We start from the raw sequence: 57,671 nt of genomic DNA, 5'->3' as shown, positions 1-57,671 counted from the left end.
AAAAGGAAGATATCGCGCACTAGCGATAATCGTTCTGTTTTGAAATCTTTGTTGAGTATATTTTGGATTTCGTCTTCAGATAGATAGACTCTTTCTACTTCTTTGACTTTCGATTTGTAGTTGGCAAACGGGTTTCTTTCTATCCAATGGTTGGCCAGGCAAATCTTGATTATTTTGTTGAAGTTCTTGATGTATTTTACGGCCGTATTGTTGGCGCAATTGCGAACGCTTCTCAAGTAGAATTCATAATCGGTAATAAACGCATGATCTATTTTGTTAATGTCTATATCTGATACTTTGTATTTCCATTGCAGGAAGTCGATAGTATGCTTTAGAGAGGTGTTGTAGCGTTCTAATGTTCCCGGGGCGTATTCTTTGCCCACTAATTCTTTTATTTTGTTGTTGTGATCCTTGAAGATAGGGATAAGCATTCTTTGGCTGTCTTGGAGATCAAAAATTTCATTCTTTAGATTTTCAGAAGTTATAATAATATCCTTTTTGTATAATTTTTTCTCAGCTTCTAAAATTTTAGATTTTAAATATTCAAGGTGACTGTTTATTGAACGAGTCTCTTCATTGTTTCCTTTCACTTTAGATCCTTCATTTGACCATTTCTCAGGATTAACAAATTTGTTGCTACTAAATTCAAATCGTTTAGATTGTACTGTGACACGTACATAAATAGGGCAGATGCCATCATTATTGACTTTTGATCGCTTTATATAAAAGAGAACGGATACGGCTGTGTTCATGGTTGGTGACCTTTTAGTTATTATTAAATTTAAACTTTGTAATACTTCCAAACAAGATGTTCAAATAGTGAAAAGGTATTTGAACAAATGTTGAACTGGTAACTTTTGAGATAGGTGTCACTTGAAAAATATAATTTCAGTGACACCTCAAAAGACACCTAAGTTTTGAGATTTAATGAATAATTTGATTTACCGTAAATGAAAAAACCCCTCTAAATCATAAGATTTAGAGGGGTTTGCTTCGTTTTGTATTCCTACTGGCGGAGAAAGAGGGATTCGAACCCCCGGACCTGTAACAGTCAACAGTTTTCAAGACTGCCGCATTCGACCGCTCTGCCATTTCTCCAATAAAATGCTTTCAATGTTTGATTGCGAGTGCAAATATAAGAACCTTTTTTGGTTATACAAATCTATTTTTTAAAAAATAAGGTCTATTAGATATACTTATTTTTAATTGTTTCATTTTCTTTGCTTTACCACTTAATTTATTTATTAAAATAAATTAATTTCTTTTAATAACTGACGTATTCTGTTATTTCTAGTCCGTAACCTATCATGCCTACTCGTTTTCCTTGCGCTGTATTTGATACTAATCGGATTTTTGAAATATCTATATCATGAAGTATCTGCGCTCCGATTCCAAAATCTTTACTATCAATTTTAATTTTTGGGGCTTTTATTTTTCCTTCAGCCTGTAAAATTTTAAGCTCTCCAAGGCGATTCAATAAATTAACAGATTGCATATCTTGATTGATAAACACAACAGCTCCCTTACCATGTTCGTTAATTACTTTAAACATGTCATCAAGTTGTTGGTCTGCATTATCAGTCAAAGTTCCTAACAGATCATTATTGACTTGTGAAGAGTGTATTCTGGTTAAAATTGGGTCCCCTAAATTCCAAGTCCCTTTTGTCAATGCAATATGGATTTGTTTGTTTGTCGTTTGTTGGTATGCTCTTAAACGAAAAGTACCGAAACGAGTTTGTATATCAAAATCATCTTTCTTGATAATTAGGCTGTCGTGCTGCATTCTATAAGCTACAAGAGCTTCAATGGAAACTAATTTTAGATCGAATTTCTTAGCTACTTTTACCAATTGAGGCAATCGAGCCATAGTCCCATCTTCGTTCATAATCTCTACAATTACTCCAGCGGATTTAAAACCCGCTAATCTGGCAAAATCAATGGCGGCTTCCGTATGACCAGTTCTTCTTAGTACGCCTCCTTGTTTGGCAATCAATGGGAAGATGTGCCCGGGTCTTGCTAAATCATGTGGTTTGGTATCAGAATTGGCTAAAGATAAAACTGTTTTTGCTCTATCTGCTGCTGATATTCCGGTGGTCACTCCGTTTCCTCTTAAATCAACCGAAACAGTAAAAGCAGTTTCCATCGGGTCGGTGTTATTACTTACCATTACATGAAGACCTAGCTCTTTGCAGCGGCTTTCTGTTAATGGCGCGCAAATGAGTCCTCGGCCGTGTGTGGCCATGAAATTAATCATTTCAGGTGTTACTTTCTCGGCTGCTGCTAAAAAATCACCTTCATTTTCACGATCTTCATCATCTACTACGATAATAATTTTTCCCTGACGAATAGCTTCTATCGCTTCTTCAATTGTGTTGAGTTGTATATTATTTGTAGTCATTCGTTTTGTTAATTTTGTGATGGAAATATTTTTTTTAATATTTTTTGAAATGGAGCCAGAATAACATCCATATTTATCAATCCAATATCATTGGTAGCCCTGTAAGTTAGTATAATTGCTAATGGGGATAACAATATCGAAGATAACCAAGCACCTAAAAAAGGTGACATTCCGTTTTCTTGAGCTATTCTTTTACCAAAAGTATTTATGAAATGAAAGGTTATAAAAATTAAAATTGCAAAAACAATTGGCAGCCCCAGTCCTCCTTTTCTAATAATTGCTCCCAAAGGCGCCCCAATAAAAAACATTAGAAAACACGCAAATACAATTACAAATTTATCATAAAAAGCTAGTAAGTGTTTATTGATATTTTTTTGTTTATTTTCTAATTCAGTTTTAGAGGTATCAATTGAATACACGGTACTACTAATAGTACTGGTCGCTATTCTTAAAATTTCTATTTGTTGTTCTCTAGTATACAAGGATAAAATATCTTCAGGAAATGATTTTTCTATTTTGAACTCCTTTGGTTTAGTATTGTCAGGAATTCGTATTCGGGCATTGCTATTTTCCGAAAATGAAATAATATCATTTTTTAAATTTTTGTTTAATGAATCTAACGTATAGTTTAATTCATTGACAGTAAGCATGGTGTTAGTGTTAGCGACGCTTTCGTCATTGACGTCTACACTATTAAGTTCTGATAAATCAATGTTGATAATATGTTTTTTAAACGAACTTTTGATGAAAGGCATTTTACTGCGATCCTCATATTTTTTTGGAACTATGTCTTCGTAGTAAAAGCCATCATTTAGTACTAATTGTAAAATGCTAGATTGTTCACTACTTATTAATTCGCCATCTCGGGCTTTAATGACTGTTTTACTCCCGTCACCAACGTTTGATTTTTTATGAATAGTCACACCCGTAAGGATGTTACCGTTGTCACCTGTTTTTTTATTTACCTTAATATTATAAAAACCAACATCATTAAATTGTCCTTCGGCTATCGCCAAGGCTGGTTTTACCTGGGCAATATTTTTCCTGAAATTAATAAATTTATACTCCGCATAAGGAATCACATTATTCGAAAACAGAAAGGCTACTATACTTAATAAAACAATAAATACAGTTAAGCTTCTCATGGCTCTTTGCAAAGAAATTCCGGAAGATTTCATTGCAGCAAATTCATAATTTTCTGCTAAATTACCAAATGTCATTATAGAGGACAGTAGTATCGAAAGGGGAAGTACTAAAGGCACAATCCTCGGCATTGAAAATGCAAGGAATTTTATGATCATGAGTAAATCTAAATCCTTTCCTGCTAATTCAGCTATGAATAACCAAACGGTTTGAAGTATAAATATAAAAAATAGAATTACAAATACTGTGGTAAATGTAGTCAGAAATGTTTTTAATAAGTATTTGTCGAGAATTTTCACCTAATAAATTAATCTAATTTGTTGATGTAGTAATTTGGATATTTATTGCTTGCAAATGTAAATTGATTTTTTGACAAAGGTTGGTTGGTTTTGAAAGAATTAACCGTTAATGTTGTTTTTGTTCCTTTTTTACCAATTTCAATTAAGTTGTAGATGTGTTTCGTTTGTACGTCAATCCCTAATAAGATCTCTTTTCTTTGGTCTTTAGAATTAATCGGAATCAACTTTATATACTGAATTTTTCTACCTCTGACATTTTGTAAAACATCCATATTGTACTTATAACCAGTATTGAAAAATGTTAACATTTTAGAAGGTGTGATTGCATTGTCATCTTTATCATTGACCGTTGAAATTGTGATTTCTTCATCTTCAGGAACGATAGTGTAGTTTTTTTTTCCATCATAAATCTTAGTCACTCCCATAAAATTTAAAACATACTGATTCCCTTTCATGGTAACATTTCCTTTACTTTCCTGATTAATGTTTTCTTTTGTATTATTCAAGGAATACTTAAAATCAATTATGATAGTATTGTAGCTTTTTACTTTTGCAGTAACTTGGTCTAAAAGATTTTTCGCTTTTTTATCCTGAGCTTGTATCGAAAAACTAAAAAGTAGTAAAGTGGTAATAAAAATAAGTCTTTTACTCAAGTTCTTTAGATTGCTTTTTTTGAATAGCTTCATTTGTTTGCTTTTACTTGAGTTTTGAATCTTTGTTTTCATGTTGTTAATTGTTTTGTTCATTGTTGAAAAATTGATCAAGAGAACTCATATCCAGAATGTTTACACTACGCGCTTTACTTCCTTCAAAAGGCCCAACAATTCCTGCGGATTCCAGTTGATCAATCAATCGGCCCGCTCTATTGTACCCTAATTTTAGTTTTCTTTGTAACAATGATGCGGAGCCTTGTTGTGCATTGACAATTATTTCGGCTGCTTCTCTAAACAAAGTATCTCTATCAGAGATATCCATATCAAGATTAATGCCACTTTCTTCTCCAATAAATTCTGGAAGTAAATAAGCGGTAGCATATGCTTTTTGACCACCAATGAATTCTGTTATTTTTTCTACTTCTGGAGTGTCTATAAACGCACATTGTACCCGTACTACATCATTCCCGTTTGTGTATAACATATCGCCTCGGCCTATTAATTGGTCGGCACCTTGTGTGTCAAGAATGGTCCTGGAGTCAATTTTTGAGGTAACTCTAAAGGCGATTCGGGCAGGGAAATTAGCTTTTATCAAACCTGTAATTACATTTACCGAAGGTCTTTGCGTCGCAATAATCAAATGGATTCCTATGGCACGCGCTAATTGTGCCAGGCGAGCAATAGGAACTTCTACTTCTTTTCCGGTAGTCATAATCAAATCGGCAAATTCATCTACTACAAGAACGATATACGGTAAAAATCGGTGGCCATTTTCTGGATTCAATTTTCGGGCTTTAAATTTATCGTTGTATTCTTTAATGTTTCGCACCATCGCGTCTTTCAACAAAGAATAGCGATTATCCATTTCTACACACAGGGAGTTTAAGGTATTAACTACTTTTGCATTATCAGTAATAATTGCTTCATCCATGTCTGGAAGTTTGGCTAAATAGTGTCTTTCAATCTTATTAAAAAGGGTCAGCTCCACTTTTTTAGGATCTACCAAAACAAATTTAACTTCGGCGGGATGTTTTTTGTACAAAAGGGAAGTTAAAACAGCATTTAATCCAACAGATTTTCCTTGTCCAGTAGCACCGGCCATTAATAGGTGGGGCATTTTAGCTAAATCAACTACAAAAGTTTCGTTCGAAATGGTTTTTCCAAGAGCTATAGGTAATTCCATTTCGGCTTCTTGAAATTTAGCGGAACCAATAACACTTTTCATCGAAACCATCGTGGGGTTTTTGTTAGGAACTTCAATCCCTATGGTTCCTTTCCCAGGAATAGGGGCAATTATCCGAATGCCTAATGCCGAAAGTGACAGCGCAATATCGTCTTCTAAGCTTTTGATTTTTGAAATACGAATTCCCGCTTCCGGTACAATTTCATATAAAGTAACCGATGGACCAACAGTTGCTTTTATTTGAGCAATTTCAATTTTGTAATTGCGAAGCGTATCTACAATTTTATTTTTATTTTCTTCTAATTCTTCCTGATTGATAGTGATTCCTCCTGTTGAATATTCTTTTAATAAATCAATTGTAGGAAATTTATAATTGGACAAATCCAAAGTTGGATCAAATAATCCAAAATCAGCAACTAGTCGCGAGGCTAAATTTTCTTCAATTATATCTTCTTCAGGAGCTGTTTCTATTACAAAAGTATCGATGGGTGCCGCTAATACCTCTGATTTTGCTACTGGTGTGATTTCCATAGCGAGAGGTTTGGCAACGGGTTCCCGGTTAATATTTGATGCGTTGCTTATTGTAGGTTTTAATGCTTCTTTATTAATTTCAAATTGATTGCCATTAGTTTTCAGATGAATACTGTCCTCTTCTTCGATTACGGCAAACTCTTCTAAATTATAACTACTGTTCTCATTTTTAATAGGACTTATTGTTGCTAAATCAGTCTTTAATTCTTGTTTTGTTTGATCAAAAAAGGATTGGATTTTTTCTGGTGAAATTTTAATCTTGAAAATTACATATATAATTAATCCAAATAATAAAAGTAATAAAGAGCCTGTTTTTCCAATGTAATCTTGTGAAAAAGAATTCAATTCATACCCAATTACACCTCCTAATTCAGGTACTGAAGTAGCAAAAAAACCAAACAAAACTGACAAAACGACGCTCACAAATAAATCCCAAAACCAAATGCTTTTTAGTTTTTTTAAAGGTAATCCTACTATTAAATATATTCCAGTTAAGAAAAATAACCGTACAAATATAAATGCAGCAACTCCAAAACCATTATAAATTAGTAAATCAGCTAAAAAAGCGCCAAATTTCCCCAACCAATTTTGAACAATTTCCGTACGATCCGCAATCGCATGAACTGCGCTTTGATCTTCTTGACCGTAAATGTAAAAGGAAACAAAAGCAAATAATAAAGCAATTGAAAACAATACTAACAGTGAGCCAAAAACAATTTTATGTTGTTTAGTCACCCTCCAAGGACTATTCTCTGGAGTTTTAGAATCATTTTTTTTGTTTAAAGGAGGTATTTTTGTTGTTTTTGCCATTCGAGTTGTACTAATTCTTACAGGAATTTTGGTGTATAAATAATTAAACCGATTGTTATTGCTGTTAAAGCAGCAAAAAAGACCGCTCCTGCGGCAATATCTTTAATAAACCCAATTTTTTCATTATAATTGGGATGGATAAAATCAGCTACTTTTTCTACAGCCGTATTCAATCCCTCAATGCTAATAACTAATCCTATTGCTAGCGTTTGAAACAGCCATTCTGTTGTAGTAATACTAAAATAAAATCCAGCAATAGTCAGCAGTATGGCTATTGAAAATTGGACCATTACACTATGTTCTGTGCGGATCAATTTTAAAGCGCCCTTAAATGCATAAGTGACGCTTTTTAATCTTCCCGTAATGAAAGTGGTATCTTTTTGAAACTCCATCAAGTAGAAATTAAAGTACAGCTAAAGCCGCTTCATAATTTGGCTCGTCTGCAATTTCAGCCACTTGTTCCGTATAGGTAACTATTCCGTTTTGATCAACAACAATGATTACTCTGGAATGCAATCCGGCCAGAGGGCCATCAGTGATTTCTAAACCATTTACTTTGCCAAATTCACCACCTTGAAAATCAGATAAATTAATGACATTTTCAAGTCCTTCAGCACCACAAAAACGTTTTTGGGCAAAAGGCAAATCTCTAGAAACACATAATACAGTTGTATTTTCTAAAGTACCGGCACTTTCGTTAAATTTTCTTACGGAGGCTGCACAGGTTCCTGTATCTATACTTGGAAAAATGTTTAAAACTAGTTTTTTACCTTGAAAATCACTAAGCGAAACTATAGAGAGATCTGTTTTAACTAATTTAAAATCAGCTAATTTAGTCCCGATTTTTGGTAATTCTCCTGAAGTGTGTATTGGATTTCCTCCTAATGTTATTGATGCCATAATGATTGTTTTTTAATGTGGTTCAAAAGTATGAAAATTATTTAAGAATAAGGTTTTAAGATTTAAGATTTTAGAGCAGTTAAATAGAAAGTCGACTGTAAAAAAGATATAAAAAAAACGCTCATTCCAAATGTTTTCGGATAATGAGCGCTTTTGTGACGGATCGAATTTATTTATCTATGGATCCTAAAACTCGTTTCATAAAGGTATTTAAAGCCTCTTTTTTATCAGTCCCGTTTTGAATCATTTTATGGACTTCAATGGCACCATACATGTTTGAAATTAATTCACCAATCACATCTAATTCCTCATCTTTTAGCGATGGAAGTTCTGTTAGGGCCTCTAAAACTTCAATAGTTTCAATCACATAATCTTGATCATTTTCCTCAATAAATTGAGTTAAATGTTTTATTACCGGTAATTTCATGGTAGCTTAATTTGTAGAAATTTCAATTACTAATTCAGCTAAAACATCGGCTTTATTCGTTTGAGTTTCATTCAATAATTTTCCTCCAACAAATGTTGCAAATGTTGGTAAATTAGAAACATTAGCTAATTTTCTAGAATTAGGTGAATTTTCAGCATCTACAAAAACAAAAGTTATAGCTTCATTTTCAGCAGCCATTTTTTTGAATTTAGGTTTCATGATTCTGCAATTTCCGCACCAAGAAGCAGAAAATTGAACTACTACTTTTTCGTTTTTTGTAATTAAATCTTGTAAAGTATCTTCGTTTAAATCGATTAACATAATGTTTTTTTTTTAAGATTTAATGATGAAATAAATTTTAAAAATTTATTTCATCATTAAATTGGAGGTTAATTTCTGTTTTAGTTGCTTAAATATGAAGCAACACCTTCTCTTGTAGCCGTCATCGCATCTTTTCCTTCTTCCCAATTTGCTGGACAAACCTCTCCTTTTTGTTGAAAATGGGTAAAAGCATCCACTAAACGCAAATATTCATCTACATTTCTGCCTAACGGCATGTCATTCACACTTTCGTGAAAAATTCTTCCCTCTTCGTCAATTAAATATGTAGCTCTGTACGTTACGTTAGAACCCTCAACGATTATGGAGTCAGTTTCATCACTATAGCTTGTAGAATCAATATCAAGGATCCCAAGGATATTAGATAAATTTCTGTTAGTATCGGCAAGAATTGGGTATGTAACACCTTCAATTCCACCGTTATCTCTAGGAGTATTTAACCAAGCAAAATGTACTTCGTTAGTGTCGCAAGAAGCACCAATAACGATTGTGTTGCGTTTTGAAAATTCTGGTAGAGCAGCTTGAAAAGCATGTAGTTCTGTGGGGCATACGAAAGTAAAGTCTTTTGGGTACCAAAACAAAAGTACTTTTTTATTGTTTTTTGTTGCCTCCTCTAAAATATTTATTTTTAAATTGTCTCCCATTTCTGACATTGCATCAACTGCAATGTTAGGGAATTTTTTACCTACTAATGACATGATTTTTTATTTTTTGTTGTAATTGTTTGATGGTGCAAAAGTACTTCGAATCGCGGCTTTTCAAAGCGACTTTTAATTATAATTTGCTATGAAGTGATAATTTATTATTATTATAAATCCATCAAAAAAAAGTGTTGCTACTAAAATTAATATTTCTTTGCTACTACATATAAGTTTTAATCCGATATTTTATTTTTATCAGAAACCAATTGCCTAATTTTTATATTGAAAGCAGCAAATAATAAAGTCATAAAAGGGCTTAAAAGATTAAAAAAGGCAAAAGGAAGATAGTCTAATGTTGGCACACCTAATGTTCCTGATTGGTACGCTCCGCAGGTATTCCAAGGAATTAATACCGAGGTTACAGTCCCGGCGTCTTCTAATGTTCTACTTAAGTTTTCAGGGGCTAAACCTTTATTTTTATAGGCTTTCGCAAACATTTTACCCGGAACTACAATGGCTAAATATTGATCCGAAGCTGTAATGTTTAATGCCAAACAGCTTCCTACGGTAGACGCAAATAAACCAAAAGTGGTGTGTGCTAATTTTAAGAGGGCTTTACTAATTGTTGCCAATGCGCCAATTGCATCCATAATGCCACCAAAAACCATTGCGCAAAGAATCAACCATATAGTTCCCAGCATTTTTTGCATTCCTCCGGAAGTAAATAAATCCGCAAGGGTTTCATTTGTAGTAGGAATGCTTACTTTAGTTGTTATGGCATCCATTATTCCTATGTAACCGGATTGTAAAGTCATGTTGTTGACACCAGAAATTTGATTGATGATGTGAGGTTGAAATAGAATTGCAAATACAGCAGCCAGAAGAGTTCCTGCTAAAAGAGCAATTAGCGGTTCTGTTTTTTTTATGATTAATCCAATAACAACAGCGGGAACTATAAATAACCATCCCGAAACAGTAAAAGAACTTTCAATATCATTTAGCAGTGTTTTTATATCCACATTTCCTTTAATATCCACTGTCAAACCCAGAATAATAAACAAAATTAGAGTAATAATATACGTAGGAATTGTTGTTATCATCATATATCTGATGTGCGTAAACAAATCGGTTCCGGCCATAGCAGGGGCGAGGTTTGTTGTGTCTGACATAGGCGACAATTTGTCTCCGAAATAGGCTCCGGAAATAACGGCCCCTGCAACCATTCCTAAATCAAAACCCAATGCGCCACCAACACCAATTAATGCTATACCTACCGTAGCACTGGTGGTCCAGGAGCTTCCGGTAGCAATAGAAATTATAGAACAAATTAGCAATGTAGCAGGCAAAAATACCGTTGGACTCAAAATTTGTAACCCATAATAAATCATCGAAGGAATAATGCCACTTACCAACCAAGTTCCCGCTAATGCTCCAACCATAAGTAAGATCAGGATAGCGCCTACGGTTGATTTGATGTTCTCAGCCACTTCATCAATCATTTTTTGATAGGTAACCTTATTAAAAAAACCTATAATTCCTGCAACAGCTCCACCCAGCAAGAGTACAAATTGATTGCTTCCGCTCAAAGCATCATCACCGTAAACGAATACATTAAAACCTAGCAGCATGATGAGCGCTAGAACAGGAACCAACGCTTGTCCTATTGATAATTCTTTATTTTTGTTGATTTTCACATCCATTCTATAGTGTTTGGATGTGCAATATAGATAAAAAAAAGCCTTATATCCTAAAGTGGGTGCTGTATCATTTTTGGTTTTTTGTAGCTTTTATTAGTAGAACTTTCAAATTAAATCATTCGGGATTTAAAATATTTCGGAATTTATTTTTTGGTTATTTTTCACAATCCGTAGTCCTTTTTAGAGAAAATCAAATATTTTATGAGTCTATTCAATAGTTGATATTTGCACCGGTAGAGCTCCTTTACACTCCATGTTTTCCAGTAATTGGTGTGCTGCTGTTTCTTGAAATTCCGAAAAATCCTGATACACTTGAACGATTCCTGCAGTAGCACTTAAGTTAGGAATTATCTGTAATGCGTACGGGTTTCCAAAGACATATAAAAAACACTTTTTTGAAATAAATAATTTTTCTAAATACTGCAATACAAAATCCTCGATATCAAAATTATTCATTGGTTTGGCTTTTGGAACAAACAAAGCAATAAGAATAGTATCAAAATCAAGTAGCAGTTCATCTAATTCATTCAGGGCTATGGTATCTCCTCTTTCATAGCAAAATTCAGGACAAGGCAATGCGGTCGATAAATTTTTAAAAAAAGAATTTTCAGTGTTTTTATACAGACTTATTTTGGCTAGATTCGCTCTGTTTTTTGCATCAAAAAGCGTAACGGTATTGCGGGTGTCTTTTATTTTAGTAATGCAATTTTGAGCAATTTTTGAGTTTAATTCAGAAGTAGTTTTAAAATCAAAAGCATTCCGGGAAAGATGCGGTAATTTAGAAGTTCTGTATATAATACCTGCTTTTTGTTTGCATTTCCACAACCGGTTAAAGCTAGCTTCAATCCGTTCCGGAGTTGCGTTTTTTAGGATTTCCTGTATTCCTTCGGGTACGTTTTCGGCAAAGCACAAAATATCATTACCAGCATTAAAAGCTTCCCATTCCAGTTGCCCTTTTTGATCGTATAATTTAGAAACGCTGTGCATATTCAAAGCATCCGAAATCACTAAACCATCATAGCCCAATTGCTTGCGCAAAAGGGTTTCAATCACGGATTTTGACAGCGTTGCCGAAGTGTTTTTTCCTTCGTTCAAAGCAGGAACTGCCAAATGACCAATCATAATCGAATCGACTTTGTTCTCAATTCCTTTTATAAACGGAACCAGTTCATTGGCTACTAATTCTTCGAGAGTTTCTTTTAAAATAGGTAATCCCAAATGCGAATCAACATTAGTATTTCCGTGTCCGGGAAAATGTTTTAGACAGCCTAAAACACCAGCATCATTAAGTCCTCTGATATATTCCAGTGCAAAATTAGTTACTTTTTCTTTGTCTTGACCAAAAGAACGGTAGCCAATTACAGGATTATTCGGATTGTTATTGATATCCGCCAATGGCGCTAAATTATAATGAATCCCAACTGATTTTAAGTCTAAACCTATTTGTTTGCCCACTTCATAAACCAGATTTTTTTTATTGTCAGGCAAAGCGCCGAGGGTAATTGCATACGGATATTGTGGTGTTTTTTCTACGCGCATAGCCAATCCCCATTCGGCATCAATACTCATTAATAACGGAGTCGTAGCACAATTTTGATATCTGATTATGAGTTCTTTTAAACGCTGAAAACTACCATCATTCAGGACTACTTTTTTTGTAGTTTCATAATTGGTTGCTGCACTGGCACGGCTGTGAAAAAAAGTCAATCCACCTATATTGTGCTCTTTTATTAATCGTTCGGTAGCCTGAATGTTTTCCTCAGTATCATTTATAAAAACGGCTGGGAAGAAAAATTGTCCTATTTTTTGTTCTATTGTCATTATAAAATGAATATGATGTTAATTTTAAACAAATAAGTCACGTAAGTCAAATTACACAGAATAAATAATTATATAAAAGGGTTGTGAAAAAACCGTTATTTTTAAGAGAGTCTTACTTTCTTAAATAAACTTATATGACTTATTTGTTTAAAAAAAAGCTAGTTTGTTTATTCTTGTTCTGTTTTCTTACCGAAATCGGCAGGAAAAATCAAAAAGCGGGATAAAATTAATCCAGGGATGGTTGCCAAAAACACCCAAATAAAGAAATTTCCATAGCCCAAATAGTCTTGAATAAATCCGCTCAACATTCCCGGAAGCATCATTCCTAACGCCATAAATCCGGTTGCAATAGAGTAGTGAGAGGTTTTTGATTCGCCATCAGCCACATAAATCAAGTACATCATGAAAGCCGCAAAACCAAATCCATAACCAAATTGTTCCGCAATCACCGTCGCATAAATATAGAAAACGGAACCAGGATGAAAATTGGATAATAGTATGAATCCTATTATAGGTAAGTGCATGGCTAAAATCATGGGTAACATCCATTTTCCTAATCCATCTCTGGAAATGGCAATACCGCCTAAGATGCCGCCCAAAGTAAGCGAAATCACGCCAAAAGTCCCATAGATAACGCCAACATCCTGTGTGGTTAAGCCCATGCCTCCTGCAGTTATAGGATCTATTAAAAAAGGAGTTAACATTTTTAATAACTGAGATTCTCCTAATCTGAATAATAAAATGAAAGCCAAAACTAAACCAATTTGTTTCTTTTGAAAAAAAGTAGCAAAAACAACTCCGAAGCTTTTATTTGGGACTGATTCCGTTTTTGCCTCTGCAATTTTTGTTTCAATTTTTGGAGTCGAAAAATAATTGTAAATGGTAATTACCGTCATAATTAATCCTACAATTACCATGGTGTAGGACCATGCTTTTTGTTTGTCTCCATATTCCTGTTCCAGATAACCAGCAATAACTACAATTAATCCGTTTCCGGTAAGCATAGAAAGTCTGTAAAATGTACTCCGGATTCCAAGGAAAAAGGATTGTTGGTCTTTCTCTAAAGCCAACATGTAAAAGCCATCACTGGCCACATCATTAGAGGCTGATGCAAATGCCGCCATCCAAAAAACAGCTAGACTTAGCATGAAAAAATTATTCATAGGAATGGTCAAACCCACAATCAAAAATGCAACTGCAATCAGTAATTGCATGCTCAAAAACCATTTTCTTTTAGTCGAATAGAGGTCAATAAAAGGGCTCCACAGCGGTTTGATTACCCATGGTAAATATAGTAAACTGGTATATATACCAATATCCTCATTGTTGATTCCTAGGTTTTTATACATTATTACCGAAACCGAAATAATAATAGCATACGGCAAGCCTGAAGCAAAGTTTAAAACGGGAATCCAATACCAGGGTCTATTGTCTGTTTTCATTTAAGGCAAATTGTATTCAATTAAAATTATAGTGTAAAATTGACAAAAGCAGCTTCACTTTCATTGCCATAAAAATCGATGAATGTAATGGCGCAGGAATTATTTTTATCTAATTTATAAGTAGGAATTACTATTTCAACTGGGTTTTTCTCATTGAAAGCAATTTTGTTGATGATTTGGCTCGGATCATTCACATCAATTTGTGTTTCAGATGTAGATCCATAAACCATCACATAACGCACTTGACTGTTTTCAGGATAAGGAACATAAAAACTAGAAGAAATCGAATTTTTAACCAGTGCGTTTGCCCTTGGAACAGCGATTACTTTTTTGACAAAATTTGGAACAACGTGAGGAAGTGCGGGATATTTGTATTGGTTGTTTTCCAGTAATCGAGTCACACTTTGATTTTTGTTTAAAAATGATTTGGCACTAAAAAAAGCATTACCCTGAATATTTTTATATGATCTGGTAATGTCTATTTGGTTGGGGATTTCGTATGGATTATTCCATCTTTTGTCAGAGTCGGTATTGATTTTGTATGATCCGTTACCAATATAGATTGCCGTATTTGTTGAATTTTCAGACCACCAACGCAACAATTTCGAATAGGAAGCTTTAGGGTGATCCATACTCCAGTATAGCTGCGGAACAAGGTAATCAATCCACTTGTTTTCCATCCACGCTAACGGATCAGCAAATAAATCATCGTAATTAGTTTGCCCTGATTCCGTTTCTGAACCTCTTGGATCCACTGATTTATTTCTCCAGACGCCAAACGGGCTAATACCAAATTGTACCCACGGTTTGATGTTTTTGATCGATATTGAAACACTTTTTACAAAATCATTCACATTTTTACGTCTCCAATCCGCTAAATCCAATCCATCTCCATATTTTTTGAAAGAATCAGTGTCGTCAAATAATTCTCCTTTTATTTTATACGGATAAAAATAATCATCAAAATGAATAGCATCAATGTCATAATTTGTAACGACTTCTTCCACGACAGCTGTCAAATGATTTTGAACTTCGGGCAAAGCAGGATTGTAATAGTATTTACCACCATATTTTATCATCCATTCGGGATATTTAAAAAAATCGTGTTGTGGACTTAAAAGTGCAGTATTGTAATCCATTGTGGCACGGTATGGATTCATCCAAGCATGAAATTCAAAACCTCTGGCATGCGTTTCAGCAATCATCCACGCTAAGGTGTCAAAATAAGGTTTTGGTGCCTGTCCTTCTTTACCGGTCAAAAATCGGGACCAAGGTGCTAATTGGGTTGGATAAAAAGCATCACCAACACTTCGAATCTGAACAATGACTGCATTATAATTTAATTTTTTATAAGCCTCTAAAATCTCAATATAATCTGCTTTTTGTTTGGCAACATTATCAGTACTCATTTTTGGCCAGTCAATATTCACCACTGTAGCAATCCAAACGGCTCTAAATTCATTTTTGGGATTTGTAGCGGATGTTTGTGCAGTACCATTCCAAAAAGAAAGTAAAAAAAGAGGGATTACTACTAATAAGAGCTTGAATTTGTTCATGATAAATCTAATTTTAGGGTGAATCAAAAGTAGTTTTTTTAGTGAAATTTATTCTATAAATCTGAGATAAAATTTGACTTTATTTTTTGATCTAATTTCTTGGCCAGATCTTTAAGATACGATATTGTGGCGTTAAGTTGTTTTGATTATTTTAAATTACACTTTAAAAAAAAGTTTCTTTTTATAAAAAAACCATAAAACAACAGACCAAAAAAGGATATTAAGTAAAGCCCATATTAAAGAAGCAAGTTTTGGCTCATCAAAATAAGGCAGAATACAAAACCTATTTAAGTAGTCTTGTAATCCTATTTGTTTCGGAATTTCGTTTAGATTTCTAATAGCATACTCTGGATTAGGAACTTTTATAGACGATAAGACCCGAGGCAATAGTCCCGAAAGAAAGAAAACAATCATTGGGTTTACACCCCAAACTAATACAGGTGTTGTCCAGTTTTTGTAGCCTTTGATATCGATTATATAATAAAGAATAGCTAAAAACAATGTAGCAAAACCAGCTGTATAAAGCACAAAAGAACTTGTCCACAATGATTTATTTAACGGAAAAAATTCATTCCAAATTAAAGCTACACTAACCAAAGCTAGGCCTGAACCAAGCATTTTTATGGCTTTCTCTTTTTTAGTCAAACTGCTATTTAATAGCTGTCCGACTAACAAACCTATAATGCCGTTTGCAATAGCAGGAATTGTACTAAGAATACCTTCTGGGTCCCAGGTTTTAGAGAACGACCACAGATGATGTTTTAACAATAAATTGTCTATCCAAGCCGCTAAATTTGTGCCTTTATTTAAATTTGCAGGTCCAAAATTAGGTACGGGTATTAATGTCATGCTGGCCCAATATCCGATTAATAACAGTAGAGCAATAATTATTTGCCCTTTGATTTCCGTTTTTAGATAAACCAGTGAAGTAAAGAAATAGACGATACCAATTCGTTGTAAAACTCCAGGCAAACGGACATCGCTATACGCGGTTATACCACTAAAAGCAAGAAAAATAAAAATAAAAAATAAGGTCAAAACTAAGGATAATTTCATTTTTGGTTTGAAATTTCCAAGCAATACATAGGCTATAATTCCCGTAATAATCAATTTTGAGATTAGCAGGGGATAGCCATCTAAATCAAGTATTTCTATTTTACTATAAAATCCTAAAAAAAGGCCAAGTGAAATAATTCGCAAGGATCGTGTTAGTATTTTTAAAAAGCTTTGTTGATTCAACACTTTGGACAGAATCGCAAGTGGAATTGCTGCTCCTAAAATGAAAATAAAGAAAGGGAAAACTAAATCAGTTGGAGCGCAACCATGCCAGTTGGCATGTTCCAGAGGAGCAAAAATATTTCCCCAATTACCAGGGTTATTTACCAAAACCATCATCATAATGGTAAATCCTCGCAATATATCCAGTGAAATTATACGTTCTTTTGTCATTTTTTTATTTTTTTCAAAAAGGAGAAGTGATTTTTTATCAGGTTCTTATTTTTAAGTAGGAAAGGAAATTTTTCCCATCGAAACCGCAGGAATACCTTCACGTGATCCAAAATTAGAGTTTCCTCCCGAAACTGTTTCATTTGCTAAAACAGCAAACAATATTGCCTCTTTTGCATCACCTGGAATACCTAAGATGTCTGTTTTTAAAAATTTACAGGCTAGTAATTCTTTTAACCAAGACACTAATAAAGGATTGTGTGTTCCTCCTCCAGACATGTAAATTGTAAAACTGTCTGTATTATATTTTGTGTTTTTTATAGCGTAATGAATTGATTCGGCTATTGTTTCTGCACTGAATCGTGTTAATGTTGCTAATAAATCTGGAATTGAAATGTTTTCAGTATTGGATTCTTTCTGTGCTTTTATAACATATTCTATGCTGAAAAGTTCTGGCCCTGTAGTTTTTGGAAACGGTTTTTCGAAGAATGGATTGGATTTAAGAATCTGTAAAAGTGAGGAATTCACAATACCTTGCAAAGCAATTTTAGCATCTTTGTCGTAGGCTTTATCTGGAAAATAGAATCTGGTAAAGGCATCAATTAAAGTGTTGCCGGTTCCTGTGTCAGTTACAAAAACTTCTTCCGGATTTAGATCCATTGGTAAATAGGTAAAATTTGCGATACCTCCGATGTTGAGCATTATACGATTTTCTCCTTTTTTACCAAAAATTAAATAATCACCGTAAACTGCTAAAGGGGCACCTTCGCCACCGGCGGCAAGGTGTTTTTGTCTGAAATCAGAAAGCGTTATAATCCCTGTTTTTATAGCAATGTGATCTCCATCACCAATTTGTAAAGTAGCGTTTGGAAATTTTTCTTGTTGATGTAAAATTTTTGGTAGGTGTAATACTGTTTGTCCATGCGAAGCAATTAGATCAACTTCATTACTTTTAATTTTCCATTTTTCCAAGCATTTTAATACCATGTTGGCATGCAAGATACCTATCCATTCGTTTAATAAAACCAGACTGTGGAAATCAATATTTTGTTTTGCAAAAACTTTTAGAATTTCTGTTTTTATTTCTTGTGTATACTCAACGGTATCAAACTCTACTAGTTTGACTTGTGTGTTTTGGCCTGAATCTAAAATTTCGCATAAAGCTACGTCTAGGCCGTCCAAGGATGTACCTGACATTAGTCCGATTATCCTGCGAGCAGGTTTTTGAGCGATTTTATAAAGTAATTCTATATTTACATTCATATTCACAAATAATTAAATTTTAAAGGACTATTTTCTTTTTGCAGATGATTTTAAAAATGTAATTCTTCATTAGAAGTTTTACTTACTAGGTATAGTCCTATAAACGTAAGTAGTCCATTTAGTATGATTAACTCATTATCAAATACGTACCCAAACAGGAGTTTTTTAGAATTTTCGCTAATAAAATAAGTTAGTGCTGGTGATAATAGACAGATTATAGGGACTAGTTTGTCATTTACTTTTTTTGATTTTTTAAATATACCAAAAGAATATAACCCCAACAAAGGCCCATAAGTATAGGAAGCAACCTTGAATATCATTCCGACCACAGAACTGTCATTAATAGTGTTGAAAATTAGAATTACAATAAACACTAATACAGAAAAGCTAATGTGTACAAAATATCTAGTTTTCACCATGTTTTTTTTATTAAGATTTTCCGTTTTATCCATATTAAGGAAATCTACACAAAAGGAGGTTGTAAGTGCTGTCAATGCTGAATCAGTTGTTGCGAAAGTAGCTGCAATAATCCCTAATAAAAACACAATAGCAGGCATTATTGATAGATGATTTAATGCAATTTCAGGAAATAACAAATCGGTTCTGGGTTTATTTGTAATAAGATCAAGAGGAGCGGTGATTCCATTCTTATTTGCATAAATATAGAGAAGTGCACCAACACTAAGAAAGAAAATATTGATAACAACAAAGATTCCGGTAAATGTGAACATGTTTTTTTGAGCTTCGCCAATATTTTTACAACTTAGATTTTTTTGCATCAAATCTTGGTCAAGACCAACCATTGCAATCGTAACAAACATGCCTCCTATAATTTGTTTCACAAAGTGAAATTTACTAGTCATAAAATCGTCAAAGAAAAACACTTTCGAGTAGTTACTGTTTTTTACCTCATTGAATGCACCAATCGCATTTAAATCGAGACTGTCGCAAATGAAATAAATAGTCAGAATAACAGACGTTACCAGGAAAAAAGTTTGTAAAGTATCAGTAATTATTATTGTTTTAAGACCACCTCTGTAGGTGTAAGAAAATATTAAAAGCAATGATATTAGTACTGTCAAGAAGAAAGGGATTTTATAGAAATCGAAAACATAACGCTGCAGTACTATAACTACTAGATAAAGTCTAAATGCGGAGCTAATAGTTCTACTAACTAAAAAAATAGTAGCTGCAGTCTTGTAGCTATAGAAACCCATTCTCTTTTCTATATAGCCATATATAGATGTTAAATTCATCCTATAATATATGGGTAATAGCAGTTTAGTAATAATAATAAATCCTATAGCATTCCCCAGTATAAATTGAAAGTATTTAAATTGTTCTCCACTTGGAGCACCAACTTCTCCTGGAACTGAAATAAATGTGACTCCTGATAGAGCAGTACCTACCATCCCAAAAGCTACTAGATACCATTTTGAATTTTTATTAGCTTTGAAAAATGCTTCATTACTATCATCTTTCTTGCTGACTCTATGTGATATATAGAACAATATACCAAAATAAACAATTATAAGGATCAGGATTGCATTTGGTGTCATTTTATAATCTTTAGGAGTTTGTATTTTTGAATAACGGAGCGTTAAATATCAAGATTTATATTTTGATTGAGTAATACTGCTCTTACGCTTTTATGTTTTTCTAACAATTTAGAAGCTGATTTTTCATCTATTTGGAGTTCTTCAACAATCATTTCTATACCTCTTTGTACCAATTTATTATTGGATAATTGCATATCGATCATTTTATTCCCATAAATTCGTCCTAGTTTAATCATAACTGAGGTAGAGATCATGTTTAGCACTAATTTTTGCGAGGTACCTGCTTTCATCCTTGTACTTCCAGTGAGGAATTCTGGTCCTACAATTAATTCAATAGGATAATCAGCTTCTTTTGAAATCAGACTTTCACTATTGCAAGAAATGCTTCCGGTGATAATATTATTTTCACGGGCTTTGTTTAAACCACCGATGACATAGGGTGTATTTCCTGAAGCAGCAATTCCTATAACTACATCTAAACCTGAAATGGCATATGCCGATAAATCTCTCCAAGCTTGATGAACATCATCTTCAGCATTTTCTACGGCTTTCCTAATGGCGGAATCACCTCCGGCTATGATACCAATAATCCAATTATCGGGAACTCCAAAAGTAGGGGGACATTCTGAAGCATCAAGAATTCCAATTCTCCCAGAAGTGCCGGCTCCAATATAAAATAAACGGCCTCCCAGTTTCATTTTAGATACGATACTGTCTACCAGTTTTTCAATATTTGGAATTTGTTTTTCAATTATAGCAGCTACTTTCATATCTTCAATATTGATATTTAGAAGTAGTTCCTGAGTACTCATTTTGTCTAAATTTGAATAAAGGGATTCTTGTTCTGTATCAGTATTATTCTTTTTCATTTTTTGTGTAAATTAATTTGGATAAAAAAGTGCGCAAAGAAACCCATAAACTATTTTTATGCAGTCATTGCAAACCTTTTGTATATAACAATAGAACTATAAAAGTGGATTTTACTAGTTTGAAAAAACGAGGCGACATAAAAACAGATTAATCGCCTCGATTCTGTTTTAGTTTTAATTAGCTGAATCAGCAGGAGTATTTGTATTGTTAAATCTTTCTGAATCTGGATAAGGATACCAATTACGGTTTCTTTCTGCTCCTACAGTTCCACTAGCTGGGCGATTAAATCGACGTGTATCTTCAAGTTTCAAACCAGACATAAACAACTCAATACAACGGTTTCTATATATTTCTGTTAGCACACTTGCTTGGTCAGCTGCTCCGGAATAGGCCGGCAAATTTGCGCCAACACCCCACGCATCAGATGCTACCGTTTTTTGTAATATTCGATTAATTTCTATAATAGCTTGCGGCAACTGATTTTTTCGTGCCAATACTTCTGCTCTGATCAAAATCATTTCACCTGGCAAATAAACAGGGACTGAAGAACCTACACTACTCCAAAATCCAGCTCCTTTAACTGCTGAAGATGTAGAAATTGGATTGATGTAAAAATTAATACGCCCATCAGCTGTGGCTGGTTGTAATGCTGCGGGTAAACCTAAAGTACGTCCTATTGGCTGATAATTATTCGCAACTAAAAATGCAGTTGCTGCAATTGAATTTTGATTTACAGCATCGAAAGGAAAGCTAGAACGAATAGATAAATTAACTAATGTCGCATGTTCAAATGCTTTATCTAAATCGCTTGGGCTTCCGGACATCAGATAAAACCTAGCCAAAAGAGCATTAACCGTGTTGGTATAATTTAAATTACCCACTAAACCAGAAAAACCAGTTGCACTAGGCAACAAAGTCTTGGTATCTTCCAGGGTTTTAATTACTACTGCAAGTACTTCGGCACGTGAGTTAAAAACGGCATTTTTTTCAGTTGAGATTGGCACTCTTTCAAAAAACTGAATTAAATTTCCCAATGCTAAAGCTTTGAAAATTGACGCATGTACTAGTATGCTGGCTTTTTCAACTGGTAAGCTAATGCGATCAATATTATTGATCACTTTTTGAGCTTCCGAGTTCAGAATTAAGCTTTGCGCCCAGATAGTGCTTACCACTCCGTTAACTGGTAAAACCTCTCCAGAACCAGCAAATAATGCAACTTCATCTGCATTTCCGCCTTGTGGAGCACCAAGCTCATTTGTCGTAAATCCATTTGCAGTTATGATAGCATACCCAAACGGACTCTGGCGCCCAACACTAAATCGTGATTGTAGCCCATTGGCAACGCCAACTAAACCATCGCGGGAAGAAAACACATCTACTTCTGAAGCGCGCGTTGGATCTAAAAATTCTTCATCGCAAGAGGTTAGAAACAAGCTCATAAGAGCTGATAATATAATAAATTTTTTCATTTTTCTTTGTATTAAAATTTAAATTTAAGCGCTAGTGCAACAGTACGAGGAATTGGAATTGTTCCAAAATTATATCTTGCCACAGCTGATTGTCCACCAGAATTTACCTCAGGATCATAGCTTGTAAACTTATCCCATGAATAAAGGTTACGACCACTAAGATTTATTGTAAAGTCCTCAAAGAAGTTATTCAATTTACCAAAAGAGTAATTTATTGAAACTTCTCTTAGTTTAAGATAGCTACCATCAACAATTCGAAATTCTTGGATGTTATAAATAGAATAAACATAACCACGTGGTAACTCTCCTCTTAACTCTTGAGCAACTAATTGTCCAGAACCAGTACCTTGACGTGTTCTATAATCAGCATCCCATATATCTCCGCCGCTCACACCATCCAATAAAACAGAAAGACCCCAATTTTTATAGTTAACATTGGTGCCAAAAGCATAGATGAAATCTGGATTTGGATCGCCAATCTCTTTATTTAAAACATCACCAAACGGTTGTCCATTTGCATTTCTTTGTATTACTCCAGTTGCTGTGTTTCCGCGTTCTGTTTGCGGTAATCCATCGGGCATAAGTAACAAGCTGCCATCAGGATTTCGTGCATAGTAACTTCCAAAATAAGTACCAACAGGGCGATTCAGCTGAACCGCAATCGGAGCACCCGCTGGATTTGAATCTAATAAAAAGAACGGTTGATTTAATTTAGTAACTTCATTTCTGTTTCGGCTCATGTTACCATAAATCTCAACGTTAAAATCTTCACTTTTAACAACTATACCTTTCACAGTAAATTCTAGCCCTTTATTAGTCATTTCGCCTAAATTTTCAATTGAAGAAGTTGCGCCAGTTGACGGTGCCGCTTGTACACGCAATAGTAAATCTTTAATGTCGGCTCTATAGTACGTTCCAGAAAGTGTTAATCTATCATTAAAGAATCCAAAATCAGCTCCTACTTCATAAGATACATTGCGTTCTGGTATTAATCCTAAATTTCCACGGCTGTTCCCCGCAAGTGTAAAAGAGGTTTGTTCAAAGAGGTTACCTGTAGAATAGTTAGTAAATCTTGAATAAGCCCCGATCGCCGTTAAGTTTCCTGATTCTCCCCACGAAGCTCGCAGTCTTGCAGTGCTCACTTTACTGTCTTTCATAAACTCCTCGCTGGAAAGCACATAACTTCCGCTCACTTTTGGATAAATTTGTCTTCTTACATCGGCTGAGAAAATTGTGGATGCGTCCTGTCGAATTGCAGCGGTTACAAATAATTTATTTTTATAGCCGAAAGTTTCTTGAAGATAAACACCCCACAGGTTATAATTTGTTTCTGCAGAAGAAGCGGAACCACCTATTATAGTATTGGCAGCATTTATATTTTCAATAAATGGTTTTAAATCTCTTCCTTGAACAGAAAAAAGTTTGTCTCTATAATATTGCACATTGTATCCTGCATAAGTTGTTGCCGTAAAATCTTTTGATATATTCCAAACGTACCTAAGATTTAAATCATTGTTCAATTGATAAACTTTATTATCGGTTTCTGATACAAACCCATCGTTATAAGTACCTACATTAACAGGTGAATAAGGGAATCTAGGAATAAAGCCAAATCCTTTTTGGTTAAAATTGTCTAAACCAACAATAAAGTCAGCATTGAAATTTTTAAAAGGCTTGTAATTCAACAGTACATTTGCGATCACACGATCGGTTTGCTGTCCAAATTTGAAAGTTTCAATAACAGAGAGTGGATTAACACGACCTGGATCAACTGCTAATAAATTACCATTACTATCGCGTGTAGATATGTCATAAATATTATTGTTTATCGTCGAAGAATTCATCGGACTGTAAAAAACATTCCCATCAGGCTTGTCTTCAGAGCGAGAGGTAACATAATTTACTCCAAAGGAAGCAGAAAGCTTTTCGTTGATTTTATTTTGAACTTTAAGATTTAGACCCAGTCTTTTGTAATCGGTGTTTTTTACAATACCACCATTTTCTAGATAACCAACCGATGCAAAATACTTAGTGTTAGTATTACCGCCTGCGACTGAGAAGTACGTGTCAGTACCAATACCAGTGGTGAAAATATCATCCTGAAAATCATAACGAGTTACATCCTTCAAACGAGTGTCCATATTTGTAAGCCCTTGAGGAACCCCAGCTTGATTTAAACCTCGACTTACAGGGACAGTAGTGGCTGAACTAGCAGAAAATCCAGTAATTGGAAATAATGCTCCACTAGCTGCAGGTATTTCAAATTGTTTATTTACAAGATTGACATCTAATTTTTTGCGTAAAGAATTAATAACCAAACTTGTTGAAAAAGTGTACGAATCTTTACCCGCTTTTCCTTTTTTAGTAGTAATAATTACAACACCATTTGCTGCACGAGATCCATAAATAGCTGCTGCGGCGCCACCGTTAAGGACTTCTACACTTTCAATATCGTTTGGATTGATATCGGAAGTTCGGTTTTGTCCTATTACTAAGTTTGTATTACCACCAATCTCAGGATTTGAAACATTAGCACTACTGTTACTGATAACCACACCATCGATAACATAAAGTGGATCAGACCCTCCCAAAATAGAAGAAGTACCCCTTAATTTAATTGAAAACCCTCCTGAGGGATCACCTGAATTTTGCGTGATCTGTGCTCCTGCAATTTTGCCTTGTAAGGCAGATGCAAGTCCGTTAGGTTGTGTTTTAACCAAATCTGACGACTTAATACTAGTTACAGCATTACCCATTTCTTTCCTTGTAGTTCGAATGGTTGATCCCATTACAACCACTTCATTTAATGTATTTAGCTCTTCAGACATCCCGACATTAATTGTACTGCTGTTTGCAGTAACTTTTACTTTAGAAGTAGCGAATCCTAAATAGCTAAATGTAAGGACATCTCCTGTGGAAGCAGAAATACTGTATTTTCCATCAAGATCCGAAACGCTACCTTTAGAAGTTTCATCTAAGGTGATGGTAATCCCAGGAATAGGTATGCCATCCGCTTTGTTTTTGACAGTTCCAGTAATTGTTTTTGTTTGTGCAAAAGCACCTAGGGTTAACAAAAACAATAATAAAATTAGGAATAATTTTTTCATAATTATAGAGGTTATTTTATGGTTAGGAAACAAATATATCCATTATTTGCATATAAATGCGATATTGTTAATATATCTTTCAATTTATTTGATAATAATGCATTATAATGCAATTTAAATTTCATTTTGAATCATTTTTATCATTTACATTACGTAAATAATGCATCTCATAAATAATATATAGCAACATATATTTATTCTAGTTCAAATATTTATATCTTTGGCAATATTTTTAATTAATTGAAATGCTAAAAGTAGAAAGACATAAATACATTCTGGGTAAACTTCATGAAAATCAAAAAGTTAGTACTATTGATCTAGCTTTGGAATTGAGTATTTCCGAAGATACAATACGAAGAGATTTAATAGAATTGAATAAAAAAGGTCTTCTTGAAAAGGTATATGGGGGCGCATTTCCTGTTATTGATAAGCCTGCTAATATTTTTGATATCGCGATTGTGAATCGAGATAAGAAAGATATTATAGGAAATAAAGCCCTTTCTTTAATTACTGATGGACAGGTTATTATTATGAGTGGGGGAACTACAAACCTTGCTTTTGCTAAATTAATTCCATCTGATCTGAAAGCAACTATCTATACTTATAGTTTGCCAATAGCCATGCAACTCTCACAACATTCTAATGTTGAGTTAATTTTTATAGGAGGAAAAATGCAAAAAAATGCAATGGTTACAATTGGATTGGATGTGGTGCATGTATTGTCTAAATTAAAAGCAGATATTTGTTTTATGGGGGCTAGTAGTATAAATGTTCGTTTGGGTCTTACAGAAATGGGTTACGAAGTGTCTATTGTAAAAAAAGCAATGATGCAAGCTTCAGATAAGGTCGTTACGATGGTTTCTTCTGAAAAACTAAATACTAAAATGCCTTACGTTGTTAGCGAACTTAACCAACTAAATACTATAATAACTGATCTAAATCCAAAAAATCCTATATTAGAAGAGTACATTAAAGCCGGTGTTCAGGTATTGTAAATTGCATTATTATGCATTATTTAATAGTTCATCCTAAATTAACGCATAAAGTTGCATTTATTTAGGATGTTTTTTATATTTGCCTTATTAATATTCTTAAATTCCGAAATAATTATGAGTGCAATTCAACTTTTATCTTATGTTAAGCCAGGCAAATATGAAACTACTCGATTTGAAAAAATTCATAATAAGGTTTTTAAAAATGCTTTGGAAGCTTCAATAATTGTTGCCCGTGAAATAGCAGAATTGATTAAATTAAAACAAGCTCAAAACTTACCCTGCGTTCTGGGTTTAGCAACAGGTTCCAGCCCGATAAAAGTCTATGATGAACTCGTGCGCCTCCACAAAGAAGAAGGTTTGAGTTTCAGTAATGTTATTAGCTTTAATTTGGATGAGTATTATCCAATGACCAAAGAGAACAATCAAAGCTATCATTATTTCATGCAGCAGCATCTATTTGATCACGTAGATATTAATCCTGAAAATATTAACATTCCTAACGGAACTATAGCTATTGCAGATTTAAATCAATATTGTGTTGATTATGAGCTGAAAATTAAAGAAGTGGGTGGAATAGATTTTCAACTTTTAGGAATTGGGCGAACCGGTCACGTTGGATTCAATGAACCAGGATCTCACATTAATTCCGGTACCCGAATTATCACTTTGGATCATATTACAAGAGTCGATGCTTCTTCTGATTTTAATGGGATTGACAATGTTCCTAAGCGAGCAATTACTATGGGGGTTTCAACAATTCTCCGATCAAAAAGAATTGTCTTAATGGCTTGGGGCCAAAATAAAGCCGATATTATAAAAAGAACCATCCAAGGTGATATCAGCTCTGAAGTTCCTGCTACCTTTTTGCAAAATCACACCAATACCACATTTGTTTTAGACCAATCTGCCGCTTCGGAATTAACCCGATTTAAAACGCCCTGGTTAGTTGACACCTGTGTTTGGACCCCTGAACTAAAAAGTAAAGCCATAGTTTGGCTGTGCCAACATACCAATCAATCTATTTTAAAACTGACTGATAGGGATTACAATAATAACGGTATGTCGGATCTATTAGCGCAAGAGGAATGTTCAGCTTACGATTTGAATATAAATATGTTTAATGTTTTGCAACATACTATTACAGGATGGCCCGGAGGGAAACCTGATACAGATGATTCGTATCGACCTGAAAGAGCTAATCCTGCCAAGAAAAGAATTATTCTTTTTAGTCCTCATCCGGATGATGATGTGATTTCTATGGGAGGAACTTTTTCTAAACTAATTAAACAAGGACATGATGTTCATGTTGTTTATCAAACCTCAGGAAATATTGCAGTTACAGATGATGAAGCCTTAAAATTTGCCGAAGTTTCTAATGATTTTGTAGGAGATGACGTCACTAAGATTAATTTTACTGCCATTATTGACTTTTTAAATTATAAAACCGAAAATCAAGTTGATTCTTTAGAAGTTAGAAAACTGAAAGGACTTATTAGACGCAGAGAATCGTATGCCGCGATTAGATATATTGGTTTAAAAGATGAAAATGCACACTTTTTAGATCTTCCTTTTTATGAAACCGGACAAATTAAGAAAAACCCATTAGGAACTGCAGATGTTGAAATCGTAAAGGACATCATTGCAAAAATTAAACCACATCAGGTTTTTGCAGCGGGAGATTTAGCAGATCCGCATGGTACGCACGAAGTATGTTTGAATGCGATATTTGAAGCCATGAAACAACTGAAATCAAAACCTTTTATGAATGATTGTTGGTTATGGTTGTACAGAGGCGCTTGGCATGAATGGGATATTCATGAAATTGACATGGCTGTACCCTTGAGCCCGGATGAAGTTTTATTAAAAAGACATGCCATTTTATACCACCAATCTCAAAAGGATAGGGTGATGTTCCAAGGAAATGATTCCAGAGAATTCTGGGTAAGAGCCGAAGATCGTAATAAGAATACAGCTAAATTATATGATGATCTAGGTCTCGCAGAATATGAAGCTATTGAAGCTTTCAAACGTTTTAATTACTGAAAGAAAGAAATCACAAACTTTAGCTTTTATTCTTAAAATTATACACCACTATATATTTATATTTGTGAAAATAACAGCAATTCACTCCACAATATGTCAATTACGCCTCCGTTACAAGAACTATCTCAATCATTAGAAGGCATTCTTTTATATGATGACCTTCATAAAACATTGTATGCCACTGACGCTTCGGCCTACAGGATCCTGCCGCTTGCTGTAGCGATTCCAAAAACAGAGGAAGATATTGTAAAAATTATTCGCTTTGCAGCAAAAAATAAAATTTCAATTACGCCTAGAACTGCCGGAACTTCATTGGCAGGTCAAACTGTAGGTAGTGGAATAATCGTGGATGTTTCGAAACATTTTACAAAGATTGTTGCTTTTGATTCTATTAAAAAAACCGTTACCGTGCAACCAGGAGTAATTCGGGATGAACTGAATTTATATTTAAAACCGCACGGATTGTTTTTTGGTCCCAATACTTCGACTTCCAATCGTTGTATGATAGGCGGAATGGTAGGCAATAATTCATCTGGAACTACATCAATTCGGTACGGAGTTACCCGAGATAAAATTGTGGAAATTAAAGCAGTTTTGAGTGATGGAAGTTCGGCAGTATTTAAAGAAATGACTTCTGCTGAATTCATTGAAAAAACAAAAGGGAAAACGCTTGAAAGTTCTATTTACAAGACTATTTATGAGGAACTTTCGAACACAGAAAACCAAAAAGAGATTACAAAAGAATTTCCGAAACCTGAAATTCACAGAAGAAACACCGGATATGCAGTTGATTTAGTATTGAAATCGGAACTTTTTGGAGGAACCGAAAGTACTATAAATCTGGGAAAACTCCTTTGTGGAAGCGAAGGAACTTTAGCATTTACCACTGAAATTACGCTGAAAGTAGATCCGCTACCGCCAACAAATAATGTGATGGTAGTGGCCCATTTTCATTCTATTCAGGAAAGTTTAGAAGCTGTGGTTACCGCAATGAAACACCATTTGTACACTTGTGAAATGATGGATGACACAATATTAGATTGTACCAAAACCAACCGGGAACAGGCTAAAAATAGATTTTTCATTCAAGGAGAACCAAAAGCGGTTATCATGCTTGAAGTAGCCTCGTATCACAGTATGGAAGATGCTGAATTACAGGCCAATGCTTTGATTTCCGATTTAGAACGAAATAATTTTGGGTATGCTTTACCAAAAATTTACGGAGCAGATATAGATAAAGTAAATGAGCTGAGAAAAGCAGGTCTTGGACTTTTAGGCAGTATTGTTGGCGACAATAAAGCGGCAGATTCTATTGAAGATACCGCTGTTGAATTGAGTGACTTACCTAATTATATTGCTGAATTCTCCGCAATGATGGAGCGTCATGGTCAAAGTGCTATTTATTATGCGCATGCCGGTGCAGGAGAATTGCATTTGCGTCCGGTTTTGAATTTGAAAACAAAAGAAGGGATACACCAATTTAGAAACATCGCAACCGAAGTGGCTGTTTTAGTCAAAAAATATAGAGGTTCCTTGAGCGGGGAACATGGGGATGGTATTGTTCGTGGAGAGTTTTTACCTTTTATGATTGGAGAACAGAATTATGAATTATTGAAAAGAATCAAACATGCTTTTGACCCCAACACCATTTTGAATGTGGGAAAAATTGTAAACGCTTTCAAAATGGACGAAAATCTTCGGATGGAAGCGGGGAGAGTAGAACCGGAAATACAAACTATTCAGGATTTCTCTGATAGTATGGGGATTTTGCGTGCTGCGGAAAAATGTAATGGTTCTGGTGATTGCAGAAAATTACCTTCGGCTGGAGGAACCTTGTGTCCTAGCTATCGCGCCACGCGGAATGAAAAAGATACGACGCGCGCCAGAGCCAATGCGCTGCGGGAATATTTGACGCATTCAGAAAAAGACAATAAGTTCGATCATGAAGAATTATATAAGGTATTTGAGTTGTGTGTGAGCTGCAAGGCATGTGCCAGTGAATGTCCCAGTAATGTGGATGTGGCAGCAATGAAATCAGAGTTTCTGTACCACTATCAAAAAGCGAATGGATTTTCATGGCGCAATAAAGTATTTGCTTTTAATGCGAAATTGAATGGACTGGGGAGTATCACTCCAAAGTTTACGAATTTCATGCTGAACTTGCCTTTGGTAAAAAAAACCATGGGAATTGCCTCAAAAAGAGAAGTACCGCCTCTGGCTCAGCAAACCTTTAGAAAATGGTATGAGAAAAATTGGAATCAAGCACCAAGTGATTCTTTTGTAAACGGAAAAGTATGTTTGTTTTGTGATGAATTTACTAATTTTTATGATGTTTCAGTAGGCATTGATGCTTACGAGTTATTGACAGCATTAGGATATGAAGTAATTATGGTGGATCATGAGGAAAGCGGAAGGGCTTTTATCTCTAAAGGTTTTCTGGAAGAAGCCAAAGCAATCGCAAACATAAACGTAGCTGTTTTTTCGGATTATGTTACTACTGATTTTCCGTTGATAGGAATAGAACCTTCAGCAATATTGACCTTTAGAGATGAATACATTCGATTGGCTGACGATAAGGAAGGTGCTGAAAAATTAGCACAACATGTATTTACGATTGAAGAGTTTTTTAAAAATGAAATTACAAAAGGCAAAATTCATCCCGATCAATTTTCTGATGTTGCAAAAACAATAAAAATTCACGGACATTGTCACCAGAAGTCATTGAGTACTATGGAAGCAACTTTTGTAATGTTGAATGTCCCTAAAAATAGTTCAGTTACTATTTATAATTCGGGTTGTTGTGGTATGGCTGGCTCTTTTGGTTATGAAAAAGAACATTATGAAATCAGCATGCAAATGGGAGAAGACACCTTGTTCCCAAAAATAAGAGCTACTGATGCAACAGTGGCTATTGCAGCGGCAGGAACTAGTTGCCGCCATCAGATTTTTGATGGTACCAGTAGAAAAGCCTTGCATCCGATCACGATTCTAAAAAGCTGTTTGAAATAATAATTGCAGCTATTTTTTAAAATTATTTTTTAATTGGATGTATAGCAAAATTTGACTTATTTAGTATAAAAAAAAAGTGATTTAACTTTTATGAAAAATAAATAAAAAAATAGTTAGAGAAACTCCATTAATTAAAATTGTTTTATACTTTTGAATTTTGAAGATAATTTGAACTATTTTCATAATTATAGCATACAATTTACAGTTTATTAATTTTTAATGATAAAGTTTAGTTTATGGCATCTTCAAGTTTATTTAGAAAAAAAACAGTACAAGATATTTTAAAACAGGTTGAAAAAAGAGATGCCGATGGCCATAATGCATTAGGAAAACATTTAACGGCGCGTGATTTAACAGCTTTTGGTATCGCCGCAATTGTAGGAGCCGGAATTTTCAGTACGATTGGTAAAGCTAGTTCTGATGGAGGGCCTGCAGTTATCTTTTTGTTCTTGTTTACTGCTATAGCCTGTAGTTTTGCTGCTTTTGCGTATGCTGAATTTGCATCGATGGTTCCCGTTTCCGGAAGTGCTTATACGTATTCGTATGTGGCTTTTGGAGAAATAATAGCCTGGATTATTGGTTGGGCGCTGATAATGGAATATTCTGTGGGGAATATAACGGTCGCCATATCGTGGAGTGACTATTTTACGGGTTTACTTGAAAGTGGCGGGCTTCACTTACCACAATGGGTTCAAATGGATTTTTTGTCCGCTTCCAGAGGTTTTGACGATGCCATTGCGCTAATGCAAGGAGGCAAAGAATTTGCAAACTTAAGTCCTGCTTTACAGGATGCTTATACAGCCTGGACGACTTCGCCGGTTATTGGATCGTTTCATTTTGTGGCAGATCTTCCTGCACTACTGATTATTGTTTTGATTACGGCATTGATTTACCGCGGAATGAAAGAATCTCGAAATGCGAGTAATATCATGGTGGTTGTCAAATTATGTATTGTTCTTTTAGTCATAGCGGTTGGTGTTTTCTATGTGGATACTGCAAATTGGGATCCTTTTGCACCTAATGGTGTTACAGGAGTTTTAAAAGGAGTTTCAGCAGTGTTTTTTGCTTACATTGGGTTTGATGCTATCTCGACAACGGCTGAGGAATGCAAAGATCCACAACGTGATTTGCCTAAAGGAATGATGTGGGCCATAATAATATGTACCGTTTTATATATTGCCATTGCTCTGGTACTTACCGGAATGGTGCGTTATGACCAGTTGAATGTAGGTGATCCCTTGGCTTTTGTATTTGAAAAATTAGACTTAAAATGGATGTCCGGAATCATTGCCGTCAGTGCGGTTGTGGCCATGGCAAGTGTTTTATTGGTTTTTCAAATGGGACAACCGCGTATCTGGATGAGTATGAGTCGTGATGGTTTGTTGCCAAAACGTTTCTCAAAAGTACATCCAAAATACAAAACACCATCGTATGCGACAATTGTTACTGGGTTTGTAGTAGCAGTTCCCGCTTTATTTTTGAATTTAACATTGGTTACAGATTTGTGTAGTATTGGAACGTTATTCGCTTTTGTATTGGTTTGTGCCGGAGTTTTAGTGTTACAAAACAGAACCGATATACCTCGTGGAAAATTTAAAACTCCTTATGTAAATTCAAAATTCATATTGCCAGTTTTGATTATTATGGGATTGGTGTTTGCTTTTGGTTACAATAAAAAAGGAACAATGGATTTTATTACCAATAAAACTCAAATCAACAGTTCATCCGCTATCATCACCTCGTTAAACAAAGAAGAAACCCAAAAAGTATACAATTATTTAGTCACTATTGATGCTAAAAACAGCACTGATGAAACGCCGGATTTAGAGCATTTATTGCGCCAATACCAACAAGATGATGCAAAATATGCTGCTGTTATAGCGGGTTTGCCAATTGCTGATGCAGTGAAATATGAAAGCGGTTTTAGTTTATTTAAACACAAAATTCCAATGTGGATTTTCTTGATTGTTTTAGCTGGATTATCCGTTTGGTCTTTTAAATCAAATTTGTCTTTGATACCGCTATTGGGATTGATTTGTTGTTTGTACATGATGGCTGAATTGAGTGTTTGGAACTGGATTTATTTTGGAATATGGCTTTTGATTGGATTGGTCATTTATTTTGGCTTTAGCCGAAAAAACAGCAAATTAAATTAAGAACATGAAAAAAAACTAAAACAGTCAGGGTCTTACGATGCATTTAGATCAATATTAGGAAAAACAAATAAGTCCTCTAAAAGCAATTTAGAGGACTTATTTGTTTTAGCGGATATCTTATAGATCTTCTTAATATAAAGCAATTGCAGGAAATCCAATTGTTTTATCAAAATTGAAACGATTACTGAACGGATTAATTCATAGGTAATAATTGATACCGCCATTTTTTACTTATTTTTATAAAAAATAAACACATGATTTTTATAGTCAAACCACTTCTATTCGTTAGTTTTCTTTTTTGTATTGTTAGTTGTCAATCCCAAAATTTGATTTCTAAAACGGATGAAAAAAAGAATTCAATTAGCAATGATACGCTATTTGTAAATTTGAAAGAATACAGTCAAGATTTTCTGTATGATATGAAATACGCCACAACAGACAATTTCCTGAACGCAAAAGTATATGATTGCGCAGAATGTTTTTTGCGGTTAAAAACCATTCGTGCACTTGTTGAAGCCAATGAGAAGTTTATGGAAAAGGGCTATAAGATTAAAATTTTTGATTGCTATCGCCCTTTAGATATTCAGAAAAAAATGTGGGAAATTGTACCTAATCCTAAGTACGTGGCTAATCCTTCGAAGGGATCAATTCATAATAGAGGGGGAGCTGTAGACCTTACTTTAGTGAACAGCAGTGGAAAAGAATTAGATATGGGTACTGGTTTTGATTTTTTTGGAGTCGAAGCGAGTCATGATTATCCTACTGTTTCGCACACAGTAAAGGCAAATAGAAACCTGCTGAAAACAACAATGATTAGTAGTGGTTTTAATTCATTTGATTCGGAATGGTGGCATTATAATGTAAAATCAGGGTTGAATGACACTATTTCTAATACTAAATGGGAATGTAAATAAACTATTATTCGATACACTTTATCGTATTTATGAAGTAGGTTTCCGGATAGTAAATTTCGTTGTTTAATTCCGATTTAAATTCCTTTTTTATAATAAAATCCTCTGTATCAGTCAAATATTTGATCCGCATCATAGAAACTGGAGAACTTTTTAATTCTTCAAAACTATCCTTCATAAACATAAATACTGCTGAATTGATCCGGTTATCATATCCATTGTCATCACGAATCAAAGTGCCACAATCTTCTTGATCAGTGTGTATTAACGTAATTATTTTTCCGTTGTTGAGTTGTAAAAACAATTTTGAATTTTTATCAAAACAATTCGCTTTTATAAATCCCTTGCTTTTTTGGATAAATTGTATGTTTAAGGTTGGTAATCCATCCGTTAAAGCCAGTGAATAGAAAATATAGCTGGAGTTTCCGGCAAATTTTTTTTCACTAATCATATATTCTTTAGTTGATTTATAGGTTCCTATTGAATCAGTAACGTTTTCACTGTAATCACATGGTTTTTGTGCAAAAAGACTCAAACTGAAGAAAAAGAAAGTTATTGTAATTATGAATTTCATTTTTATGATATTTTGGTGCAAATTAAAACTATTTTATGGTTATTTTCATCAGTTGTAAAAAAACTATATATATTTCCTCCGTCTTTTATTTTCCATTTTTTTCGAATACTTTCTACACTGTCCGGAAAATTCCGAGTTGTGATATTGGCTTTACTGTTTTCTAAAAAAGTTTTCATCGCTGTTTTGTTATAGGAAAATGTATTTTGAATTTCAAAAACACGACCCGGAAAGGGAATTAAGTCCATGGAAGTGTATAAGTGAGAATGCTTGTGTAGTTTATTGACCTTATAAAAGGATCCGACTTCATCAAATCCACCTGATTTCATAATAGCACTATTGGGTTCGTATAAATAGGTTTGAGGTAAGCTGAAATTTGAAAAACTAGCAACTTCATTCCAAATAAAATCAAAAGTTTCATTTTTATCCTTGAGGATATTGACAGTTTTAATGCGTATTGGTCCGGAATATGCCGCACGAAGTTCCCATAACAATTCTTTAACTTCGTTCTCAACGGCTATAATATGAATTTGTTTTACGTGTTGTAATTCCGTTAGTCCGGCAGTAATATCAAGAATAGGAGCCGTTTTTATGAGAATAGCATTTGTATTTTTAAAATAAAAAGTTAGATTTTTAGGAACATTTGGCAAACAATCTTTAAGCATGAATACCTTTCCTTTGGTATTATTTCTTCTGGAAGGATCAATATAAATCCAGTCCCAGTTTGTTTTTAAAGCGGTTAAGGTTGCCAGACTATCCCCGGTATAACAAGTAATATTAGGAACACGTAATTGCTCAAAATTGTGTTTTACAAGTTGAGATAAATCGGGATTAATTTCGCAATGAACCACTTCTTTTATTTTTTGTGCAAAATAAAAATCATCCACACCAAAACCTCCAGTCAAATCGATTAAGCGGTCACCAGCAACAATAGAAGCTTTATAAGAAGCTGTTTTTTCAGAAGACGTTTGTTCTACTGAAAGTTTGCTTGGATAAATGATGTTTTGGGACAAGAACCAATGTGGCAATTTATATTTTGCTTTTGTCTTCGCGTCAATTTGGTTCAAAATGGTGGTCCAATCCACATTAGGGAATGGATTTTTTTGTAATGCTAATGTTGCTACGTGTGCACCAATGTTAGCATTGATAAATACTTGTACTTTAGGATTTAGAATCATTAAATCCAAAATTAAAGGTCTTTAGTTAATGATTGAATGATCTTATTTTCTGGGAAAAATTCTTTCCCTATCACCTTAATTATTGTATACAATGGAACGGCTACGATCATTCCCAATATTCCAAAAAGAAAACCGGCAATTAAGATAACCAGAAATATTTCTAAGGGATGTGAACTGACACTTTTTGAAAAGATAATAGGTTGGGACAAATTGTTGTCAATAATCTGAACGATCCAAAAACCAATAAGAACGTAAATTGTCGTAGGTAAAATATCGGATTGGAAGTCACCGCCTAAATTGCTGATCATAGTCAAAATTGCGGCTAACACCGATGCAATTAATGGACCTATGTAGGGGATAATATTTAATACAGCACATAAAAAAGCAATAACAATTGCATCGGGAATACCAAAAATGACTAAGACGATCAGGTATAAAAGAAACACAATAAATAATTGAAGCAATAATCCAATAAAATAACGCGATAGTAAATGGTTGATCTTTTCCAGTGAATTTAAAATTTGAAATTCATGGCTATTGGGAATTAATTTTTTTGCTCCTAAAAGAAACATTAATCGGTCTTTTAAAAAGAAAAAAGTAATAAACAGTACCGAAGCCAATCCCACACCAAAACTACTGATTGTTCCCAAAATAGCATTTAGAAAATTTGGAATGATATTAAAATTTATTTTAGAGGAAATGTTGGCTTCCTTAAGTATTTGTGAGGAATCAATTTGATGACTTTCCAAAAACACACTGATCTGATTGGCTAACTCAATTATATTTTTTTCAATTTCTGCTGTGTTTAGCAGTGATAAATTTTGTCCTTGGGATAAAATCAAAGGAATAAACATCATTATGAAACCAAATATAATCAGTATAAAAATAAACAAAGTGGTAATAGTAGCAAATAGATGATTAAATTTTAATCTCCGTTTAAAAAAATCTAAAATAGGATTTCCAATCATTGTGAATATAAATGATACTACAAGATAAATTATCACCGATTGAATTTGGTAGAAAAAGAACAGCACTAAAGCACCTAGCACTAAGGTAAGTAGCGCACGGATAATGCCGCTAGAAATGGTTTTTGACGTAATCATATCTTTATATTAAGGGCTAAAGATAAAAAAAACTCGCTAACAAGTAGCGAGTTTTAAATTCTAAAAAACTAAAAATTATATTCCGAAACTCGCTCTTGCTCCACCAGAAACAAAAATTGCATCCATTCTTGATTTTTGGCCGTTAGAGAACATGTACATACCTCTATCATCTGTATAATCCATGTAATTCATAGTCATTTCTACAGGAGTACCAGAGCATGTACTGTAATGAGGGTAGGTAGGAACACCATAATTAGCAGTATTGTGCGTAGGCGTGTCAGAAACTAAATCGCTTCCACAAGTTGCATCACCCCAAATGTGACGTAAATTCATCCAGTGTCCTACTTCGTGAGTTGCTGTTCTTCCTAGATTAAATGGCGCTGTTACTGTCCCGGTAGTACCGAATGCATTGTTATCCATTACTACTCCATCGGTAGACGATGCACCTCCAGGAAATTGTGCGTAGCCTAGAATACCGCCACCAAGATTACAAGACCACATGTTTAATACAGTTGTTGGTGTAGTTGGAACGATTCCATTTGTTGATTTTTTCATAGAATCATCTGTAGACCAAGATGTTATAGTAGTAGATCTTCTCTTTACACTTTGTAAGACGAATGTAATTCCAACATTTGCTTTTACTCCTGAAAATGCTGCGGGAACTGAATTATAATCAGAATTTGCAGCATTAAAATCTTTATTCAATACGTCAATTTGGGATTGGATTTGTGCCAGCGAAATATTTTCAGCTGTAGTTCTGTATAAAACGTTTACGACCACTGGGATTTCTACTTTACCGTTAACTAAGCGACCAGATAACATTGCTTTGTCAGTAAAAGCTTCAATTTTATTCATTCGCAAAACTAATGACGGATCAGCTTTCATTTGGGCAGCTAACACCTCTTGAGATGCGCAACCACGTTTTGTAACTGCATCAGCTGATGGAGTAATTTCTGTTGTGTCATTTTGACAAGAAAAAAGCATTAATAATGCTACAGCAGATAAAAGAATTTTTTTCATAATGAATTTGTTATAAATTAATAGATTTGGTTTATTATATCACAATTTTATAACAATTTTTATTTAAAAAAAATTTTTATGATTACTTATTTATAAAATAATTTAAATCTTGCTTTTTGGATAAGAACAGTAAAACTATTTAAATAAAATTTAGGCTGTTAATTGGTTACTTATCGTAATGAAGAAATATAAAGAGGTAATGCTGATAAATAAAAATAGGCGACTTTTTAGGTCGCTTATTTTATAAATTTATTTAGGAATTATACTCCAAAACCTGCTCTTGCTCCGCCTGTAACAAAAATTGCAGCCATTCTTGATTTTTGGCCATTAGAGAACATATACATACCCCTATCATCTGTGTAATCCATGTAATTCATAGTCATTTCTACAGGAGTTCCAGAGCATGTGCTGTAATGAGGATAAGCAGGAACACCATAATTAGCAGTGTTGTGTGTAGGTGTATCAGAAACTAAATCGCTTCCACAGGTAGCATCTCCCCAAATGTGACGTAAGTTCATCCAGTGGCCTACTTCATGAGTAGCTGTTCTTCCTAAGTTATAAGGATATGCACCTGATCCAGATAATCCAAAATATTTTGAATCGACTACAACACCATCAGTAGCTGATGATCCTCCAGGAAATTGAGCGTAACCTAATATCCCACCGCCAATAGTACAGGCCCACATGTTAAGTTTTGTTTCTGGTGAAGTAGGATCTAAACCTCCTTGTTTTGTTTTTTTCATAGCATCTCTGGTTCCCCAAGATGTTTTAGTAGTAGATTTTCTATTTATTGTTTCTAAAACGAAAGTAATACCAACATTTGCTGCAACTCCAGAGAACAAAGCGGGAGTACTGCTGAAATCTGAATTTGTAGCATTAAAATCATCATTTAACACATCAATTTGAGATTGAATTTGAGCATCAGTAATGTTTTCTGCTGCAGTTTTGTACAATACGTTAACTACAACAGGAATTTCGATTTTACCATTTACTAATCTGCCAGTTAGCATAGCTTTTTGGGTAAATGCTTCAATTTTATTCATTCTCAAGGCTAATGTAGGGTCTGCTTTCATTTGTGCAGCAAGAACTTCTTGAGTGGCACAACCGCGTTGAGATATAGCGCTTGCTTCCGAAGTTGTTTCTGCTGTATCATTTTGACAAGAGAAAAGCATTAAAAATGCCGCAACAGGTAAAAAAATTTTTTTCATAATCGGGTTTGTTATAAATTAATAGATTTGGTTAACTATTTCACAATTTTATAACAATTTTTTCATAAAAAAAATAAATATCTATTATTTTTAAAAAATAAATATCAATTATGACTTTTTAGTAGCCTCTTTCTGCTGTCGTGTTCTTGATTTACCTCTGGTCTTAATAAAATATATTTAGAAAGATTATAATTAATATTATTCTTATTAAATGATTCTTTAATGCTAATTTTGCCTCTGTAAAAAGAAAGTAATGGTGGATTTTTCAACTATTTATTTTAACAATTAATACTAATCTATATTTTTTATTTGATCGTTAGCGATGGCATCTTTCAAAGAAGGATATTAAGAATTATAAAGCTACAGAACTCGAAAGTTTAAAAGTCATAAAGTCAAAATAATTGTAAAATAGTATCTTGAAATCAATTTGTTACGTCATTTTATCTAATTGAAAAACAAGGCATTATACGATGATTGTTAGTCAAAATAAATTATTGGTAAGCCGTGTTAATTATTAAAAATATAATTGATAATATTTACCCCCATTTTTAATGCTTTTTCTCGAATCGCTACTGGATCATTATTGACTTCCGGATCTTCCCATCCATCTCCTAAATCGGATTCATAGGTATAAAGCAGTACTAATTTATTTTTTATAAAAAGTCCAAAAGCCTGAGGTCGTTTACCGTCATGTTCGTGTATTTTGGGTAATCCGTTTGGGAATGAGAATGGTTTTTGAAAAATGGCATGATTCGCAGGAATCTCCACTAGACTATTATTTGGAAATATTTTTTTGATTTCTTTTCGGATGTATTGGTCCATTCCATAATTATCATCAATATGAAGAAATCCTCCTGCCAGCAAATAATTTTTAAGATTGTCACTATCAGCAGCGCTAAAAACTACATTTCCATGGCCAGTCATATGCACATAAGGGTATGAAAATAAATCAGTACTACTGGGCTCAACCGTGGCTGGCTTTATTTTTATTTGGGTATTTATAGTTGCATTGCAGTATTTTATCAAATTGGGTAGTGAAGTTGGATTTGCATACCAATCACCACCGCCACTATATTTTAGTAATGCAATTTCCTGCGAAAACAATGGTATAGAGAAGATTAACAGTAGATAAAATAGGTACCTCATAATTAATAAAATCAGTGATTATTAGTGTTAGCCTTCATTAATAAATACTACACTTTGACAAGCCACTATTGCTGCCGTTTCTGTTCGTAGCCTTGTATTTCCTAATGAAACAGCAGTAAAATCATTTTCAAGAGCCAATACAATTTCTTTTTCCGAAAAATCGCCTTCAGGACCTATCAGTATTGTAATATCTTCATTAGGTTTCAAAACGGATTTCAGTGATCTTTTATCTGTTTCTTCGCAATGTGCAATCAGTTTTAAACCTTTATTTTTTAGTTTGACAAATTCTTTAAAGGTGATGGCAGGATTCAATTTTGGCAGGTATAATTCATTAGATTGCTTCATGGCAGTCAATAAAATTTTATCAAATCGCTCATTATTGATAACTTTTCGTTCTGAGTGGTCACAAATAATTGGTGTTATTTCGTGAATGCCTATTTCGGTTGCTTTTTCCAAAAACCATTCGTAACGATCATTCATTTTAGTTGGCGCTACAGCCAGATGTATGTGAAATTTTGCAACTGGGGCTTTTTCGAACGAAAGGATTTTGACGGTGCATTTACTGTCAGATGCCAGTGTTATTTCTGTTTTAAATAAGTAGCCTGAACCATTGGTTACAAACAAGATATCGGTATCTTTCTTACGTAATACTTTAATAATATGTTTGCTCTCTTCTTTATCAAAAGAAAAAATTTCTGTAGATTCTGTAATAGTAGGGTTAAAGAATAATTGCATAATTTATAATTGTATTCTTGCTTTAGAAACAACAGATGAAGTTTCAAATGTTTGGGTTAAAAATTTTTGATATCCTACAATTCCTATCATTGCAGCATTATCAGTGGTGTATTCAAATTTAGGAATAAAGGTTTTCCAACCATATATGTTTTCTGTTTCCTTTAATGTATTTCGGATTCCGGAATTAGCAGAAACGCCTCCGCCGATGGCTATTTGTTTGATCCCGGTTTCTTTTACGGCTAATTTTAATTTGTCCATTAAAATTTCAATAATAGTATGTTGGATTGATGCGCAAATATCATTTAGATTCTCAGCAACAAAGTTTGGATTTTCTAATTTTTTCTTTTGAATAAAATATAAAATAGCCGTTTTCAAACCGGAGAAGCTAAAATTTAATCCTGGAACTTTAGGTTTTGTAAATGCAAATGCTTTTGGGTTTCCTAATTGCGCATATTTATCAATTAAGGGGCCACCAGGGTAGGGAAGTCCTAAAATTTTAGCGCTTTTGTCAAAAGCTTCTCCAACTGCGTCATCAGTGGTTTGACCAATTACGGTCATGTCAAAAAAATGATCTACTTTGATGATTTGTGTGTGTCCACCGCTTATAGTTAAGGCCAAGAACGGGAAAGTGGGTTTTTCATAGCCCTTCTCCTCTATATAATGTGCCAGGACATGAGCTTGCATGTGATTTACAGCAATCAAAGGAATTTGTAAGGCCAGGGCAAGTGATTTTGCAAACGAACTCCCTACCAGTAGCGAACCCATGAGTCCCGGACCTTGTGTAAATGCAATTGCAGATAACTGTTCTTTTTGTATATTTGCCTTTCGAAGCGCCGCATCGACTACCGGAACTATGTTTTGTTGGTGTGCACGTGAGGCGAGCTCAGGAACTACGCCACCATATTGATTATGAATTAGCTGATTTGCAACAACATTTGACAATACTTTATCGTTGTGTAAAATGGCCGCTGCAGTATCATCACAAGAACTTTCAATGGCAAGAATAAAAACCTCGGGATTTTGCATAAAAAGGCATAAATTTGGAGTTACATTTGATGATTAGTTTACAAAGAACAACAATTTTGTAAAGGCCAAAATTAAAGAATTTTTATTTAAGGCGCAGGAGTTTCCAGAGGTAAAATGAAATTTTAAAAAATTTAAATATATAGTAAGTATCAAAAAAATAAAAAAAATAGTATTTCGGTCTCTAGTTGGACTAATCCTACTTTTACTTGTACTTGGTATTGCTCTTACCCTGCCATTTGTTCAAACTAAAATAGCACAGTATTTCACCCGAAGTCTCAATAAAGACTTTGGAACTAATATTGCTATTGACGGAGTTGTTATATCTGTTTTTGGAGGCATAAAATTCAAAAAAGTATTGATTCTGGATTACCATAAAGACACTTTAATTTATTCAGATAGAATTGCAACGACTATTTTAGAAGGTAAAAAATTGCTAGACGGTGATCTGATTTTTGGGGATTTACGGTTGAGTGGTTTAGTCTTTAATTTAAAAACGTATAAAAATGAAAAAGAGTCCAATCTCAATAAATTTATAGCCGCTTTTGAAACCGGAAGACCATCAACAAAAAAGTTTCTGCTCACCGTAAAGGAATTGAAAATTTACGATAGTCATTTTATTTTGACAAATTTAAATCGTGAAATTCCAAAAGACCTGGATTTTACTAAACTGAATGCTTCCGTAACGAATTTTAAAATTCATGGTCAGGATTTGACGACTATGATTGATAAAATGTCATTTTTAGATTTTCGGGGTTTGTATGTTAAAAATCTAAACTCAAAATTCAGTTATTCCAGAAAAAACTTAAAACTAGAAAATCTGAATTTGTTGACCAAAGAATCCACCTTAAAAGGGACTGTATTGTTAAATTATAAAATTGAAGATTTTTCTAATTTTACCGATAAAGTGCTCTTTGATATTAAACTAGATGCTGCCTCAATTGCTTCAAATGACATTCGTTACTTTTATAAAGAAATAGGGAAAAATCAACATTTTTATATTAAAGCATTTATTAAAGGAACGCTTAATGATTTGAAATTCACAAACTTAAAATTAGTTGATGATCGGAAAACACAGATCAACGGTGCTATTAATTTTAAAAACTTGTTTGCCAAAAAAGGGCAAAAATTTTCGATGTATGCCAGATTTGACAAATTAATCTCTAGCTATGATGATTTGATAGTTATATTACCTAATATTTTGGGAAATAAATTACCCAGTTCTCTAAAAAAATTAGGACGATTTTCAGCTTCCGGAGTTTCAAATGTTTCTACAACTGTCGTTAAAGCTGATTTTTCTATGGTAACAGCGTTAGGTAAAGTAATCTCTAATTTAGAAATAGAAAATATAAATTTTATTGATAAGGCTTCTTATGTAGGGAACGTTATTTTAGAAAATTTTGATATTGGAACTTTATTGGACCAAAAAGAACTAGGAAAGGTAAGTTTGAATATGGCTATTGATGGTAAAGGATTCAAGGAAAAATACCTAGACACGGCCATCAAAGGGATCATTAGCCAAATAGAGTATAAAACATACAATTACACAAATATTGATGTCAATGGAACCCTTAAAAACCCCAATTACAAAGGGCAAATTGCCATAAGGGATCCTAATTTAAGGATGAATTTTGACGGTTTATTGGATTTAAGCAAAAAAGACAATAGATACGATTTTCACATTAATGTTGAAACCGCCGATTTGAATAAATTAAAATTAATTAAGGATTCTATTGCGGTATTTAAAGGCGATGTGGTAGTTCAGGCATCAGGAAATACTGTAGAAAATTTTCAAGGAAATGTTTATATCAACGAAACGTCCTATAAAAATGCAAAAGACACGTATATTTTTGATGATTTTACCATAATTTCAACTTTTGATGAAAAAAGAGTGAGAACCATAACTGTAAATTCACCGGATATTGTTCAGGGTGAAATTGTAGGTAAATATGAATTCAACCAATTGGAAAACCTGGCAAAGAATTCTTTGGGAAGTCTGTATACGAATTTCAAACCTAACAAGGTAAAAAAAGGACAGTTTCTTAAGTTTAATTTCTCTATCTATAATAAAATAATTGAAATATTTTACCCTGATATTTCTATTGCTCCCAACACCATTATTAAAGGAAATATAAACTCTGATAATCAGGAATTTAAACTCAATTTTAATTCGCCTCAAATTATAGCTTCAAACAATACACTTGATAATATAAGAGTTTCGGTCGACAATAAAAATCCGCTGTATAATGCCTACATAGAACTGGACAGCATAAAAACAAAACACTATAAAATACGTGATTTTAGTCTTATAAATGTCACAATGAAAGACACGCTGTATTTTCGTTCGGAGTTTAAAGGGGGACCAAAGGCAGAGGATTATTTTAATCTGAATTTATACCATACTATAAATGAGGATAACAATAATGTAGTTGGAATTAGTAAATCAGAGGTGAAATTCAAAGACTATTTGTGGTTTTTGAACGAAAAAGAAGCAACTGATAACAAAATTGTTTTTGATAAATCATTTCAAAATTTCAACATTGATAATATTGTGTTGTCACATGAAGAACAGGAAATTTCTTTAGTGGGACTTTTTAAAAATACTACAATCAAGGATTTACAACTGAGTTTTAAAGATGTGGATCTAAACAAAATAACACCCGCTAATGATAAGTTTATTGCAAATGGAAATATCAATGGCGAAGTAAATTTCAAGCAAAACAAAGATGTTTTTCAGCCTACATCTTCTATAGTTATTGATAATTTGAATTTAAATAAAATAGATTTAGGAACTTTAAATTTTGAAATTGAAGGTGATGAAAATCTTAGCAAGTTTATTATAAATTCTAATTTAGAGAACAAAAATTTTGAATCATTTAATGCGGATGGTAGTTTTGAAATTGTCAATAAAGAAACCATTCTTGATTTGAGGCTAAAATTTGATAAATTTAATATCGCAACCTTGAACTCTTTGGGTGGTGAAGTATTGTCTAATATACGAGGTTCAATAGCCGGGAATGCTACCATAGAAGGAAATCTTAAGAAACCTAGTATAAATGGCAGATTGTATCTTGACCAAGCAGGAATAACCATACCCTACCTGAATGTGGATTACGGTTTAAGTGACAACACAATTATAGACCTGACCGATGAACGATTTTTGTTTAGAAACAATACTTTGACCGACACAAAATTTGGTACTGTAGGGAAGTTAAACGGAAGTATTGGGCATACTAATTTTTCGGATTGGAAATTAGATTTAACCGTTAATTCAAAAAGGCTTTTAGCGTTAGACACTAAGGATACTGAAGATTCAGCTTATTATGGTTCTGCATTTATCGATGGAGTTGCCACTATAAAAGGACCAACTAATTCATTGTTTATAAAAGTAGCTGCAAAATCAGAGAAAGGAACAGCCATAAAAATTCCTATTAATAATGCCGAAAGTGTAAGTGATAATATTTTTCTTCATTTTCTGACTGCTAAGGAAAAATACAATGTAAGGAATGGTATTGTGGAAAACACTCGGAATTATAATGGCCTTGAATTGGAGTTTGATTTTGATATTACACCGGATGCCGAAGTAGAGGTAATTCTAGACCGAAACACAGGTCACGGAATGAAGGGAAAAGGTTTTGGCTCTTTGTTGTTTAAAATAAACACGACGGGGAAATTCAATATGTGGGGTGATTTTCAAGCGTATGAAGGGACTTATAATTTTAAATATGGAGGACTGATAGACAAGAAGTTTGAGGTCAAAAAAGGAGGGTCAATTTCCTGGGAAGGGAATCCGATGCGCGCACAGTTAAATCTTGAAGCAGTATACAAAACTACTGCAAATCCTGCAATTTTGTTAGAAAATGCTTCTTTTAATACGAAAGTCCCCGTGGAAGTAGTTATAGGAATTAGAGGCGATTTGACTAGTCCGGAACCCGATTTTAATATTGAATTTCCAACAGTCAGCACGGTGTTAAAATCGGAAATTCAATATAAGTTAAATGATAAGGACGTGAGGCAAACTCAAGCATTGTACTTATTATCTTCCGGTGGATTTTTAAGTCCGGAAGGAGTAAGTCAATCTGATTTTTCAGGAAGTTTGTTTGAGACCGCCTCTAGTCTTTTAGGAGGAATAATACAATCTGACGATGAAAAATTCAAAGTGGGTCTGAATTTCATTGGAGCCGACAGAAGAATAGGAAGAGAAACAGATGGACGGTTTGTTGCAACAATTTCATCCAAAATAAACGAAAGAATAACGATCAATGGAAAACTAGGAGTTCCTTTTGGTGGGATTAATGAATCCGCTATCGTGGGAGACGTTGAAGTGTTATATAGGGTTAATGAGGATGGAACACTTAATTTACGATTGTTTAATAAAGAAAATGATATCAATTATATTGGGCAAGGGATTGGTTATACCCAAGGTTTAGGAGTTTCTTACGAAGTAGATTTTGATACGTTCAAGGAGTTAGTCAATAAAATTTTTACGAATCTAAAAATAGACAGAGTGACAGTACCCGTCGCTGAAGATCAAGATTCTGACTTATCTCCTGATTATATTAATTTTTTGAAATCTAAAAAAAACAAAACAGAAAAAATAAAAAAAAATCAAGAAGGTTTGATCCCGGAGGAAAACTAATTTTTTTTTAATCAGTGAGGAATCGGAACCAAGAATTCAGACACATGAGAATCCGGATAGGAGTTTTACGGTATCTGATTCAGTACTAATTAAAGAAATTTCAGACTTACCACAAAGGCGTTTTTTTTTAATTCCTCATTTGTAAATACGTAATGGATCATTGTCATAAAACAATCATAAAAACGCTTAAATTGTTAATTATCAAATAAAAATTCATTATTTTTTTATTTTGTTAAATAAAATTCGTTTTATTTTGATTTTTCGAAAACTTATTAACGAAAACGTTTGAATTTTGGTTGCTAAACTAATTTATAAAAAACACGGCTCTGTAAGTGCTGAATGTTTGCTAATTTTACACTTTAATACTTAAATAATGCCAAAAACAATAAAAAAAGTTGGTGTTCTTACTTCGGGAGGAGACTCACCAGGTATGAATGCAGCAATTAGATCCGTTGTTCGGACATGTGCGTATCATGCTATTGAATGTATAGGAATATACAGAGGATATCAGGGAATGATTGAAGGCGACTTCAAAGAAATGGGACCTCGTAGCGTAAACAACATTGTTAACAAAGGAGGGACAATTTTGAAGTCAGCACGTTCTTTAGAATTTAAAACTCCAGAAGGAAGAAAAAAAGCACACGATAACCTGATTAAAGCAGGAATAGATGCTCTAGTAGTAATAGGGGGCGACGGTACTTTTACCGGTGGTTTGTTGTTCAATAATGAATTTGATTTTCCAGTAATGGGAATTCCGGGAACTATTGATAACGATATTTTTGGGACCACCCATACTTTAGGATATGATACCGCTTTGAATACCGTTGTGGATGTCATTGATAAAATTAGAGATACCGCAAGTTCACACAATCGTTTATTCTTTGTAGAAGTGATGGGTAGAGATGCCGGTCACATCGCTTTGAATGCCGGTATTGGTGCCGGTGCCGAAGAAATTCTGATTCCAGAAGAAGATTTAGGATTAGAGCGATTGTTAGAATCCCTGCAAAAAAGTAAGGCTTCTGGTAAATCATCCAGCATTGTTGTAATAGCAGAAGGAGATAAAATAGGAAAAAACGTATTTGAATTAAAAGATTACGTAGAAGCTAATTTACCGGAATATGATGTTAGAGTTTCTGTTCTGGGTCACATGCAACGTGGTGGTTCCCCTTCTTGTTTTGATCGGGTTCTTGCTAGTAGATTAGGTGTAAAAGCAGTTGAATCTTTGCTGGAAGGCAAGTCAAAGTTCATGGTAGGATTACAGAACGATACTGTTATATTGACACCTCTGGAACAAGCTATTAAAGGTAAAACAGAAATTGATAGAGAATTATTAAGAGTTTCAGACATAATGTCTACATAGAGGGATTAAAGTTTACAGCGAGTAAAGTAGACTTTAGAAACCGTTAATATTTAAATAAATAAAAATTAAAGTAAAATGTCAAAAGTAAAATTAGGAATAAACGGTTTTGGGAGAATAGGAAGAATAGTTTTTAGAGAATCTTATAATAGAGATAATGTAGAAGTAGTTGCAATTAACGATTTATTAGATGTAGATCATTTAGCTTACTTATTAAAATATGATTCAGTACACGGTCGTTTCAATGGAACTGTAGAAGTAAAAGAAGGAAAACTTTTTGTAAACGGAAAAAACATTCGTATTACAGCTGAAAGAAATCCAGCGGATTTAAAATGGAATGAAGTTGATGTAGATGTAGTTGCTGAATGTACTGGTTTTTTTACAACTATTGAAACTGCAAACGAGCACATCAAAGGTGGTGCCAAAAAAGTAATCATTTCTGCACCTTCTGCTGATGCGCCAATGTTTGTAATGGGTGTAAACCATGATAAAGCGTTAGCTTCAGATACAGTGGTTTCTAATGCTTCTTGTACTACAAATTGTTTGGCTCCTTTGGCCAAAGTAATCAATGATAATTTTGGAATTGTTGAAGGTTTGATGACTACTATTCATGCAACAACTTCAACTCAAATGACAAATGACGGACCATCAAGAAAAGATTTCCGTGGCGGTAGATCAGCATTAGTCAACATGATTCCATCTAGTACAGGTGCTGCAAAAGCAGTAGGTAAAGTGATTCCGGAATTGAACGGAAAACTAACAGGGATGTCTATGCGTGTTCCTACTGTAGATGTTTCAGTAGTAGATTTGACCGTTAAATTAGCAAAAGAAACAACCTACGAAGAAATCATGGCTGTTCTAAAAACAGCTTCTGAAACCACTATGAAAGGTGTTTTAGGATATACCGAAGATGCTGTAGTATCACAAGATTTCGTTTCGGATCCCCGTACTTCAATTGTGGATGCTAATGCAGGAATTGGTTTGAATTCTACTTTTTTCAAAATTGTATCTTGGTATGATAATGAGTATGGTTATTCAAGCAAATTGATCGATTTATCAGTACATATTGCAGGTTTAAAATAATTAATTATATTTGCGAAGTCCCGTTATCTTTTTAGTAACGGGACTTTATTTTTTATTCCCTTTTTCATTTATATTTTTTTAATACCCTCCTTTATGAAAGTATTAGGAAATATAACAACAAAACCAAAAACCAGAAAAAAATGAGATTAATAGTTGATAGTGGTTCTACCAAAGCCGATTGGATTGCAATAGATACAAATGGTAAAATATTGTTTACAACTCAAACCTTAGGATTGAATCCTGAAGTACTTGAAGAAGATGAAATTATTGAACGCTTAAATGATCGTTTTGATATTTTGCAAAACAAGAAAAATGCAACCCATTTGTTTTTTTATGGAGCAGGTTGTGGCACTGAAAGAATGAAAATTGCACTGTCTCAGGTTTTTCAAAAGTATTTTCCTAATGCTATTATAGATGTCAAAGAAGATACCTATGCAGCCGTTTATGCAACGACTCCAAAGGGAGAAAAAGCAATTGTTTCTATACTGGGGACAGGATCAAACTGCAGTTATTTTGATGGCAAAGAACTCCATCAAAAAGTACAGTCATTGGGATATATCGCCATGGATGATTGCAGCGGAAATGTTTTTGGAAAAGAATTAATCAGAAAGTACTATTTTAATAAAATGCCAAAAGAACTGGCCGTTGAATTCGAGAAAGAATACAACCTTGATCCAGATGCTATAAAAAGCAAATTGTACAAAGAAGCCAATCCAAATGCGTATTTAGCGACTTTTGCGAAGTTCCTGATTCAGCACAAAGAAACGGAGTTCTGCAGAAAAATTATTTTCAAAGGAATGAAATCTTTTGTGAAAAATTACATAAAACAATACGATAACTGCAAAGAAATTCCAGTTCATTTTGTGGGGTCCATAGCCTTTTATCTCAAAGAAGAGCTGCAAGAAATATTTGACAAATATGAGTTGCAATTAGGCAATGTATTGCGACGACCTATAGATGGTTTAATTGCATATCATATTGCAAATAAATAGTTTTTCAGAATTCAATTTTATTAAAAAACCACTGTTAATTTACTTGTTCTAAAGTAAATTAACAGTGGTTTTTTAATTTGTAATCAACTGATAACGGGCATTCTGAAATCGTTTCAACCGGTTATTCTTGCATTAATAATGAAAGCGGAAAACAAGTACTAAAGAATAGCGATCATTGAGATTTCAATATTAACATTTTTTGGCAAACAGGCCACTTGAACTGTTTCCCGTGCCGGAGCAGTTTGTTCGTTAAAATAGGAACCATAAACCGTATTTATTTTCCCGAAATCGGTCATATCCATAATAAAGATTGTGGTTTTCACTATGTTTTCAAATGTCATTCCGGCGGCTTCCAGAACTGCTTTCATATTTTGCATGACTTGTTCCGTTTCGGCTTCGATTGAATCAAGAACTAGCGTTCCAGTTACTGGATTTATTGCAATTTGACCTGATGCATACAGTGTATTTCCTTTTAGTACTGCTTGGTTGTACGGGCCAATTGGTGCAGGAGCATTTTCTGTAAAAATTATCTTTTTCATACGTTCTATTTAATGTAATTCAATTTAATTTAAAAGTCTCTTGGCCTAATTACCGGTTTATAGTACTTCGTTTGTCCCATTTGATGTCGCTGAGCACGCCTGATTTTATTCCAATGAAGAATCCCCAGTTTGCATTATCACCAAATGGAGACCAGTTAAAATCCATTCTCCAGCTTAATAAATCCCTTTCAAAACGAAGCTGAGTAAAGGTAACTCCTTTTTGAACAAAATCGTACCCTGTTGATACTCCTGCTTTCCATTTTGGAGTGATATCAGCATTAGCTGAAATCATTATTGAGTTACCAATGATTTGATTCTCTCTATTATTGTTTCCATAGGTCAAAGAATAGGCAAAGGTCATATCCCACGGTAATTTCGAATTAAAAAATTCAGAAATTTTATCTTCTCCATCATCTTCCTCTTCTTCGTTAAACTGACTTCTCCTATTGTCTCCTAAGTCCGTATTGGTACCAAAAAGATCATCTCCACGCCCCCCATTTCTTCGACTTTGTTCATTTGTGTCTTTTTCTTTTTTATCATTTCCTTTACTGGAAATAGAGTAATTTAAAGTCATATTAGAACTTGTCATTCTAAAAAGGCTGCCACCGTTGTTAATATTAAAGACATTAATTCGGTTTCCGGAGTTATCAATCGCGTAAGGATCTAACGTTGCGCCAAAATTGACATTCATTTTATTTTGAAAAAGTTGGGTACCTCCACTAACTCGTATCGGCGCAAAAGCTAATGAGTTGACACCATCTGCATCTAAATTATAGCTGGTAGATAGATTTAAGTTATTCAGCAGCATTATTTTTTTAGGTTCAACCTTGGTGCTATCGCTATCAGTGACCTTTGCCTCAAAAGTGTTGCTCAAATCAAATCCTAACGAATTCGAATTATTCAATCCGGGGGCTCCAAAGATCCCACTTTCAAATCTGGAATATTGTTTTGTCATTGTCCCGGTTGCATCGGATGCGTAGGTGTCATAATATTTTTCGAAACTAGGGGTGTATCCATACGAAACAGATGGTCTCATTACGTGCCGAATCGATTTTATCTTTTTGTTTTCACCAAAGTTAAAAGTTCCATAAATAGTGGTTCCTAGACTAGAGGAGAAGGAATAGGTTCTAAAGGCATCAAAGCCATTGACCGTTTTATCGACTACGGCGCTTTGGTCTTGGTCAAAACTTCTTTCAATTGTTTTGGTGTACCAAATTTCCTCATAATTTACGGATGTAGACGCACTGAAATATTTAAATAATTTAAAATTGGTGCTTAACGGAATACTGTGTTGGAAACCAATTTTTGCATCCCGGAACATTTGTGGCTTGAAGAATAAAGAATCGGTAGTAACTATGCTGTTTCGGCCATTCAGATTATATTGTAAATTGATGTTCTTGAAAAAACCTTTTTTTATGCCGTCTTTGCCTACAAAAGGATAAATCCGATCCACACTCAGTTGTAGTGTAGGTAGTGTCATATTGATTTCTTCGGTTTGTGTATTTTGCGAGTGGGTTGCTGTCAATGACATTCTAACTTGTGGAATTGAAGTGAATGTTTTTGAATACGACACAGAAGAACTTAAAGTATTGTTTAGATTTGAACCAATATTTATCTGATTGATAGATTGTTGAAAATATTTACTACTTCCAAGATTTACAGAGGCCGAAAAACTAGAATTAGGATTCGATTTAGTGTCTTTGGAATGGGACCATTGGATGTTATAAATATTTTGTTTTAAGTAATCAGGGTAGCCTCTTTCGCTGGTAATTAAGTTTTCAAATCGAATGTTTAAGTTCCCTCTATAGTTGTATCTTTTGGCATAACTGGATTCAAAACGCAACCCGTAACTACCATTAGTATAATAATCGCCTAATACGGTTAAATCATAATTATCACTCAAGGCAAAATAATACCCTAAATTTTGCAAGGAAAACCCTCGGTTGTTGGAGTCGTTATAGCTCGGTAAAATTAATCCTGAAATGCTGGTTTCTTGGCTCATTGGAAAAAAAGCAAAAGGTAATGCAATTGGAGTAGGAACATTTGCAATAACCATATTAGTCAATCCCGTAACTACTTTTTTGCCTGGAATAAATTTTACTTTGCTGGTTTGAAAATAATATTCAGGATTGTCTACATCTTTTGAAGTAGTAAAACGGGCTCCTTTTAAAAAATAAACAGAATCATTTTCTTTTTTGGTCTGCGTTGCTTTTATTTTGAATTCGCCTTGATCTGATCGTGAGTTCCAAATTAAAGCTTTTTTTGTTTTAAAATTAAATCGGATAGAATCAGGTTCAATAACATTAGTGCCCTGTTTGAAATTTGGAAACTGTGTATATGCTCCTGTAGAATCCTTGATGCGACCGGCATAAACTTCATTTTTTTCATAATTCATTACAATTATACCAGACTTCAATTCAATGTCTTGATAATACAATTCTGCATTATCATACAAAGTAATGAGCTTTTTCTTTTGATCAATTTTTGCATATTGATCGGCTTTGTATTTTACCTTTCCGTCCAGAAATGCTTTTTTAGGCTTTATACTGTCTTTTTGTATTGAATCCTTCTCTTTTGTAATAGTTGTAACAGTAGGAACCTTTTTGATAGTTTCTAAAGTAGTACTATCTATTTGTTTAATAACGGAAATGGCCGTCTTTTTTTTTGATATATCTTGAGAATATAATTTTCCAGACCCTAAGGATAGGAAGATTGATAATAAAACGATATTAAATAAGTTTGTATGCAAAGGTTTAAATGCTATTTTTGTAAAATTATGGCCTGTTTTTTGAGATGTCAAACTTACATATAAATTTTTGTCAAAAATAGTCAAATAAATAAATTTATACCCTTAGTCTTCTAATTAAATTAACTTATAGCTTTATGCACAACACCTATAAAATTAAAATTATAATAACTTTTTTGATGACGGTAGTATCGCTATCAGCCTTTTGTCAATCTAATGTTTTTAAGGTAACACTTGATGCGGGGCATGGCGATCATGATTTTGGTGCTGTATATGAAGGACGAATAGAAAAAAACATAGCTTTGGCTGTCGTTCTAAAAGTTGGTAAGTTATTAGAAGCTACTCCACAAATTGATGTGAATTTTACACGAAAAACAGATGTTTTTATTGACTTAATTGAAAGAGCCAATATTGCTAACAGATTTAATGCTAATATTTTTGTGTCAATTCATTGTAATGCCAACAGAAATACCGCTGCCGATGGCACAGAAACCTACGTGATGGGTTTAAGTAAAATAGCCTCTAACCTAGAAGCGGCTAAAAAAGAGAATTCTGTAATTACTCTAGAAAAAGATTACAAACAAAAATATGAAGGATTTGATCCAAACTCTCCGGAAACTATGATTGGGATGACCTTGATGCAGGAAGAATATTTAGACAACAGTATCTCACTGGCCAGTAAGGTAGAAGATGCTTTTGCAGATTTAGGAAAAAAAATACGTGGAGGAGGAGTTAAACAAGCGCCATTTATGGTGCTTCATAAAGCCTACATGCCACGAGTATTGATAGAAATGGGGTTTATTTCTAATCCGACTGAAGGAAATAGATTGAATTCAGAAGAAGGCCAGAACGAAATTGCCAAAGCCATTGCAGGAGCCATAATCGATTATAAAAAAGAATATTTTGGAAGTGGAGAATCGGAAGCATTTGAAGTAAAGCCTTCGCAAAAAATTATTGAAAAACAAGTTAAGGATACTGCAACGCCTTTAAAATCAAAAACAAACCTTCAAGTTATTGAAACTAAAAAAGCAATCGATAATACTAAAATCTCATTCAAAGTGCAACTTTTGGCTAGTATCAAAAAAGTAGCGCTCCTGCCTAGAAATTTTAAAGGATTAAAAAATATCTCTGTTGCCTATGAAAATAGAGTATACAAATATATGTATGGAGAAACAACGGATTACGATGAAGCAAGAAAGCAATTAACAGAGGCAAAAGAGAAAGGATATGATACTGCTTTTTTGATCGCTTTTAAAAATGGAGAAAAAATAAGCATTCAAGAAGCGATTAAATAACAAGTGCTACAGTAGTATTGATTAAAAAAATAAGTTTTATTTCGAAAATAATACGAGCAAATTCGCAATTCTAAAAGAATTTTTGTTGGTCTTGTTGAACTTTTTTTCTCAGACCGATTTATTTTATTTTAATGCGGTCACGGCGGTAAAAACCCAGTAAATTTGCACAATAGTTTTGTTGAAAAGCAAATGCGCTTACGACAATATTAAAGTTAAAAAAACAGATCTAAAAATGCGTACGATGTTCAAGAAGTTCATCGCAAAATAATGTATTAGTAAAACTATAACGGGTTTTATAAAATAGAAAATTTTACGTATCTAATTTCAAAGTGTCTGAAGCGCTTCTACTGTTGGCTGATGACAGGATCATTAGTATTAGCTATAAATCTAAATATCAGATTATTATTTAGCAAAAAAAATCGATATGGTTAAACCTAAAAAGATACGTCCGGACACTTAATTGCATTTAATGTTGGAGAAAAAATAAGTGTGGAATAAGCTCTTAAATAATAACCACAACTTAAAATATTTTACATTAAATTTGTAAAAAATATTTGAATTTTGAAAATAACACGAGAAATTAAAACGGCTATCTTAGTAATTGCCTCTATTTTATTATTTATTTGGGGCTATAGTTTTTTGAAAGGAAGAGATCTTTTCACAAATTATAAAACATTTTATGTAGAATATAAAAGTGTTGAAGGCCTAGCCACATCCTCACCTGTTACCCTGAACGGTTTGGTGGTTGGTAAAGTAAATAGTATTACCATAAATGAAAACACAGGACTATTATTAGTTGAATTGCAATTGAAAACTGATTTTCCTATTTCTAAATCCAGTAGGGCTTCTATTTATGAGCCAGGATTTATTGGAGGAAAACAAATTGCAATTACCCCTAATTTTAAAGATAAAAGCCTGGCACTTGATGGTCAGAAATTGCAAGGCGGAGTGCAATTAGGACTTACTGATAAAGTAGGCGATCAATTAGCACCTCTTCAGGAAAAACTAGAAAAACTATTATTAAGCACGGATAAATTAATTTCCGGTTTTAATAACGTTCTGGATCAAAAAGGGCAGCAGGATTTAAAACTCACTCTAGCTGAATTGAGCAAAACCATTGAACAATTTCATAAAGTGTCCTTAAATGTCAATACTTTATTAGAAACGAATAGAGCACAAATCAACGGAGTCGTTAGCAATTTTTCTAAAATATCGGGTAATTTTTCTAAAATATCAGATTCCTTGAATAAAGCCGATCTTGGAAAAACGGTAAAAAATCTCAATGCAACTCTAGGAAGAGTTGATGGTATTATGAGTGGTTTAGAATCTGGGAAAGGTTCTATGGGTAAATTGCTAAACGACGAGGCTTTCTACCAAAACATAAAAAACGCCACAAAAGAATTAGAATTATTATTGCAAGATATTAGACTTTATCCCACTCGATATGTCAATATTTCTTTATTTGGAAAGAAAAATAAACCGTATGTAGGTCCTGTAAATGATTCTATATCTAATGAAATAAAATAGCAATTATGAGCTACTTAGACAACATTTTATTTGCCGTTATATTGGTAATTGGTTTTGGTTATTTTTTCAACAGTGTTAAAAAAATCAGACGAAATATCAATCTTGGAACGGATGTAAATCGCTTTGATAATCCAAAAGCGCGCTGGATTAATATGGCCATGATAGCTCTTGGTCAATCAAAAATGGTCAAAAAACCTATCGCTGGAGCATTGCATATTATTGTCTATGTGGGTTTTATAATTATAAATATTGAATTGCTAGAAATTATTATCGACGGACTTTTTGGGACACATCGTGTTTTTGCTTTTTTAGGAACTACGTATGATGTGCTGATTGCTTCTTTCGAAATTTTAGCTTTTTTAGTTTTAGTAGCAGTTTTTGCTTTTTGGAGCAGAAGAAATGCCATCAAATTGAAAAGATTTGTAAGCTCAGATTTAAAAGGCTGGCCAAAAAATGATGCAAACTATATCTTGTATTTTGAGGTGGTTCTTATGACATTATTTTTATTGATGAACGCTTCTGATTTGCATTTACAAAATGTCCCCGGAGGTTTTTCTCATTTTATAAAAGCCGGTTGGTTTCCGATCAGTCAATTTATTGAACCTATCTTTAACGGAATGTCAAATGAATTGGTAATGTTGCTTTCAGAGATAGTCTGGTGGTTGCATATTGTGGGTATTTTAATTTTTATGAATTACTTGTATTTTTCAAAACATTTACACATTCTGTTAGCATTCCCAAATACGTATTTTGCAAATCTAAATCTACAAGGACAATTTGATAATTTAGAATCCGTTACTAAAGAAGTGAAGTTAATGATGGATCCTAATGCTGATCCTTT

General features: G+C 33.8%; 43 protein-coding genes and 1 tRNA gene (2 of these 44 cut by a window edge). 12 read left to right on the top strand and 32 right to left on the bottom strand.

Annotated features, from left to right (window positions below; all coding sequences use genetic code 11):
• From EKM00_RS06735 to EKM00_RS06635, 21 genes are all read right to left on the bottom strand, one after another.
• Positions 1-752: the 5' portion of a site-specific integrase gene (locus tag EKM00_RS06735; protein ID WP_126515663.1), read on the bottom strand. Its footprint begins 496 nt before the window's first position; only the first 752 of its 1,248 coding nucleotides appear in the window; its start codon is at positions 750-752; its stop codon lies beyond the left edge, outside the window.
• A 258-nt stretch (positions 753-1,010) separates the two neighbouring features.
• Positions 1,011-1,098, bottom strand: a tRNA-Ser gene (locus EKM00_RS06730).
• A 166-nt stretch (positions 1,099-1,264) separates the two neighbouring features.
• A complete protein-coding gene (gene ribB, locus EKM00_RS06725; protein ID WP_126515662.1) occupies positions 1,265-2,398 on the bottom strand; it encodes a 3,4-dihydroxy-2-butanone-4-phosphate synthase in 1,134 nt (377 codons plus the stop codon).
• An 8-nt stretch (positions 2,399-2,406) separates the two neighbouring features.
• Positions 2,407-3,840, bottom strand: a complete 1,434-nt coding sequence (locus EKM00_RS06720; protein WP_126453265.1) for an LptF/LptG family permease — start codon at positions 3,838-3,840, stop codon at positions 2,407-2,409.
• Positions 3,841-3,848: 8 nt separating this feature from the next.
• Positions 3,849-4,526 carry a LolA family protein gene (locus EKM00_RS06715; RefSeq protein WP_233592249.1) on the bottom strand — a complete coding sequence of 226 codons (678 nt, stop codon included), beginning with the start codon at positions 4,524-4,526 and terminating at the stop codon, positions 3,849-3,851.
• Positions 4,527-4,569: 43 nt separating this feature from the next.
• Positions 4,570-7,017 (bottom strand): DNA translocase FtsK, encoded by a 2,448-nt coding sequence (locus EKM00_RS06710; protein ID WP_126515661.1) that lies wholly within the window; start codon positions 7,015-7,017, stop codon positions 4,570-4,572.
• 17 nt (positions 7,018-7,034) lie between these two features.
• The gene (locus EKM00_RS06705) at positions 7,035-7,409 is read right to left on the bottom strand and encodes a diacylglycerol kinase family protein (RefSeq protein ID WP_126453273.1); all 375 of its coding nucleotides are present in this window, start codon (positions 7,407-7,409) and stop codon (positions 7,035-7,037) included.
• Between the two features lie 10 nt (positions 7,410-7,419).
• Positions 7,420-7,917, bottom strand: coding sequence for a thiol peroxidase (gene tpx / locus EKM00_RS06700; protein ID WP_126515660.1), 498 nt, complete (start codon positions 7,915-7,917; stop codon positions 7,420-7,422).
• 169 nt (positions 7,918-8,086) lie between these two features.
• Complete coding sequence (locus EKM00_RS06695; RefSeq protein ID WP_126453279.1) at positions 8,087-8,344, bottom strand: DUF6952 family protein; 258 nt, start codon at positions 8,342-8,344, stop codon at positions 8,087-8,089.
• A gap of 6 nt (positions 8,345-8,350) precedes the next feature.
• Positions 8,351-8,665 carry a thioredoxin family protein gene (locus EKM00_RS06690; RefSeq protein WP_126515659.1) on the bottom strand — a complete coding sequence of 105 codons (315 nt, stop codon included), beginning with the start codon at positions 8,663-8,665 and terminating at the stop codon, positions 8,351-8,353.
• An 80-nt stretch (positions 8,666-8,745) separates the two neighbouring features.
• Positions 8,746-9,381 (bottom strand): peroxiredoxin, encoded by a 636-nt coding sequence (locus EKM00_RS06685; RefSeq protein ID WP_126453285.1) that lies wholly within the window; start codon positions 9,379-9,381, stop codon positions 8,746-8,748.
• 176 nt (positions 9,382-9,557) lie between these two features.
• The gene (nhaC, locus tag EKM00_RS06680; RefSeq protein ID WP_126515658.1) at positions 9,558-11,024 is read right to left on the bottom strand and encodes a Na+/H+ antiporter NhaC; all 1,467 of its coding nucleotides are present in this window, start codon (positions 11,022-11,024) and stop codon (positions 9,558-9,560) included.
• 204 nt (positions 11,025-11,228) lie between these two features.
• Positions 11,229-12,842, bottom strand: a complete 1,614-nt coding sequence (locus tag EKM00_RS06675; protein ID WP_126515657.1) for a glycoside hydrolase family 3 protein — start codon at positions 12,840-12,842, stop codon at positions 11,229-11,231.
• A gap of 167 nt (positions 12,843-13,009) precedes the next feature.
• Positions 13,010-14,284 carry an MFS transporter gene (locus EKM00_RS06670; protein WP_126515656.1) on the bottom strand — a complete coding sequence of 425 codons (1,275 nt, stop codon included), beginning with the start codon at positions 14,282-14,284 and terminating at the stop codon, positions 13,010-13,012.
• 26 nt (positions 14,285-14,310) lie between these two features.
• Positions 14,311-15,840, bottom strand: coding sequence for a glycoside hydrolase family 10 protein (locus EKM00_RS06665; protein ID WP_126515655.1), 1,530 nt, complete (start codon positions 15,838-15,840; stop codon positions 14,311-14,313).
• Between the two features lie 156 nt (positions 15,841-15,996).
• The gene (locus tag EKM00_RS06660; RefSeq protein WP_126515654.1) at positions 15,997-17,289 is read right to left on the bottom strand and encodes an acyltransferase family protein; all 1,293 of its coding nucleotides are present in this window, start codon (positions 17,287-17,289) and stop codon (positions 15,997-15,999) included.
• A gap of 51 nt (positions 17,290-17,340) precedes the next feature.
• Positions 17,341-18,549, bottom strand: a complete 1,209-nt coding sequence (locus EKM00_RS06655) for an anhydro-N-acetylmuramic acid kinase (RefSeq protein WP_126515653.1) — start codon at positions 18,547-18,549, stop codon at positions 17,341-17,343.
• 50 nt (positions 18,550-18,599) lie between these two features.
• Positions 18,600-20,108, bottom strand: coding sequence for a sodium:solute symporter (locus EKM00_RS06650; RefSeq protein ID WP_126515652.1), 1,509 nt, complete (start codon positions 20,106-20,108; stop codon positions 18,600-18,602).
• A 41-nt stretch (positions 20,109-20,149) separates the two neighbouring features.
• Positions 20,150-20,977 (bottom strand): N-acetylmuramic acid 6-phosphate etherase, encoded by an 828-nt coding sequence (gene murQ, locus EKM00_RS06645; RefSeq protein ID WP_126515651.1) that lies wholly within the window; start codon positions 20,975-20,977, stop codon positions 20,150-20,152.
• Between the two features lie 174 nt (positions 20,978-21,151).
• Positions 21,152-22,417: a RagB/SusD family nutrient uptake outer membrane protein gene (locus EKM00_RS06640; protein WP_158614886.1), complete on the bottom strand. Its 1,266-nt coding sequence runs from the start codon at positions 22,415-22,417 to the stop codon at positions 21,152-21,154.
• A 41-nt stretch (positions 22,418-22,458) separates the two neighbouring features.
• A complete protein-coding gene (locus EKM00_RS06635) occupies positions 22,459-25,554 on the bottom strand; it encodes a SusC/RagA family TonB-linked outer membrane protein (RefSeq protein ID WP_126515649.1) in 3,096 nt (1,031 codons plus the stop codon).
• A 245-nt stretch (positions 25,555-25,799) separates the two neighbouring features.
• On the opposite strand from EKM00_RS06635, the gene EKM00_RS06630 reads away from it, so the two are divergent.
• The 4 genes from EKM00_RS06630 (at position 25,800) to EKM00_RS06615 (ending at position 33,757) form a co-directional block, all read left to right on the top strand.
• The gene (locus tag EKM00_RS06630; protein ID WP_126515648.1) at positions 25,800-26,549 is read left to right on the top strand and encodes a DeoR/GlpR family DNA-binding transcription regulator; all 750 of its coding nucleotides are present in this window, start codon (positions 25,800-25,802) and stop codon (positions 26,547-26,549) included.
• Between the two features lie 114 nt (positions 26,550-26,663).
• Positions 26,664-28,592 carry a glucosamine-6-phosphate deaminase gene (nagB, locus tag EKM00_RS06625; protein WP_126515647.1) on the top strand — a complete coding sequence of 643 codons (1,929 nt, stop codon included), beginning with the start codon at positions 26,664-26,666 and terminating at the stop codon, positions 28,590-28,592.
• A 93-nt stretch (positions 28,593-28,685) separates the two neighbouring features.
• Complete coding sequence (locus tag EKM00_RS06620; RefSeq protein WP_126515646.1) at positions 28,686-31,601, top strand: FAD-binding and (Fe-S)-binding domain-containing protein; 2,916 nt, start codon at positions 28,686-28,688, stop codon at positions 31,599-31,601.
• Positions 31,602-31,837: 236 nt separating this feature from the next.
• Complete coding sequence (locus tag EKM00_RS06615; RefSeq protein WP_126515645.1) at positions 31,838-33,757, top strand: amino acid permease; 1,920 nt, start codon at positions 31,838-31,840, stop codon at positions 33,755-33,757.
• A gap of 32 nt (positions 33,758-33,789) precedes the next feature.
• On the opposite strand, the gene EKM00_RS06610 is transcribed toward EKM00_RS06615, so the two are convergent.
• Positions 33,790-33,981, bottom strand: coding sequence for a hypothetical protein (locus tag EKM00_RS06610; RefSeq protein WP_126515644.1), 192 nt, complete (start codon positions 33,979-33,981; stop codon positions 33,790-33,792).
• A 30-nt stretch (positions 33,982-34,011) separates the two neighbouring features.
• On the opposite strand from EKM00_RS06610, the gene EKM00_RS06605 reads away from it, so the two are divergent.
• Positions 34,012-34,671, top strand: coding sequence for a M15 family metallopeptidase (locus tag EKM00_RS06605; RefSeq protein ID WP_126515643.1), 660 nt, complete (start codon positions 34,012-34,014; stop codon positions 34,669-34,671).
• Between the two features lie 4 nt (positions 34,672-34,675).
• Here the strand turns inward: EKM00_RS06605 and EKM00_RS06600 are convergent, their stop codons facing one another.
• The 8 genes from EKM00_RS06600 to tsaD all read right to left on the bottom strand — a co-directional run bounded on the left by EKM00_RS06600 (position 34,676) and on the right by tsaD (position 42,655).
• Positions 34,676-35,242, bottom strand: coding sequence for a hypothetical protein (locus EKM00_RS06600; RefSeq protein ID WP_126453308.1), 567 nt, complete (start codon positions 35,240-35,242; stop codon positions 34,676-34,678).
• Between the two features lie 2 nt (positions 35,243-35,244).
• Positions 35,245-36,426 (bottom strand): class I SAM-dependent methyltransferase, encoded by a 1,182-nt coding sequence (locus tag EKM00_RS06595; RefSeq protein ID WP_126515642.1) that lies wholly within the window; start codon positions 36,424-36,426, stop codon positions 35,245-35,247.
• A gap of 2 nt (positions 36,427-36,428) precedes the next feature.
• On the bottom strand, positions 36,429-37,520 hold the full coding sequence (locus EKM00_RS06590; protein WP_126515641.1) for an AI-2E family transporter: 1,092 nt from the start codon (positions 37,518-37,520) through the stop codon (positions 36,429-36,431).
• A gap of 75 nt (positions 37,521-37,595) precedes the next feature.
• Positions 37,596-38,540 carry a zinc metalloprotease gene (locus EKM00_RS06585; protein WP_126453317.1) on the bottom strand — a complete coding sequence of 315 codons (945 nt, stop codon included), beginning with the start codon at positions 38,538-38,540 and terminating at the stop codon, positions 37,596-37,598.
• 260 nt (positions 38,541-38,800) lie between these two features.
• The gene (locus tag EKM00_RS06580) at positions 38,801-39,748 is read right to left on the bottom strand and encodes a zinc metalloprotease (RefSeq protein WP_126515640.1); all 948 of its coding nucleotides are present in this window, start codon (positions 39,746-39,748) and stop codon (positions 38,801-38,803) included.
• A 507-nt stretch (positions 39,749-40,255) separates the two neighbouring features.
• Positions 40,256-40,894, bottom strand: coding sequence for a DUF4159 domain-containing protein (locus EKM00_RS06575; protein ID WP_126515639.1), 639 nt, complete (start codon positions 40,892-40,894; stop codon positions 40,256-40,258).
• Positions 40,895-40,921: 27 nt separating this feature from the next.
• On the bottom strand, positions 40,922-41,629 hold the full coding sequence (locus EKM00_RS06570) for a 16S rRNA (uracil(1498)-N(3))-methyltransferase (RefSeq protein ID WP_126453326.1): 708 nt from the start codon (positions 41,627-41,629) through the stop codon (positions 40,922-40,924).
• A gap of 3 nt (positions 41,630-41,632) precedes the next feature.
• Positions 41,633-42,655 (bottom strand): tRNA (adenosine(37)-N6)-threonylcarbamoyltransferase complex transferase subunit TsaD, encoded by a 1,023-nt coding sequence (gene tsaD / locus EKM00_RS06565; RefSeq protein WP_126453328.1) that lies wholly within the window; start codon positions 42,653-42,655, stop codon positions 41,633-41,635.
• A gap of 193 nt (positions 42,656-42,848) precedes the next feature.
• Here tsaD and EKM00_RS06560 point away from each other — a divergent pair, with 193 nt between their 5' ends.
• From EKM00_RS06560 to EKM00_RS06545, 4 genes are all read left to right on the top strand, one after another.
• Positions 42,849-47,291, top strand: coding sequence for a translocation/assembly module TamB domain-containing protein (locus EKM00_RS06560; RefSeq protein WP_126515638.1), 4,443 nt, complete (start codon positions 42,849-42,851; stop codon positions 47,289-47,291).
• A gap of 373 nt (positions 47,292-47,664) precedes the next feature.
• Positions 47,665-48,651 (top strand): 6-phosphofructokinase, encoded by a 987-nt coding sequence (pfkA, locus tag EKM00_RS06555; RefSeq protein WP_126453334.1) that lies wholly within the window; start codon positions 47,665-47,667, stop codon positions 48,649-48,651.
• A 75-nt stretch (positions 48,652-48,726) separates the two neighbouring features.
• Positions 48,727-49,731 (top strand): type I glyceraldehyde-3-phosphate dehydrogenase, encoded by a 1,005-nt coding sequence (gap, locus tag EKM00_RS06550; RefSeq protein WP_126453337.1) that lies wholly within the window; start codon positions 48,727-48,729, stop codon positions 49,729-49,731.
• Positions 49,732-49,871: 140 nt separating this feature from the next.
• Positions 49,872-50,723, top strand: a complete 852-nt coding sequence (locus EKM00_RS06545) for an N-acetylglucosamine kinase (protein ID WP_126515637.1) — start codon at positions 49,872-49,874, stop codon at positions 50,721-50,723.
• Positions 50,724-50,881: 158 nt separating this feature from the next.
• On the opposite strand, the gene EKM00_RS06540 is transcribed toward EKM00_RS06545, so the two are convergent.
• Both EKM00_RS06540 and EKM00_RS06535 read right to left on the bottom strand, forming a co-directional pair.
• The gene (locus EKM00_RS06540) at positions 50,882-51,262 is read right to left on the bottom strand and encodes a RidA family protein (protein WP_126453343.1); all 381 of its coding nucleotides are present in this window, start codon (positions 51,260-51,262) and stop codon (positions 50,882-50,884) included.
• Positions 51,263-51,311: 49 nt separating this feature from the next.
• Positions 51,312-54,062 carry a putative LPS assembly protein LptD gene (locus tag EKM00_RS06535; protein WP_126515636.1) on the bottom strand — a complete coding sequence of 917 codons (2,751 nt, stop codon included), beginning with the start codon at positions 54,060-54,062 and terminating at the stop codon, positions 51,312-51,314.
• Between the two features lie 83 nt (positions 54,063-54,145).
• On the opposite strand from EKM00_RS06535, the gene EKM00_RS06530 reads away from it, so the two are divergent.
• The 3 genes from EKM00_RS06530 to EKM00_RS06520 all read left to right on the top strand — a co-directional run.
• Positions 54,146-55,303 carry an N-acetylmuramoyl-L-alanine amidase family protein gene (locus tag EKM00_RS06530; RefSeq protein ID WP_126515635.1) on the top strand — a complete coding sequence of 386 codons (1,158 nt, stop codon included), beginning with the start codon at positions 54,146-54,148 and terminating at the stop codon, positions 55,301-55,303.
• A gap of 561 nt (positions 55,304-55,864) precedes the next feature.
• A complete protein-coding gene (locus EKM00_RS06525; protein WP_126515634.1) occupies positions 55,865-56,830 on the top strand; it encodes an MlaD family protein in 966 nt (321 codons plus the stop codon).
• Between the two features lie 5 nt (positions 56,831-56,835).
• A protein-coding gene (locus EKM00_RS06520; RefSeq protein ID WP_126515633.1) for a (Fe-S)-binding protein crosses the window boundary here: on the top strand, positions 56,836-57,671 show its 5' portion. The gene runs 496 nt beyond the window's last position; 836 of the gene's 1,332 nt are visible here — the first part of the coding sequence; the start codon lies at positions 56,836-56,838; the stop codon falls past the right edge of the window.

Source organism: Flavobacterium sp. RSP15 (assembly GCF_003968755.1).
Lineage (GTDB): Bacteria > Bacteroidota > Bacteroidia > Flavobacteriales > Flavobacteriaceae > Flavobacterium.
Note: the sequence above shows the minus strand (reverse complement) of the source record. Positions and strands in the feature narration are given on the sequence as shown.

Bases quoted from the DNA above. Each gene is read 5' to 3' on its own strand.
- EKM00_RS06710 (WP_126515661.1), bottom strand. From the start codon at position 7,017: ATGGCAAAAACAACAAAAATACCTCCTTTAAACAAAAAAAATGATTCT.
- EKM00_RS06605 (WP_126515643.1), top strand. From the start codon at position 34,012: ATGATTTTTATAGTCAAACCACTTCTATTCGTTAGTTTTCTTTTTTGT.
- EKM00_RS06695 (WP_126453279.1), bottom strand. From the start codon at position 8,344: ATGAAATTACCGGTAATAAAACATTTAACTCAATTTATTGAGGAAAAT.
- EKM00_RS06615 (WP_126515645.1), top strand. From the start codon at position 31,838: ATGGCATCTTCAAGTTTATTTAGAAAAAAAACAGTACAAGATATTTTA.
- EKM00_RS06530 (WP_126515635.1), top strand. From the start codon at position 54,146: ATGCACAACACCTATAAAATTAAAATTATAATAACTTTTTTGATGACG.
- nhaC (WP_126515658.1), bottom strand. From the start codon at position 11,024: ATGGATGTGAAAATCAACAAAAATAAAGAATTATCAATAGGACAAGCG.
- EKM00_RS06635 (WP_126515649.1), bottom strand. From the start codon at position 25,554: ATGAAAAAATTATTCCTAATTTTATTATTGTTTTTGTTAACCCTAGGT.
- pfkA (WP_126453334.1), top strand. From the start codon at position 47,665: ATGCCAAAAACAATAAAAAAAGTTGGTGTTCTTACTTCGGGAGGAGAC.
- EKM00_RS06580 (WP_126515640.1), bottom strand. From the start codon at position 39,748: ATGAAAAAAATTTTTTTACCTGTTGCGGCATTTTTAATGCTTTTCTCT.
- murQ (WP_126515651.1), bottom strand. From the start codon at position 20,977: ATGAAAAAGAATAATACTGATACAGAACAAGAATCCCTTTATTCAAAT.
- nagB (WP_126515647.1), top strand. From the start codon at position 26,664: ATGAGTGCAATTCAACTTTTATCTTATGTTAAGCCAGGCAAATATGAA.
- gap (WP_126453337.1), top strand. From the start codon at position 48,727: ATGTCAAAAGTAAAATTAGGAATAAACGGTTTTGGGAGAATAGGAAGA.
- EKM00_RS06675 (WP_126515657.1), bottom strand. From the start codon at position 12,842: ATGACAATAGAACAAAAAATAGGACAATTTTTCTTCCCAGCCGTTTTT.
- EKM00_RS06590 (WP_126515641.1), bottom strand. From the start codon at position 37,520: ATGATTACGTCAAAAACCATTTCTAGCGGCATTATCCGTGCGCTACTT.
- EKM00_RS06600 (WP_126453308.1), bottom strand. From the start codon at position 35,242: ATGAAATTCATAATTACAATAACTTTCTTTTTCTTCAGTTTGAGTCTT.
- EKM00_RS06715 (WP_233592249.1), bottom strand. From the start codon at position 4,526: ATGAAGCTATTCAAAAAAAGCAATCTAAAGAACTTGAGTAAAAGACTT.
- EKM00_RS06670 (WP_126515656.1), bottom strand. From the start codon at position 14,284: ATGAAAACAGACAATAGACCCTGGTATTGGATTCCCGTTTTAAACTTT.
- EKM00_RS06650 (WP_126515652.1), bottom strand. From the start codon at position 20,108: ATGACACCAAATGCAATCCTGATCCTTATAATTGTTTATTTTGGTATA.
- ribB (WP_126515662.1), bottom strand. From the start codon at position 2,398: ATGACTACAAATAATATACAACTCAACACAATTGAAGAAGCGATAGAA.
- EKM00_RS06610 (WP_126515644.1), bottom strand. From the start codon at position 33,981: ATGGCGGTATCAATTATTACCTATGAATTAATCCGTTCAGTAATCGTT.
- EKM00_RS06620 (WP_126515646.1), top strand. From the start codon at position 28,686: ATGTCAATTACGCCTCCGTTACAAGAACTATCTCAATCATTAGAAGGC.
- EKM00_RS06575 (WP_126515639.1), bottom strand. From the start codon at position 40,894: ATGAGGTACCTATTTTATCTACTGTTAATCTTCTCTATACCATTGTTT.
- EKM00_RS06665 (WP_126515655.1), bottom strand. From the start codon at position 15,840: ATGAACAAATTCAAGCTCTTATTAGTAGTAATCCCTCTTTTTTTACTT.
- EKM00_RS06705 (WP_126453273.1), bottom strand. From the start codon at position 7,409: ATGGAGTTTCAAAAAGATACCACTTTCATTACGGGAAGATTAAAAAGC.
- tsaD (WP_126453328.1), bottom strand. From the start codon at position 42,655: ATGCAAAATCCCGAGGTTTTTATTCTTGCCATTGAAAGTTCTTGTGAT.
- EKM00_RS06570 (WP_126453326.1), bottom strand. From the start codon at position 41,629: ATGCAATTATTCTTTAACCCTACTATTACAGAATCTACAGAAATTTTT.
- EKM00_RS06690 (WP_126515659.1), bottom strand. From the start codon at position 8,665: ATGTTAATCGATTTAAACGAAGATACTTTACAAGATTTAATTACAAAA.
- tpx (WP_126515660.1), bottom strand. From the start codon at position 7,917: ATGGCATCAATAACATTAGGAGGAAATCCAATACACACTTCAGGAGAA.
- EKM00_RS06660 (WP_126515654.1), bottom strand. From the start codon at position 17,289: ATGACAAAAGAACGTATAATTTCACTGGATATATTGCGAGGATTTACC.
- EKM00_RS06630 (WP_126515648.1), top strand. From the start codon at position 25,800: ATGCTAAAAGTAGAAAGACATAAATACATTCTGGGTAAACTTCATGAA.
- EKM00_RS06655 (WP_126515653.1), bottom strand. From the start codon at position 18,549: ATGAATGTAAATATAGAATTACTTTATAAAATCGCTCAAAAACCTGCT.
- EKM00_RS06585 (WP_126453317.1), bottom strand. From the start codon at position 38,540: ATGAAAAAAATTCTTTTATCTGCTGTAGCATTATTAATGCTTTTTTCT.
- EKM00_RS06685 (WP_126453285.1), bottom strand. From the start codon at position 9,381: ATGTCATTAGTAGGTAAAAAATTCCCTAACATTGCAGTTGATGCAATG.
- EKM00_RS06540 (WP_126453343.1), bottom strand. From the start codon at position 51,262: ATGAAAAAGATAATTTTTACAGAAAATGCTCCTGCACCAATTGGCCCG.
- EKM00_RS06545 (WP_126515637.1), top strand. From the start codon at position 49,872: ATGAGATTAATAGTTGATAGTGGTTCTACCAAAGCCGATTGGATTGCA.
- EKM00_RS06640 (WP_158614886.1), bottom strand. From the start codon at position 22,417: ATGAGCTTGTTTCTAACCTCTTGCGATGAAGAATTTTTAGATCCAACG.